Below are 44,416 nucleotides of genomic sequence, written 5' to 3'. Positions count from 1 at the left end.
CCGCACTGCGCGCCGCGCCGCCGCGTTCGGCCTGCTCGCCGCGGCCGCCACCACCGTAGCCGCCGCCATAACCGCCCTCGTCACCGCCGCCACTGCCGCCCGAACCGCCGCGGCCGCCGAGCATCTGCATCTGGTCGGCGACGATTTCGGTCGAATAGCGATCCTGACCGTCCTGGCCTTGCCACTTGCGCGTGCGGATCCGGCCTTCGATGTACACCGACGAACCCTTCTTCAGATACTCGCTGACGATTTCCGCCAGACGGCCGAAGAACGCGACGCGATGCCACTCGGTCATTTCCTTGAACTCGCCGCTCGCCTTGTCCTTGTAGCGGTCGGTCGTCGCGAGACGGATGTTCGCAACCGCATCGCCGCTCGGCAGGTAACGGACTTCAGGATCGGCGCCGAGATTGCCGACGAGGATGACCTTGTTGACGGATGCCATGTGTTTCTCCAGTAAATTCGATGCCGGGCCGATGGCGAATCGTGCCGGATCGGCCCGCCGGGCAACCCGGCAAACGCGGCCGGGGCTTGTCCGAAAAAAGATCAGGCCTTGCGCGGCGGCGCTTTCATGCTGGCCGCGATTATAAGCCACGCGGCAACGAGCCCCGAGCACGCAAAGAAGACCGTGTTCGCGCCGCCGTGCTTCAGCAGCCAACCGCCCACGACGCCGCCGAGCGCGAGACCGATCGACTGCGTGGTGTTGTAGACACCGGTGGCCGCGCCCTTGCGCGAGCCGGGCGCGAGCTTCGACACGAGCGACGGCTGCGACGCTTCCAGAATGTTGAACCCGAGGAAGTATACGAACAGGATCGCCGCCACAATCAGGATGGTATGCGGCGCGCTGCCGAGCAGCAATTGGCCGATCAGGATAGCGAGAATGCCGCCGAGCAGCACCGGCTTCATCTTGCCCCGTTTTTCCGCGACGATGATGGCCGGCACCATCATCACGAACGCGAGCCCCATCACCGGCAGGTACACCTTCCAGTGCGACGCGACCGGCAGCCCGCCGTCGACGAGCAGGCGCGGCACGACGAGAAACAGCGCCGTCTGCGTCGCGTGCAGCACGAGCACGCCGAAGTTCAGCCGCAGCAGTTCGGCGTTGTGCAGCACTTCGGCGAACGGCGCGGGCACGTGCACGGGCTTCGCGGCGTCGGGCACGACCCACAGCACGACGCCGATCGCGAGAACCGACAGCACGCCGACGATCGCGAACAGCCCGCTCATCCCGACCCAGTGGAACACGATCGGCGCACCGACGATCGCGACCGCGAACGACACGCCGATCGAACCGCCGACCATCGCCATCGCCTTCGTGCGGTTCTGCTCGGACGTCAGATCCGCGATGAACGCGAGCACCGCGGACGACACGGCGCCCATCCCCTGAATCACGCGGCCGACGATGATCCACGTGATGTCGTGCGCGAACGCGGCGACGAAGCTGCCGAGCGCGAAGATCAGCAGGCCCGTCGCGATCACCGGCTTGCGGCCGAATCGGTCCGACGCCCATCCGTAGAAGATGTACAGCAGCGACTGCGTGACGCCGTACGCGCCGAGCGCGATGCCGACGAGCAGCACGTTCTCGCCGCCCGGAATGGTTTTCGCGTACACGGAGAACACCGGCATGATCATGAACAGGCCGAGCATGCGCAGCGCGAAGATCGCCGCGAGCGACGTGGTCGCCCGCAGTTCGGGCGCACTCATGCGGGAAGACGTGGCGGACGGATTGGACATCGGGAATGAATTTCGAATGATCGGAATGTCCGCCCGGCGGCGGGCGGCGGAAGATCAGTGCCGCCGGCGCGGGACCTCGCAGGCGTCGCCGCGGCGCGCTGCAGACGGCCTGCCGGGCTGCCCGAAACCGTGCGGCGCGGCCGCTTTTCCCGGCGCAGGCGCCGCCTTGCTGCCAGCTGCTGCAAAGGCTCGGGGCCCCCGACGACGGTCTCGAAAAGCCGTTATAGTAGCAGGTTTGGTCCCCTCCATTTTCGCCAGGTTCATGGAACAGATCCGTATCCGTGGGGCACGTACCCACAACCTGAAAAACGTCAATCTCGACCTGCCGCGCCACAAGCTGATCGTGATTACCGGGTTGTCCGGATCGGGCAAGTCGTCGCTCGCGTTCGACACCCTTTATGCGGAGGGGCAGCGCCGCTACGTCGAGAGCCTGTCCGCGTATGCGCGCCAGTTCCTGCAGCTGATGGAGAAACCGGACGTCGACCTGATCGAGGGCCTGTCGCCCGCGATTTCGATCGAGCAGAAGGCGACGTCCCACAACCCGCGTTCGACCGTCGGCACGGTCACGGAAATCCACGACTACCTGCGACTTTTGTACGCACGTGTCGGCACGCCGTACTGTCCCGATCACGACATCCCGCTCGAAGCGCAAAGCGTGTCGCAGATGGTCGATGCCGCGCTCGCGCTGCCGGAGGACACCAAGCTGATGATCCTCGCGCCGGTCGTCGCGAACCGCAAGGGCGAGCACGCGGAGCTGTTCGAGGACATGCAGGCGCAGGGCTTCGTGCGCTTTCGCGTGCGCTCCGGCGGCGGCACCGCGAACGAAGGCGTCGCGAAGATCTACGAAGTCGACTCGCTGCCGAAGCTGAAAAAGAACGACAAGCACACGATCGACGTCGTCGTCGATCGTCTGAAGGTGCGCGCGGACATGAAGCAGCGTCTCGCCGAATCGTTCGAAACGGCGCTGCGCCTCGCGGACGGCCGCGCGATCGCGCTCGAGATGGATACGGACCGCGAACACCTGTTCAGCTCGAAGTTCGCGTGCCCGATCTGCTCGTATTCGCTGCAGGAACTCGAGCCGCGCCTGTTCTCGTTCAACAATCCGATGGGCGCATGCCCGGAATGCGACGGGCTCGGCCAGATCACGTTCTTCGATCCGAAGCGCGTCGTCGCACATCCGTCGCTGTCGCTCGCCGCCGGCGCCGTCAAAGGCTGGGACCGCCGCAACCAGTTCTACTTCCAGATGCTGCAGAGCCTCGCGGCGTTCTACGACTTCGACATCGACACCGCGTTCGAGGATCTGCCCGAGAAGATCCGCAAGGTGCTGCTGTTCGGCTCCGGCAAGCAGACCATTCCGTTCTCGTACATCAACGAGCGCGGCCGCACGACGATCCGCGAGCACGTGTTCGAAGGGATCATCCCGAACCTCGAGCGGCGCTACCGCGAGACCGACTCGGTCGCGGTGCGCGAGGAACTCGCGAAATATCAGAACAACCAGCCGTGCCCGTCGTGCGACGGCACGCGCCTGCGCCGCGAAGCGCGCTACGTGCGGATCGGCGCCGGCGACCACGCGCGCGGCATCTACGAAATCAGCAGCTGGCCGCTGCGCGACGCGCTCGGCTACTTCGACGGCCTGACGCTCGACGGCGCGAAGCGCGAGATCGCCGACAAGGTGATCAAGGAAATCGTCGCGCGCCTGACGTTCCTGAACAACGTCGGCCTCGACTACCTGTCGCTCGAGCGCAGCGCCGAGACGCTGTCGGGCGGCGAGGCGCAGCGCATCCGGCTCGCGTCGCAGATCGGCTCGGGCCTGACCGGCGTGATGTACGTGCTCGACGAGCCGTCGATCGGCCTGCACCAGCGCGACAACGACCGGCTGATCGCGACGCTGAAGCATCTGCGCGACCTCGGCAACTCGGTGATCGTCGTCGAGCACGACGAGGACATGATCCGCACGGCCGACTACGTCGTCGACATGGGGCCGGGCGCCGGCGAGCACGGCGGCGTGGTCGTGGCCGAAGGCACGCCGAAGCAGGTGCAGGCGAATCCGCAATCGCTGACGGGCCAGTATCTGGTCGGCAAGCGCACGATCGAGTATCCGGACGAGCGGATCGCGCCCGATCCCGAGCGGATGCTGCGCATCGTCGACGCGCACGGCAACAACCTGAAGCACGTCGATCTCGAACTGCCGGTCGGCCTGCTGACCTGCATCACCGGCGTGTCGGGCTCCGGCAAGTCGACGCTGATCAACGACACGCTGTATCACGCGGTCGCGCGCCATCTGTACGGCTCGTCGGCCGAGCCGGCCGCGCACGAGGCGATCGAGGGGCTCGAGCATTTCGACAAGGTGATCAACGTCGACCAGTCGCCGATCGGCCGCACGCCGCGCTCGAATCCGGCCACCTACACGGGCCTGTTCACGCCGATCCGCGAGCTGTTCGCCGGCGTGCCGACCGCGAAGGAGCGCGGCTACGATCCCGGCCGCTTCTCGTTCAACGTGAAGGGCGGCCGCTGCGAAGCATGCCAGGGCGACGGCGTGCTGAAAGTCGAGATGCACTTCCTGCCGGACGTCTACGTGCCGTGCGACGTGTGCCACGGCAAGCGCTACAACCGCGAAACGCTCGAAGTGCTGTACAAGGGCAAGAACGTCAGCGAAGTGCTCGACATGACCGTCGAGCAGGCGTACGAATTCTTCAGCGCGGTGCCCGTCATCGCGCGCAAGCTGAAGACGCTGCTCGACGTCGGGCTCGGCTACATCCGCCTCGGCCAGTCGGCGACCACGCTGTCGGGCGGCGAGGCGCAGCGCGTGAAGCTGTCGCTCGAGCTGTCGAAGCGCGACACGGGCCGCACGCTGTACATCCTCGACGAGCCGACCACCGGCCTGCACTTCCACGACATCGCGCTGCTGCTCGAAGTGATCCACCGGCTGCGCGACCAGGGCAACACGGTCGTGATCATCGAGCACAACCTCGATGTGATCAAGACGGCCGACTGGGTGATCGACCTCGGCCCCGAAGGCGGCGCCGGCGGCGGCCAGATCATCGCGCAGGGCACGCCCGAGCAGGTCGCGAAAACCAAGGCGAGCTTCACCGGCAAATACCTCGCGCCGCTGCTCAAGCGCCCGGCCCGCAAGGTCGCGGCCGGCTGACGCGCCGTCCCCGCGCGCGGTCGCCCGGCCGCGCGCCGCCCGTCCCCCTCGTTTTCCCTTTCTGCGTTTACACCACGCGCCGAACGGCCGGTTTGCGCGCCATAATGGCAGCTATACTTTACGGTCGTAAGGTTCGCCGTCCGCACCAATCCAGTGCGACGTCGGGCGAACGCCGCCGTGCCGCCCACCGCGCGACATGCCCCCCGAACGACAGGAATCCACGATGGAGAAGCAACAAGAGTCGCGCGACGCGCAAAGCCGCGAGCCGCACCTGCGCAGCGTGCGGCTGACGAGCGACTTGAGCCTGCCGAAGCTGTCGGCGCTCGAGATCGGCAGCTATCTGTTCGCGATCTTGATGATGTGGCTCGTCCTCGAGCTGAAGCTGCTCGGCGGGTTGCTGGCCGGCCTGCTCGTCTATCAGCTGATCCACACGATCGCGCCGGTGATCGAACGCCACACGACCAGCATGCGCGCGCGCTGGGTCGCGGTCGTGCTGCTGTCGGTCGCGATCGTCGGCGCGCTCACCGGTTTGACGATCGGCATCATCGAGCATTTCGAGCACACGGTGCCGAACCTGCAGACGCTGCTCGGCCAGCTGATGCAGATCGTCGAGCAGACGCGCGCACGCACGCCGGCGTGGATCGCGAACCTGCTGCCGGTCGACGTCGAGCAGATGAAGACGAAGGCGGCCGTGCTGATGCATTCGCACATGGATCAGCTGCAGCAAAGCGGCAAGAGCGTCGCACGCGGCTTCGGCCACGTGCTGTTCGGAATGATCATCGGCGCGATGATCGCGATCGGCGTCGAGCACGGCAAGGTGCGCCGGCCACTGTCGACCGCGCTCGTCACGCGCGTGTCGCGCTTCGCGGACGCGTTCCGCCGGATCGTGTTCGCGCAGATCAAGATTTCGGCGATCAACGCGGCATTCACCGGCCTCTACCTGCTCGTCGCGCTGCCGATCTTCCACGAGCGGCTGCCGCTGTCGAAAACGCTCGTGCTGGTCACGTTCATCGTCGGCCTGCTGCCGGTGATCGGCAACCTGATCTCGAACACGCTGATCGTCGCCGTATCGCTGTCGGTCAGCATGGGCACGGCAATCGCGTCGCTCGCGTTCCTCGTGATCATCCACAAGCTCGAATACTTCCTGAACGCAAAGATCATCGGCGGGCAGATCGAGTCGCGCGCGTGGGAGCTGCTGCTCGCGATGCTGATCATGGAAGCCGCGTTCGGGCTGCCCGGCGTGATCGCCGCGCCGATCTTCTATGCGTATCTGAAGCGCGAGCTGTATCTGCTGCGGCTGATCTGACGCCGCACGCCGCACGACGAAAAACGCCGCGCCCCGGTCAAAGGGCGCGGCGTTTTCGTTGGGGAGCACAGAATCGGTTTAACGGAACACGACCGTCTTCGTTCCGTTCAGCACGATCCGGTGTTCGACGTGCCACTTCACCGCGCGCGCGAGCGTCACGCATTCGACGTCGCGGCCGATCGCGGTCAGCTGATCCGGCGTCATGCTGTGATCGACGCGCTCCACTTCCTGCTCGATGATCGGACCTTCGTCGAGATCGGTCGTCACGTAGTGCGCGGTCGCCCCGATCAGCTTCACGCCGCGGTCGAAGGCCTGGTAATAAGGCTTCGCGCCCTTGAAGCTCGGCAGGAACGAATGGTGGATGTTGATCGCGCGGCCGGCCAGTTGCTCGCACAGGTTCGGCGACAGGATCTGCATGTAGCGCGCGAGCACGACGAGATCGGCCTGATGCTCGTCGATCACTTCGAGCACGCGTGCTTCCTGCGCGGCCTTCGCGGCATCGGACGAACCGCCCGCGAGCGGAAAGTGATGGAACGGAATGTTGTAGCTCGCGGCGAGCTGATAGAAATCCTTGTGGTTCGACACGATCGCCGGAATCTCGATCGGCAGCTGCCCGGTGCGATAGCGGAACAGCAGGTCGTTCAGGCAGTGACCGATCTTCGACACCATGATCACGACGCGCGGCTTCACCGCCGCGTCGTGCAGTTCCCAGCGCATCGCGAACTGCTCGGCGAGCGGCGCGAATTCGCGCCGCAGCGTGTCGAGCGCCGACGCGGCATCGGCGCCGTTGCCGTCCTGCTCGAAATGCACGCGCATGAAGAATTCGCCGGTGCGGCTGTCGCCGAACTGCGCGGAATCCAGAATGTTGTGATTGCGCTCGAACAGGAAGCCCGAGACCGCGTGAACGATGCCGTGCCGGTCTGGGCACGACAGTTTCAGAATAAAGCTGTGATCGGTCGACATGACCGCTACTCCCTTCGTTTCGGAATTCGTCAAATTGGCCGGATCGGCGGCCGGCCCGCCGCGCGCGTCATGCGGGCGACGCGAACAGCGCATCGATGCCGGCAGCGTCTGCCGTCGCGAGCCAGCGATGGCGCAGCAGCGTATCGAGCGTCGCGAGGCTCGCGTCCATCGTCGCGCGGCCTTCGCGCAGCCAGCCGATTACTTCGGGCACGCTCGCGAGCAGGTGTTCGGCGACTTCGCCGTCCTGGTTGTGCGGCGCGAAGTCGCGCGGCAGCGGCAGGTCGTACACGAAGATCAGTTCGGATTGCGTGCCTTCGGGCAGCGAGCAGAGCACCTGTACCGCGCGGCCCGCGACCGCGCGCGCGGCGAGCGCCGCAGGAATGCCCGCTTCTTCCCAGCATTCCTTCGCGAGCGTGTCGCGCACGCCGAGCCCCCAGCCGATGCCGCCGGCGACGACGTTGTCGAGCATGCCGGGATCGGTCGCCTTGGTCGCGCTGCGGCGGCCGAGCCACAGCTGCGGCGCGGCCGCGGCGGACGATTCCGCCGGCGCAGCCGCATATTCTACGATGCCGTTCACGTGCACCGCATAAGTCTGCGTGCCGAAGAAGCGCGACGCCGCGCGCTCGATATACGCGAGCGGCGGATCGTCGAAGCGGTTGCGGATCGCATAGATCTCGTCGCGCCAGCCCGGAATCGCACCTTCCGCGGCCAGCGCGCCGATCGCGCTCGCGAGCGCCATGCTGCGCGCGTCGACCGTGTCGTAGCGCGGCGACAGCACGACGCACTCGGCGTCGATCTCGAACACGTCCGGCCAGCGCGCGAGCATGCCGACGTCGCGGCGGCGCACCCAGCCGACCTGCCGGCCGGCGATCTCGAAGCGCAGATGCGCGGCCGGATCGAAGCGGCGCGCGGCCGCGATGCATGGAAACGTCATCGCGGTCAGTCCTTCAGCGCGACGCGGATGCCGATCGCGATGAACGTCGCACCCGCGATCCGGTCGAGCCATACGCCGACCGTCGGCCGGCGCTTCAGCCATGCGCCGATCGCGCCGGCGCCGACGCCGAACAGCGAAAAGATCGCGGCCGTCTGCAGCATGAACAGCGCGCCGAGCTCGAACATCTGCAGCGTCACGCTCTGCGCGCCGTGCGGGTCGACGAACTGCGGCAGGAACACGACGAAGAACAGCGTGACCTTCGGGTTCATCAGATTGCCGAGCACGCTCTGCCGGAAGATCGCGCCGAGCGGCTGCGGCGCGCGTGCGTGCGCGTTCGCGAGCCCGTGGCTGCGCAGCGCCTTGATGCCGATCCAGACCAGATACGCGGCGCCCGCGAGCTTCAGGATTTCGAACGCGACCGGCGACGAACGCAGCACCGCCGCGACGCCGAGCGCCGCGAGCGTCGTGTGGAACAGGATGCCGGCGGTGAAGCCCAGCGCGGCGACGAAGCCGGCCGCGCGGCCCTGCGAGATGCCGCGCGCGAGCACCTGCAGATTGTCAGGCCCGGGCGCGAACGTGATCGCGATCGACGTCGCGAGAAACAGCATGAAGTTGGGCATCGTGACCTCGCTGCGTGGCCGGCGTTCAGTGGCCGGAGAATTCGGTGACCGTGTAGACGGGCAGCCCTGCGTTGCGCAGCAGCGCCGAGCCGCCGAGATCGGGCAGATCGATGATCGCCGCGCCCTCGACGACGACCGCGCCGAGCCGCTGCAGCAGGTTGCGCCCCGCCATCATCGTGCCGCCGGTCGCGATCAGGTCGTCCATGATGATCACGCGATCGCCGGGACGGCACGCGTCCTCGTGGATTTCGACCGTCGCGCTGCCGTATTCGAGCTCGTACGATTCGGAGCGCGTCTTGTACGGCAGCTTGCCGACCTTGCGGATCGGCACGAAGCCGACGCTCAGTTCGTACGCGACGATCGGCGCGATGATGAAGCCGCGCGCGTCGAGGCCCGCGACGTAGTCGAGCTTCGCATCGACATAGCGCTCGACGAACAGGTCGACCAGAATGCGCAGCGCCTTCGGGCTTTGCAGCAGCGTCGTGATGTCGCGGAACATCACGCCGGGCTGCGGCCAGTCGGGCACCGTGCGGATCTGGCTGTGGATGAAGGCGACCGGATCGAGCGGCGCGCCCGACGACGAATGCGACATGAAACTCTCCGAAAAAAACGGTGCGCGAAGCTCGGGCACCGTTTCGAACCAATACGGGTCAGGTTATGGGCGGCGACGCACGCTCGCGCGTGCCGGCGCTCACGCGGCGGCCGCGGGCGGATCGCGCCGGTGGCGCGACAGCCGTTCCTCCGCGAGCGCAAGCGCCTCGGGCAGCCCGCGCAGCACGACGATGTCGCTCGCGCGCAGCTTCGTCTGCGGATCCGGTTCGACGCCGCGAATGCCGTGCCGGCGGATCGCCGTGACTTCCAGCCCGAGCGCGTACAGCCCGAGCTCCTCCAGCGAGCGTCCGACCGCGTCCGCGCGCGCATCGACCGGCACCGATTGTAGCCGCACCTGCTCGTGATCGTCGTCGTCCGCGTCGTCAGCGCCGTGGAAATAGCCGCGCAGCAGGCTGTAGCGCTCGTCGCGCATCTCCTCGACGCGCCGCACGACCTTGCGCATCGGCACGCCGACCAGCACCAGCGTATGCGACGCGAGCATCAGGCTGCCTTCGACGATCTCCGGAATCACCTCGGTCGCGCCGGCCGCGAGCAGCTTCTCGAGATCGGCGTCGTCGACGGTGCGCACGATCGCCGGCAGCGTCGGCTCGAGCTCGTGCACGTGGTGCAGCACGCGCAGCGCGGACGGCGTGTTCGCATACGTGATCGCGACGGCCGCCGCGCGGTGGATGCCGGCCGCGAGCAGCGACTCGCGGCGCGCCGCGTCGCCGAACACGACCGATTCGCCTGCGGTCGCTGCCGCGCTCACGCGGTCCGGATCGAGGTCCAGCGCGACGTACGGAATGCCTTCCTGCTCGAGCATCCGCGCGAGGTTCTGGCCGGCGCGGCCGTAGCCGCAGATGATCACGTGGCCGCGCTGCTTCAGGCTTTGCGTCGCGATGCGCGTCATCTGCAGCGACTGCTGCATCCATTCGGTCGACGACAGCCGCATCACGATCCGGTCCGCGTTCTGGATCAGGAACGGCGCCGCGAGCATCGACAGCAGCATCGACGCGAGGATCGCCTGCAGCAGCGTCGAATCGACGAGATGCCGGTCGAGAATCAGGTTCAGCAGCACGAAGCCGAATTCGCCGGCCTGCGCGAGGCCGATGCCGGTGCGCATCGCGACGCCGGGCGTCGCGCCGAACAGCCGCGCGAGCCCCGCGATCATCGTCCCCTTGAACAGCACCTGGCCGATGAAGAAGCCGAACACGAGCAGCGGATGTTCCCAGATCACGCGCGGATCGAGCAGCATCCCGGTCGTCACGAAGAACAGGCCGAGCAGCACGTCGCGAAACGGCTTGATGTCCTCCTCGACCTGATGACGAAACGGCGTTTCCGCGATCAGCATCCCGGCGATGAACGCGCCGAGCGCGAGCGACAGCCCGAAGCGGTCGGTCACGAATGCGGCGCCCAGCGTGACGAGCAGCAGGTTCAGCACGAACAGCTCCTGCGAGCGGCGCCGCGCGACGACGTTGAGCCAGCGCGTCATGAAGCGCTGGCCGACGATCAGCAGCAGCGCGAGCGCGATCACGATCTTGACCGCCGCGAGGCCGAGCGTCAGCGCGAGATCCTTCGACGACTCGGCGCCGAACGCGGCGATCACGATCAGCAGCGGCACGACCGCGAGGTCCTGGAACAGCAGCACGCCGAAGATGTTGCGACCGTGCTCGGTCTCGATTTCGAGCCGCTCGGCGAGCATCTTCGACACGATCGCCGTCGACGACATCGCGAGCGCGCCGCCGAGCGCGACGCTGCCCTGCCACGTAATGTGCATCCACCGCTCGAACAGCATGCCGAGCACGACCGCGAACACGAGCGTCGCGACCACCTGCAGCAGCCCGAGGCCGAACACGAGCCGCTGCATCGTGCGCAGCTTCGCGAGCGAGAATTCGAGGCCGATCGAGAACATCAGGAACACCACGCCGAATTCGGCCAGATGCTCGGCCCGTTCGAGATCCGCCGCGACGCCGAACGCGTGCGGGCCGACCAGGATGCCGACGGTCAGATAGCCGAGCATCGGCGGCAGATTCAGCGACCGGAATACGACGACGCCCACCACCGAGGCCAGCAGCAGCAGCAGGGTCATTTCGAGCGGGGAAATCACGGGCGAAGCGTCCTCGTTCGTCGGGGCCGCGGCAACGCGGGCGCGGGGAATGGCGGTGGACAGGCAACTTCAGACGAGTCCGAAGGCCGGCGCGGCGAACAAACGCCTTTGCTATACTCCGCGCATGATAGCGAAAATCAATGATGATCGGGCGCTCGCGCTCGCCCGCGACGTGCTCGACATCGAGGCGGACGCCGTTCGCGCGCTGCGCGACCAGCTCGACGGCGGCTTCGTCCAGGCCGTGGCATTGCTGCTCGGCTGCCGCGGTCGCGTGGTGGTGTCCGGCATCGGCAAATCGGGGCATATCGCCCGCAAAATCGCAGCCACGCTCGCCAGCACCGGTACGCCGGCGTTCTTCGTCCATCCCGCCGAAGCAAGCCATGGCGACCTCGGGATGGTCACTTCCGACGACGTGTTCATCGGCATCTCGTATTCGGGCGAATCCGAAGAGCTCGTCGCGATCCTGCCGCTCGTCAAGCGGATCGGCGCGAAGCTGATCGCGATCACGGGCCGCGCCGAGTCGAGCCTCGGCACGCTCGCGGACGTGAACCTGAACGCCGCGGTGTCGAAGGAGGCGTGCCCGCTGAACCTCGCGCCGACCGCGAGCACCACGGCCGCGCTCGCGCTCGGCGATGCACTCGCCGTCGCGGTGCTCGACGCGCGCGGCTTCGGCTCCGAGGACTTCGCGCGCTCGCATCCGGGCGGCGCGCTCGGCCGGCGCCTGCTCACGTACGTGCGCGACGTGATGCGCTCCGGCGACGACATCCCGTCGGTCGGGCTCGACGCGACGCTGTCCGACGCGCTGTTCCAGATCACCGCGAAACGGATGGGCATGACGGCCGTGATCGGCCCCGACCGCAAGGTCGCGGGCATCTTCACCGACGGCGACCTGCGCCGCGTGCTCGCGCGCGACGGCGATTTCCGCACGCTGCCGATCGTCGACGTGATGACGCGCGAGCCGCGCACGATCGGCCCCGATCATCTGGCGGTCGAAGCCGTGGAACTGATGGAGCGCCACCGGATCAACCAGATGCTCGTGGTCGATGCGCACGGCGTGCTGATCGGCGCGCTGAACATGCACGACCTGTTTTCGAAGAAGGTGATCTGATGAGCGCTGCGCTGACTGCAGCCGAACGCGCAAGCCGCGTCGAGCTGATGATTTTCGACGTCGACGGCGTGCTGACCGACGGCGGCCTGCTGTTTACCGCCGCCGGCGACACGATGAAGTCGTTCAATTCGCTCGACGGCCACGGCGTGAAGCTGCTCGGCGAAGCGGGCATCGCGACCGCGATCATCACGGGCCGCCGCTCGGAGATCGTCGCCGCGCGCGCGAAGGAAATGAAGATCGCGCATCTGTTCCAGGGCGTCGAGAACAAGCGCGCGGTGTTCGACGACCTGATCGCGTCGCTCGGCATCGCAGCCGACGCGTGCGGCTACATGGGCGACGACTGGCCCGACCTGCCGGTGATGCTCCGCTGCGGCTTCGCGGCCGCTCCGGCGAACGCGCACCCCGACGTGATCGCCCGCGCGCATTGGGTGGCCGAAGCCCGCGGCGGCCACGGCGCCGTGCGCGAGGTGTGCGACGCGATCCTGCGCGCGCAGCGCCGCTACGATGCGCTGCTCGCCGCTGCGTGCGGAGCCTGACGCATGAATCCGCATTTCCGCTGGACCCAGTTGCTGCCGCTCGTCGCGGTCGCCGCGCTCGCGGGCATCACGTGGTGGCTGCTGCAGGCGACGCTGCCGCCGCCCGGCGAGGGCGCCGCGCAGCCCAAGCGCCATACGCCCGACTACTTCGCGGACAACTTCTCGGTCACCGAGCTCGACCAGTCCGGCACGACCCAGTACCGGCTGACGGCCGCGAAGCTCGTCCATTACGAAGACACCGAAAGCAGCGACCTGACCGATCCGGCCATGCGCGCGTTCCAGCCCGGCAAGCCGGTGGTGACGACCACCGCGAAGCGCGGCACCGTGAACGGCGACGTGTCGATCGTCGATCTGTACGACGACGCGCGCATCGTGCGCGCGGCCGGCGGCGGCGATCCGCAGATGCAGGCCGATTCGCAGCATTTCCGCATCTTCGTCAATGACGATGTGATCCAGACCGAAAAGCCGGTTAAACTTCAGCGCGGCCTGTCGGTCGTGAACGCGACCGACGGCATGAAGTACAACAACGTCACCCGGGTCATCGAGCTATACGGCAACGTGCGCGGCACGATCGCCGCGTCGGACGCCTCCGGCGGCTCGAAAGGTCAACCCAAGTGACGCTTCCCTCACGTGACTGAATGAACGAACCGTTCCCTCGACAGAATTCCGGCGGCGCCGTGCGCGCCGTCCGCGCCGCGCTCGCCGCGACGCTCGTGGCGCTCCCGCTGGTCGGGCTGGCGCCGGCCGCCCATGCCGAGAAGGCCGACCAGAACAAGCCGATCAACGTCGAGGCCGACAATCTGACCTATGACGACCTGAAGCAGGTCACGGTCGCGACCGGCAACGTCGTGATCACGAAGGGCACGATCAAGATCACCGGCGATCGCGTCGAAGTGCGTCAGGATCCGGAGGGCTACCAGTACGCGACGTCCTTCGGCAGCGGCAAGAAGCACGCGACGTTCCGCCAGAAGCGCGAGGGTCTCGACGAATACATCGACGGCGACGCCGAGCGGATCGACTACGACGGCAAGCAGGACCTGACCACGCTGACGACCGCTGCGACCGTGCGCCGCCTGCAGGGCACGTCGACGGTCGCCGACACCGTGCACGGCAGCGTGATCACGTACGACGGCCAGCGCGACTTCTACACCGCGAGAGGCGGCAAGGACGTCGCCGCGCCCGGCAACCCGAACGGTCGCGTGCGCGCGATGCTGTCGCCGAAGAGCGGCGGCCCCGCTCCGCTGAACGGCGCGCCGGCGAAGCTGTCGCCGTCGACCACGATCCAGGGAGCGCCGGGCCAATGAATGCGTTACCGAACCGGCAGCCGGCCGGCACCACGAGCTCGCTCGTCGTCCGGAACCTGAAGAAGCGCTACGGCTCGCGCACGGTCGTGAAGGACGTGTCGCTCGACGTGAAAAGCGGCGAAGTCGTCGGCCTGCTCGGTCCGAACGGAGCCGGCAAGACGACGTCGTTCTACATGATCGTCGGCCTCGTGCCGCTCGACGCGGGCGAAATCTCGCTGAACGGCAGCTCGATCAGCCTGCTGCCGATCCACAAGCGCGCGTCGCTCGGGCTGTCGTACCTGCCGCAGGAAGCATCCGTGTTCCGCAAGCTGACCGTCGAGCAGAACATCCGCGCGGTGCTCGAGCTGCAGTACGGCGACGACGGCAAGCGGCTGTCCAAGGACGCGATCTCGTTGCGCGCCGAAGCGCTGCTCGACGAGCTGCAGATCGCGCATCTGCGCGAGAATCCGGCGCTGTCGCTGTCGGGCGGCGAGCGCCGCCGCGTCGAGATCGCACGCGCGCTCGCAACCAATCCGAGCTTCATCCTGCTCGACGAACCGTTCGCCGGCGTCGATCCGATCGCGGTGCTCGAGATCCAGAAGATCGTCAAGTTCCTGAAGCAGCGGAACATCGGCGTGCTGATTACCGACCACAACGTGCGCGAAACGCTCGGCATCTGCGACCACGCGTACATCATCAGCGACGGTTCGGTGCTCGCCGCGGGCGCGCCGAGCGAAATCATCGAAAACGAAAGCGTGCGCCGCGTGTACCTCGGCGAACACTTCCGCATGTAATTTCCCGTCGTGGCCGCACCCCGCCCGGCATTGCCGCGCGGGGCCGCGCCCCGCTTCGCGGCCTGCCAGCGCCCGGGCGGTGCGCCGCGCGTAATCGCGAATGGCTCAACGCGCCTGGGTCGTGGCAAACTGCCGGTATGACTCCCTCCTTGCCATGAAAGCCAGCCTTCAACTCCGCCTGTCGCAACATCTGGCGCTGACGCCTCAGCTGCAGCAGTCGATCCGGCTCCTGCAGCTGTCGACGCTCGAATTGCAGCAGGAAGTCGCGATGGCCGTCGCGCAGAACCCGCTGCTCGAGAACGACGACGAATGGATCTCCAGCCCACTGCGCGTCGCGGCGGACGGGTCGCTGATCGCACAGACGCCGCTCGCGCCGAACGCCGAACCTCAAGCGACGAACGGCAGCAGCGCGTCGAGCGAGCGCGCCGAACGCGACGAGCCCGCCGGCGCCGACGAATACGACGGCTACGGAACCGGCGACGGCAACGACGGCCCGCAATGGAACCTCGACGAATTCGGCCGCGCGAACGGCGCGTCGGACGACGACGATCTCCCGCCGCTGCAGGTGCAGGAGGCCGCGACGTCGCTGCGCGATCACCTCGCCGCGCAGCTGCGCGTCACGCAGGCCGGCCCGCGCGACCGCGCGCTCGTGATGTTCCTGATCGAATCGCTCGATGACGACGGCTATCTGACCGCGTCGCTCGACGAAGTGCTCGCCGATCTGCCGCCCGAACTCGAAGTCGATTGCGACGAACTGAACGCGGCGCTTGCACTGCTGCACAGCTTCGACCCGGCGGGCGTCGGCGCCCGTTCCGCGTCCGAATGCCTGAAGCTGCAGTTGCTGCGTCTCGATCCGTCCCCGACACGCACGCTCGCGCTGGACATCGTGTCCCAGCACCTGGAGCTGCTCGCCGCGCGCGACTTCACGCGGCTGCGCAAGCATCTGAAGGCGACCGACGACGCGCTGCGCGACGCGCACGCGCTGATCCGCTCGCTCGAGCCATTCCCCGGCGCCGCATACGGGAAGGCCGAGGCCGACTACGTCGTCCCGGACATCATCGTGAAAAAAGCCGGCCAGGGATGGCTCGCGGAACTCAACCCGGAAGTCGTGCCGCGCCTGCGGATCAACAACCTCTACGCGAACATCCTGCGCAACAGCCGCGGCGATCCGTCGACCGGCTCGCTGAAGCAGCAGCTTCAGGAAGCGCGCTGGCTGATCAAGAACATTCAGCAGCGTTTCGACACGATTCTGCGTGTCGCCCAGGCCATTGTCGAACGTCAGAAGAATTTCTTTGCGCACGGTGAAATTGCCATGCGCCCCTTGGTTTTGCGGGAAATAGCTGATACGCTGGGCCTACACGAGTCGACTGTCAGCCGTGTGACAACCGGCAAGTACATGCTGACCCCGTTCGGGACGCTTGAATTTAAGTACTTCTTCGGATCGCACGTCTCGACCGACACCGGTGGCGCCGCCTCGTCGACCGCCATCCGAGCCCTGATCAAGCAACTGATAGGAGCCGAAGACCCAAAATCGCCACTTTCGGACAGCCGCATTGCCGAGCTGCTGGCAGAACAAGGCTTCGTGGTCGCGCGCCGCACGGTTGCCAAGTATCGCGAAGCCCTCAGGATCCCGGCAGTGAATCTGCGCAAGTCTCTTTAAGCCTGCTGCCTGCCCGGCGGCAGGCGTGTTCCGGCCACCGCGCATACGGGGAACAGGCCGGGCGACCTGTCCGCGATCCACCGCCTCGCGCGGCACGGGCAAGTCGACCGGAGCGCCGCCTCGATGCGGCCGGGTGGTCACTCGCTTGGAGAAGCACTATGAACCTGAAGATCAGTGGACATCATCTCGAAGTCACGCCTGCAATTCGCGAATACGTGATCACCAAGCTGGACCGGGTGCTACGCCATAGCGATCAGGTGATCGATGGCACTGTGATCCTCTCGGTCGACAATCACAAGGAAAAGGACAAGCAGCAGCGCGCGGAAGTCAACCTGCATCTGAAGGGCAAGGACATCTTCGTCGAAAGCGCGAACGGCAACCTGTACGCGGCGATCGATCTGCTGATCGACAAGCTGGACCGCCAGGTCGTCAAGCACATGGAGCGTCTGCAAACGCACGCGCACGATCCGATCAAGCATCAGCCGTCAGTCGATCAGATCGAACTGCCGCCGCAATAACCGTCGTCGCAACACGCACGCCGCCCGGTTCGCCGGGCGTTTTTTTTGCGGGTCGCTGCAGTGGTGCGACCGGTCCGTCCATGCCGCACCAGGCGCTCGGCTGTGTTCTATAATGCTCCGGTTATCGCCGGGGGGCGTGCGGTCCGGTCGCCGCGTTGCAGGTCGCCGATGCCGAATGCCTTGATATCGCCGAACATGGAAAATCAGTCTGCCGCCGCAAGGAGACCCCAGGCCGCCCAATCGCCTGCCAACATGAATCGCCTAGCCAAAATCCTGCCCATAGAGAACGTCGTCATCGACCTCTCCGTCACCAGCAAGAAACGCGTCTTCGAACAAGCGGGGCTGATCTTCGAGAATCAGAACGGCATCGCCCGCAGCACCGTCACGGACAACCTGTTCGCGCGGGAGCGGCTCGGTTCGACCGGCCTCGGCGAAGGCGTCGCGATTCCGCACGGGCGGATCAAGGGTCTCAAGCATCCGCTCGCCGCGTTCGTGCGGCTCGCCGACCCGATCCCGTTCGAAGCGCCCGACGGCCAACCGGTCGGGCTCCTGATTTTCCTGCTGGTCCCCGAACAGGCGACGCAGCAGCACCTCGAAATCCTGTCGGAGATCGCGCAACTGCTGTCCGATCGCGACGCGCGCGAGCGTCTGCACAACGAAACGGACATCGCCGAGTTGCATCGCCTGCTCACTCAGTGGCAACCTTGAGTTGATCCGGGCGGAATATTTTCCCGAACGACGCGGCGCACGCCGCGACCGGCCGCCCGGCGCCGGCCCGGCATGGCGACGCCCGTCGCCGCGCGCACGCACCGGCTCATTGGAGTGACGAGAGTCATGGATACGTCCAGCATCAACGCCCAGAGCATCTTCGACGACAACGCCGCCACGCTGAAGCTGAGCTGGCTGACGGGGCATGAAGGCTGGGAACGCGGCTTTTCCGCCGATACCGTCGCGAACGCGACGTCGAGCGCCGATCTCGTCGGTCACCTGAACCTGATCCATCCGAACCGGATCCAGGTGCTCGGCGAGGCCGAAATCGACTACTACCAGCGGCAGACCGACGAAGACCGCTCCCGCCACATGGCCGAGCTGATCGCGCTCGAACCGCCGTTTCTCGTCGTCGCCGGCGGCGCCGCTGCCCCGCCCGAACTGGTGCTGCGCTGCACGCGGTCTTCCACGCCGCTGTTCACCACGCCGATGTCGGCCGCCGCGGTGATCGACAGCCTGCGGCTCTACATGTCGCGCATCCTCGCGCCGCGCGCGACGCTGCACGGCGTGTTCCTCGACATCCTCGGAATGGGCGTGCTGCTCACCGGCGATTCGGGCCTCGGCAAGAGCGAGCTCGGTCTCGAGCTGATCAGTCGCGGCCACGGCCTCGTCGCCGACGACGCGGTCGATTTCGTCCGACTTGGCCCCGATTTCGTCGAAGGCCGCTGCCCGCCGCTGCTGCAAAACCTGCTCGAAGTGCGCGGCCTCGGCCTGCTCGACATCAAGACGATCTTCGGCGAGACCGCCGTGCGACGAAAAATGAAGCTGAAGCTGATCGTTCAGCTCGTGCGCCGGCCGGACGGCGAGTTCCAGCGGCTGCCGCTCGAAAGCCAGACGGTCGACGTGCTCGGGCTGCCGATCAGCAAGGTCACGATCCAGGTCGCGGCCGGCCGCAACCTCGCGGTGCTCGTCGAGGCGGCGGTACGCAACACGATCCTGCAGCTGCGTGGCATCGACACGTTGCGCGACTTCATGGACCGGCAACGCCTCGCGATGCAGGATCCGGACAGCCAGTTCCCCGGCAAGCTCGTGTAACCCTGCCCGCGCCGGCCACGGCGTCGAGCCGGTGCTATGATGAAACGTCAGGATTTTCTGCTTCCCATGCGCATCGTCCTCATCACCGGCATCTCCGGCTCCGGCAAATCCGTCGCGCTGAACGCGCTGGAAGACGCAGGCTATTACTGCGTCGACAACCTGCCGCCGCACGTGCTGCCCGAACTCGCCCGCTACCTCGCCGCGGAAGGCCAGCGCCGCCTCGCGGTCGCGATCGACGCGCGCTCGAGCGCGTCGCTCGACGAAATGCCCGGCCTGATCCGCGCGCTGTCGCGCGAGCACGACGTGCGCGTGCTGTTCCTCAACGCGAGCACGCAAGCGCTGATTCAGCGCTTCTCCGAAACGCGCCGCCGTCATCCGCTGTCCGGTTCGCCGTCGCACGATGCGAACGTCGGGCTGCTGTCGTCGCTCGAGGAAGCGATCGAGCGCGAGCGCGAACTCGTCGCGCCGCTCGCCGAGTTCGGCCACCAGATCGACACGAGCACGCTGCGCGCGAACGTGCTGCGCACGTGGGTCAAGCGCTTCATCGAGCAGAAGAACAACGACCTGATGCTGATGTTCGAATCGTTCGGCTTCAAGCGCGGCGTGCCGCTCGACGCCGATCTGATGTTCGACGTACGCGCGCTGCCGAATCCGTACTACGACCACGAGCTGCGCCCGCTCACCGGGCTCGACCAGCCGGTCATCGCCTTTCTCGACGCACTGCCGATCGTCCACCAGATGATCGACGACATCCATGCGTTCCTGATGAAATGGCTGCCGCACTTTCGCGAAGACAACCGCAGCTATCTGACCGTCGCCATCGGCTGCACGGGCGGCCAGCATCGCTCGGTGTTCATCGCGGAAACGCTCGCCGCGCGCGTCGCGCACGAAGCGAACGTGATCGTGCGGCATCGTGACGCGCCGGTGGATGTCGACGCGTCGTCGCGGCTCGTGACCGAGGTCGACCGACCTTAGGAACGCCGCCTCTTCGCCAGCGCGCCATGTCCTCCCTATCGACGACCCTGATCGACCTGCCGCTGTTTCCGCTGCACACGGTGCTGTTTCCGGGCGGCCTGCTGCCACTGAAGGTGTTCGAAGCGCGCTATCTCGACATGGCGCGCGCGTGCCTGCGCGACGACGCACCGTTCGGCGTGTGTCTGCTGAAGAGCGGCCCCGAAGTCGCGCAGGACGGCGCCGTATCGGTGCCCGAGACGATCGGCTGCATGGCGCGCATCGTCGAATGCGACACCGGCGAATTCGGGATGCTGTATCTGAAGGCGATCGGCACGCAACGGTTCGAACTGCTGTCGCATCGGGTCGAAAGCAACGGATTGCTGGTGGGCATCGCGGAGCCGCTGCCCGACGACATCCCGCTCGAAGGCGAACAGGCGCTCGCGCAGTTCGGCTGTTGCGCGGAGGTGCTGGAACGGATCATCGACGCGCTGCAGAAGTCGGACCCCGGCAAGCTGCCGTTTTGCGAACCGTTCCGTCTCGACGATCCCACCTGGGTATCGAACCGCCTCGCGGAATTGCTGCCGCTCGACCTGCGTGCGCGACAGAAGCTGATGGAGTTTCCGGACGTCGGCGCGCGCATCGACGCCGTGCATCACGTGCTCGATCGGCACGGCTGGCTGTAAGCGTCACGCCGCGCGCGACACCTCGCGCGGACGCGAGCAGCCTTCTCTCCTTTGCCGCCCGACGCTCAGCGCGCCTGAGGGCTCGACGCGGTTCGCAAAACGCAGCATGCGCCGCCCTTCCCGCTCGCTACAGCAGCGGCCCGCTCAGCGCATCGAGCAGCTTGCGCACCGGTGCCGGCACGCCGTACGCGTCGAGTCCGCTCAGCGGCACCCAGGCCGTGTCAGCATCCTGCGCGTGCGCGAGCGGCAGACCGCCGCCGTCCGCGACGTCGCTGAGCCGCGGCTCGATCTCGAGCCTGAAGTGCGTGAACGTGTGCGTGAGCGGAGCAAGCGGTACAGGGCCGCCGCCGCCGAAGCGGCGCGCAAGCGCGGCGAGCGCGGCGTCGCCGTCGGCCTGCGGCAGGCTCCACAGCCCGCCCCAGATGCCGGCCGGCGGGCGCCGCTCGAGCAATACTGCATCGCCGTCGCGCAGCACGAGCATCCATGTACGACGCGTCGGCACCGTCTTCTTCGGCCGCGCGGCCGGCAATTCGCGCTGTCGGCCCGTCGATTGCGCGACGCAGTCGCCGGCGAACGGGCAGCGCGCGCAATCCGGCTTGCCGCGCACGCACAGCGTCGCGCCCAGATCCATCAGTCCCTGCGTATACGCGCTCACGTCGGCCGCGTTCGCCGCGTCCGGCAGCAGCGATTCGGCGAGCGCCCACATGTCGTTCTCGACGCGCTTGTCGCCCGGAAAGCCCTCGACGCCGAACACGCGAGCGAGCACGCGCTTCACGTTGCCGTCGAGGATCGTCGCGCGTGCGCCGTACGCGAACGACGCGATCGCGGCGGCCGTCGAGCGGCCGATGCCGGGCAGTTCGGCGAGCGCGTCGGGGGTCGATGGAAACGCGCCGCCGTGCTCGGCGACGACGACCTGCGCGCAGCGATGCAGATTGCGCGCACGCGAGTAGTAGCCGAGCCCGGCCCACAACGCCATCACGTCGTCGATCGGCGCGGCGGCGAGCGCGGCGACGTCCGGGTAGCGTTCGAGAAACCGCGTGTAATACGGGATGACGGTCGACACCTGCGTCTGTTGCAGCATGATTTCCGACAGCCAGATCCGGTACGGATCGCGCGTGTTCTGCCACGGCAGGTCGTGGCGGCCATGTATGCGCTGCCACGCGATCAGCCGCGAGGCGAACGTGCGATGCAGCGGCGTGACGGGAAACGGAGCGGGAGCGGTGCGGGGCGGCTTCAAGGGTGGTTCGAATCTCGGAGATCTTGGAGAAAAAGGTTCAACGCTGGCAGGCCGGGCAGAAATACGTCGACCGCTGACCCTGCACGATCTGCCGGATCGGTGTGCCGCATACGCGGCAAGGCTCGCCCGCACGGTCGTAGACGAAGCAATCGAGCTGGAAATAGCCGCTTTCGCCGTTGCTGCCGACGAAGTCGCGCAGTGTGCTGCCGCCGCGCTCGATCGCATCGGCGAGCGTCGCGCGCACCGCGTCGGCCAGCCGCTCGTAGCGCGGCAGCGATACCTTGCCGGCCGCGGTAGTCGGACGAATGCCCGCGCGAAACAGGCTCTCCGACGCATAGATGTTGCCGACGCCGACGACGATGTCGCCCGCGAGCAGCGCCTGTTTCACCGACACCGTGCGGCCGCGCGTGCGCGCATGCAGCAGCGCGCCGCTGAATGCCGCCGAGAACGGCTCGACGCCGAGGCTCGCGAGCAGCGGATGCGCATGCACGTCGCCCGCTTCGCGCGGATGCCACAGCACGGCGCCGAAGCGGCGCGGATCGCGAAACCGCAGCACGAAGTCGTCGAAGATCCAGTCGATGTGGTCGTGCTTCGCGGCAACCGGCACGCCGGCCGCCGGCAGCACGCGCAGCGTGCCCGTCATGCCGAGATGGACGATGAACCAGCCCGCATCGACCTCGAAAAGCAGGTACTTGCCGCGGCGCTCGACCGCGCGCACCTCGCGCGCGCGCAATTGTTCGGCGAGCCCGGCCGGCACGGGCCAGCGCAGCATCGCGGTACGCACGTCGACACGCTCGACGCGGCGGCCCGCGACAAAGGGTTCGATGCCCCTGCGCGTGACTTCGACTTCTGGCAACTCTGGCATGTTCGGCGGGTCTGAAACTGGATTCACGATCGTGCGTGTATTGTAGCGAGCGCGATACAATCGGTTGAAACATCGAACGGATTTCCATGACCCTGCCCTCGAAGCTGCTTCAGAAGCGCCTCGCCGCCGAGCGTAGCGCGCGTGCGTTCCCGGTTCGCCGCGCGCTCGGCGCCGCGCTGTTCGCTGCCTGGACTCTCACCGCCTTCCCGGCCCATGCACAAGGCCCGGCGTCGGACGACGACGCCCAGTCGCAGCGCGCGTTCGACCACGTGATGCCGGACGAGAAGAAGGATTTGCCGGCCGTCCCGCTGACCAGCCAGATCGTCTACCAGGTGCTCGCGGCCGAGGTCGCCCTCCAGCGCAATCAGCCTGCGCCCGCATACCAGACCTATCTCGCGCTTGCGCGCGACACGCGCGACCCGCGCATGGCGCAGCGTGCGACCGAGATCGCGCTCGGCGCGCAAAGCCCGGCCGACGCGCTGACCGCCGCGAATCTGTGGCGCCAGTACGCGCCCGATTCGAATCGCGCATCGCAGGTCGACGCGGCGCTGCTCGTGCTCGCAGGCAAGCCCGCCGACGCGCAGCCGATGCTCGCGCGCGAGCTCGCACGGGCGACCGGCGAAACGCGCGGCCCGGCGATCCTCGCGCTGCAGGCGCTGCTCGTGCGCGGCCCGGACCGCGTCGGCGGCCTCGCGGTGCTGAAGGACATGCTGAAGAACGACATGAGCCGGCCCGAGGCGCAGTTCGCGATCGCACGGCAGCAGCTCGCGGTCGACGACAAGGAAGGCGCCGCGCAATCGCTGAAGCGCGCGCTGCAGATCCGCCCCGACTATCTGCCGGCCGCGCTGATGCTGTCGCAGATGGGGCCGGAGGAACGCGCGGCCGGCATCGCGTCGTTCGAGAAGTATGTTCAGCAGAATCCGAAGTCGCGCGACGCGCGGCTCGCGCTGTCGCAGCTCTACCTCGCCGACGATCGCCTCGACGACGCGCAGAAGCAGTTCGAGACGATGCGCAAGCTCGACTCGAAGGATCCGACGCCGCTGATGGCGCTCGCGCTGATCAAGATTCAGCAGAAGAAGCTCGACGACGCGAGCGCGTACCTGAAGCAGTACGTGCAGCTCGGCGACAAGCAGCCGAATCTCGACGTCGGCCAGGGTTACATCTACCTCGCGCAGATCGCGATCGAGCAAGGCAACGACGCGCAGGCGGCGCAATGGCTCGACAAGGTCGACCAGACGAGCCAGCACTACCTGCCCGCACAGATCACGCGCGCGCAGCTGCTGCAGAAACAGGGCAAGACCGACGAAGCGCGCAAGGTGCTCGACAATCTGCAGGTCACGGATCCGCGCGATGCTGCGGTGATCGCACGCACCGACGCGTCGATCCTGTTCACCGCGAAGCGCTATTCGGAAGCCGAGGCGCGGCTCGGGCAGGCGGTGCAGGACTTCCCCGACGATCCCGATCTGCGCTACGACTACGCGATGGCGGCCGAGAAGACCGGCCACTACGCGACGATGGAAAAGCAGCTGCGCGAGCTGATCCGCACGCAGCCGGACAATCCGCAGGCGTACAACGCGCTCGGCTATTCGCTTGCCGACCGCAACCAGCGGCTGCCGGAAGCCAGCAAGCTGATCGAGAAAGCGCTGTCGCTCGCGCCGAACGACGCGTACATCATGGACAGCCTCGGCTGGGTGAAGTACAGAATGGGCGACACGGCCGGCGCGGCGAAGGTGCTGCGGCGCGCGTACGACCTGCAGCCGAACGCGGAGATCGGTGCGCACCTGGGTGAAGTGCTGTGGAAAAGCGGCGCGCAGGACGACGCGCGTTCCGCGTGGCGTGCCGCGCGCAAGCTCGAGCCCGACAACGAGACGCTCGTGCAGACGCTGAAACGCTTCCAGATCAACGACCTCTGATGCCGACGTTCCCGATGTTTCCCCGCTCCTCGCGCGCGCGGCGCGCCGTTGCCGCACTCGCGGCAGCACTTGCGCTAGCCGGTTGCGCGAGCACGCCGCCGTCGGCGAACGCACCGTCGGGCGCGGTGCTGCAGACCGCCGCGACGCACGCGTATCACGGCCGCTTCGCGGTGCAGTACAGCGATCGTTTCGGCAAGACGCAAAACGTGTACGGCAACTTCGACTGGCAGGAGCACGGCGACGACGTATCGCTCGAGTTGCGCAGCCCGCTCGGCCAGACGCTCGCGATCGTGAAATCGACGCCGCGCGCGGCGTCGCTCGAATTGCCGAATCGCCAGCCGCAATACGCGACCGACGTCGGCGAGCTGATGCAGAACACGCTCGGCTTCTCGCTGCCGCTCGCGGGGTTGCGCTACTGGCTGCTGCCGACGCCCGCGCCCGCGACGCCTGCGGAGACCGTGCGCGATCCGGCCGACGGCACGCGCGTCAAGCAGATCCGTCAGGACGGCTGGACGATCGACTACCTCGCCTACGCGGACGCACCGGCCACGGGCGTCAAGCGCGTCAACCTCGTGCGCGCGACACCGCCGCTCGACATCAAGCTCGTGCTCGATCAGTGAGCGCGAACGCCTAGCCAGACATACGCATGACCGATTCGACCCGCTCGCTGCGCAACTGCCTTGCGCCCGCGAAACTCAACCTGTTCCTGCACATCACCGGCCGTCGCCCGGACGGCTATCACGATCTGCAGAGCGTGTTCCAGCTGCTGAACTGGGGCGACACGCTGCACTTCACGCTGCGCGACGACGGCAGCGTCGTACGCGTCACCGACGTGCCGGGCGTGCCCGAGCAAAGCGATCTCGTCGTGCGCGCGGCGAACCTGCTGAAAGCGCATACGGGCACCGCGGCCGGCGTCGACATCGAGATCGACAAATGCCTGCCGATGGGCGCAGGCCTCGGCGGAGGCAGCTCCGATGCAGCGACGACGCTGCTCGCGCTGAATCGCCTGTGGCGACTCGATTTGCCGCGCGCGGAATTGCAGTCGCTTGCCGTGAAACTCGGCGCCGACGTGCCTTTCTTCGTTTTTGGAAAAAATGCGTTCGCAGAGGGTATCGGAGAAGAATTAGCTGAGGTAGAATTGCCGACTCGCTGGTTCCTGGTTGTGACGCCAAGCGTTCATGTCCCGACCGCTGAAATTTTTTCAGACGCGTTGTTGACAAGAGATTCGAAGCCAGTCACAATTACGGACTTTCTTGCACAGCAAAGCATCGATGCGAGATGGCCAGACAGTTTCGGCCGGAACGACATGCAGCAAGTTGTGACAAGTAAGTACGCGGAAGTTGCGCAGGTGGTCAAATGGTTGTATGATGTGGCCCCCGCGAGGATGACCGGCTCCGGAGCAAGCGTGTTTGCAGCGTTTCGCAGCAAACAGGAGGCAGAAGCGGCAAAAGCCAATCTGCCCGCCGGCTGGAACGGCGCAGTTGCCGAGAGCCTGAACGAGCATCCGCTCTTCGCTTTCGCGTCATGAAGTTTTACTTTGTCGGATAACCTACCGTCCGGCGGAGTTGTCAGTTAAGTGTAGGGGAGTCGCCAAGTTGGTTAAGGCACCGGATTTTGATTCCGGCATGCGAGGGTTCGAGTCCTTCCTCCCCTGCCAAAAATTTCCCGCATTTCCCGCCCAAGCCTGAAGCAGGTGCACGATGAGCAGCCATGACGGCCTGATGGTTTTTACTGGCAACGCGAATCCCGCGCTCGCCCAGGAAGTCGTCAATATTCTTGGAATTCCCCTCGGCAAGGCAATGGTCAGCCGTTTCTCCGACGGCGAGATCCAGGTCGAGATCCAGGAAAACGTGCGTGGCAAGGACGTGTTCGTCCTGCAATCCACGTGCGCGCCGACCAACGACAATCTGATGGAACTGATGATCATGGTCGACGCGCTGAAGCGCGCATCTGCCGGCCGGATCACCGCTGCCATCCCCTACTTCGGCTATGCCCGCCAGGACCGCCGCCCGCGTTCGGCGCGCGTCGCGATCTCGGCGAAGGTCGTCGCGAACATGCTGGAAATCGCCGGCGTCGAGCGGATCATCACGATGGATCTGCACGCCGACCAGATTCAGGGCTTCTTCGACATCCCGGTCGACAACATCTACGCGACGCCGATCCTGCTCGGCGATCTGCGCAAGCAGAACTACTCGGATCTGCTGGTCGTGTCGCCGGACGTCGGCGGTGTCGTGCGCGCGCGTGCGCTCGCGAAACAGCTGAACTGCGATCTCGCGATCATCGACAAGCGTCGCCCGAAGGCGAACGTCGCCGAAGTGATGAACATCATCGGTGAAGTCGAAGGCCGCACCTGCGTGATCATGGACGACATGGTCGATACGGCCGGCACGCTGTGCAAGGCCGCGCAAGTGCTGAAGGACCGCGGCGCGAAGCAGGTGTTCGCATACGCGACGCACCCGGTGCTGTCGGGCGGCGCCGCCGAGCGCATCGCGGCATCGGCACTCGACGAACTCGTCGTGACCGATACGATCCCGCTGTCGGCCGAGTCGCTCGGTTGCTCGAAGATCCGTTCGCTGACGAGCGCGAGCCTGCTGGCCGAAACGTTCTCGCGGATTCGTCGCGGCGACTCGGTGATGTCGCTGTTCGCGGAATCCTGATCGGAACCGACAAAGCAAAGCATGCGTAGAAAGCGAAGCGGCAACGCTTCGCTTTTTGCACAATCGGACGGGATAGACGAAACCCCGGCCGTTTCATCGGGGGCCGCCATGTCGACGGCCCCGTTTTACTGCCTGGTCGCGGGCAGCCATTGGAGAGTCACATGAAAGTCGTCGCTTTCGAGCGCCAACAGCAAGGTACGGGTGCGAGCCGCCGCCTGCGCAACGCCGGTAAGACCACGGGTATCGTCTACGGTGGCGAAGCAGCCCCGCAAATGATCGAACTCGATCACAACGCACTGTGGCACGCGCTGAAGAAAGAAGCCTTCCACTCGTCGATCCTCGACCTCGAAGTGGCCGGCAAGTCGCAACAGGTTCTGCTGCGCGACGTGCAATACCACCCGTTCAAGCAGCTCGTGCTGCACGTGGATTTCCAGCGCGTCGACGCGAAGAAGAAGCTGCACACGAAGGTGCCGCTGCACTTCCTGAACGCTGAAACGAGCCCGGCCGTGAAGCTGTCGAGCGCGGTCATTTCGCACGTCGCAACGGAAATCGAAGTCGAGTGCCTGCCGGCCGCACTGCCGGAGTTCCTCGAAGTCGACCTGTCGAAGATCGAAGCCGGTCAGTCGGTCCACGCGAAGGACATCGCACTGCCGAACGGCGTCGCGCTGGTTGCGCACATCGACGCGGAAAACCCGGTCATCGCATCGGCGACGGTCCCGGCTGGCGCCGTGTCGGACGCTGCTGGCGAAGGCGAAACGCCGGCTGCCTAAGCGCCTTTTCGATCCGTTTCGCGAAACGGTCGACGCAACCCGCCGCGGCTTGCCCGGCGGGTTTTTCTTTTTCTGCGCCCAGGCGGCGATCGCCGCCTTCGAAACGTCATGATCAAACTGATCGTCGGCCTCGGCAATCCCGGGGCGGAATACACTGCGACGCGTCACAATGCCGGCTTCTGGCTGATCGACCAGCTCGCGCGGGAAGCGGGCGCGACGCTGCGCGACGAGCGCCGCTTCCACGGCTTCTACGCGAAAGCGCGCGTGCACGGCGAGGAAGTGCATCTGCTCGAACCTCAGACCTACATGAACCGCTCCGGCCAGTCGGTCGTCGCGCTCGCGCATTTCTTCAAGATCCTGCCCGACCAGATCCTCGTCGCGCACGACGAGCTCGACCTGCCACCCGGTACCGTGAAGCTGAAGCTCGGCGGCGGCAGCGGCGGCCACAACGGTCTGAAGGACATCTCCGCGCATCTGTCGTCGCAGCAGTACTGGCGGCTGCGTATCGGCATCGGGCATCCGCGCGACCTGATTCCGGAAAGCGCGCGCGCCGGCGCGAAGCCCGACGTCGCGAACTTCGTGCTGAAACCGCCGCGCCGCGAAGAACAGGACGTAATCGACGCGTCGATCGAGCGCGCGCTCGCAGTGATGCCGATGATCGTCAAGGGCGAGCTCGATCGCGCGACGATGCAGTTGCATCGCAGCTGAGCGCGCGGCGCCGCCTGTCGTACCGTGCGGCGCATCGGGCTGCCGGCCGCGCTTCGCCGCGCAGCCCGGCCCTCGTGCACGATCGCGCGCCGTCGCCGCGTGCATGCGGTAATCTCTGTCGTTTTGTCCGTCAGGAGCCAAGCGGTGAGCCGTTACTGGAGCGACATCGTTCAGCAACTCGTCCCGTACGTGCCGGGTGAGCAGCCCGCGCTCGCACACCCCGTCAAGCTGAACACCAACGAGAATCCCTATCCGCCGTCGCCGCGCGTCGTCGCGGCGATCGCACGCGAACTCGGCGCAACCGGCGACACGCTGCGCCGCTATCCGGACCCGCTCGCGCGTGCGCTGCGCGAAACCGTCGCCGCGCATCACCGGATCGCTCCCGATCAGGTATTCGTCGGCAACGGCTCCGACGAGGTGCTCGCGCACACGTTCCAGGCGCTGCTCAAGCACGACCGGCCGCTGCGCTTTCCCGACATCACGTACAGCTTCTATCCGACGTATGCGCGCCTGTACGGCGTTCAAACGAAGATCGTGCCGCTCGCGGACGACCTCTCGATCCGTGTCGACGACTATCTCGACGACGGCGGCAGCGTGCTGTTTCCGAACCCGAATGCGCCGACCGGGCGCGCGCTGCCGCGCGCGGACGTCGAGCGGATCGCGGCCGCGAACCCGTCATCGGTCGTCGTGATCGACGAGGCGTACGTCGATTTCGGCGCGGAATCGGCGATCACGCTGATCGACCGCCATCCGAACCTGCTCGTCGTGCACACGACGTCGAAGGCGCGCTCGCTCGCCGGCATGCGCGTGGGCTTTGCATTCGGCGATGCGGCGCTGATCGACGCGCTGAACCGCGTGAAGGACAGCTTCAATTCGTATCCGCTCGACCGGCTTGCACAGGTCGCCGCGCAGGCCGCATACGAGGACGACGCGTATTTCGGTACGACGTGCCGGCGCGTGATCGACAGCCGCACGCGGCTCACGCACGCGCTCGAGCAACTCGGCTTCGACGTCGTGCCGTCGGCCGCGAATTTCGTGTTCGCGCGCCATCCCGCGCACGATGCAGGCACGCTCGCGGCCAAACTGAAGGAACGGGAAATTTTCGTGCGGCACTTCCGGCTGCCGCGAATCGATCAGCACCTGCGCATTACCGTCGGCACCGACGCCGAATGCGATGCGCTCGTCGCCGCGTTGCGCGGCCTGCTCGGCTGAACCGCGACCGGCGCAGCCGCGCCGGCCAAGACCATTACGCACGCGCCGAATCCCGCCGGCGCATGCGTCGCTGCGCGAATCACTGCGCGTCGTCGCCCTTCGCGGCAATCAGCGCGTGATATTTCTCCATCAACTGCGCGTGCGATTCGTCATGCTGCGGATCGCGCGGAATGCATTCGACCGGACATACCTGCTGGCACTGCGGCTCGTCGAAATGGCCAACGCATTCAGTGCACTTGTTCGGGTCGATCACGTAGATGTCCGGGCCCATCGAAATTGCACCGTTTGGGCACTCGGGCTCGCACACGTCGCAATTGATGCACTCGTCGGTAATCATCAAAGCCATACTGATCTCACTTCTTCAGGCCGGCGGCCGGGTTCGCAACGAAACCGGCCGGCGCCGCATCACGCGGCCGGCCCTCCCATCGCGGCGACTTTCTCGGTCAGCCACTTCTCGACGGACGGAAACACGAACTTGCTGACATCGCCGCCCAGCTGCGCAATTTCGCGCACGATCGTCCCCGAGATGAACTGGTACTGGTCGGACGGCGTCATGAACATCGTCTCGACGTCGGGCAGCAGGTAGCGGTTCATCCCCGCCATCTGGAATTCGTACTCGAAGTCGGACACGGCGCGCAGGCCGCGCACGATCACGCGCGCGTTGTTGGTGCGGACGAAGTCCTTCAGCAGACCCTTGAACCCCATCACCTTCACGTTCGGATAGTGACCGAGCACCTCGTTCGCAATCTTCAGACGTTCTTCGAGCGAGAAAAACGGCTTCTTTGCGCGGCTGTCCGCAACGCCGACCACCAGCGTATCAAAAATGCTCGACGCTCGCCGCACGAGGTCTTCGTGCCCGCGCGTCAGCGGATCGAACGTACCGGGATACACGGCGACTACCATGTCGCTCCTCCTGTCATCACGCAAACGGGGAGGCAGCCGTGCGACACGCACGCCGCTGCCGGAATGGGCAGGCGTCGCCGTTGCGGCGCGCCGCCTCGTATGGAACGCGCATTATTCATCATTTTCGCGCCGCAGCAAATGATAGTGGACCGCGCCGGCCTTACCGTGCCTGACGACCTGCCAACCCGCGAGCGCCGGATGCGCGGACGGGTCGAGGTCGGCTCCGCTCTCGACGTACAGCGCGCCGCCCGGCGCGACGAGCGGCGCCGTCAGCGCAAGCGCGCGAGCGAGCATGTCGGGCTCGCCGAACGGCGGATCGAGGAACACGACGTCGAATGCGCCAGGTGCGAGTCCGGCCGCGAGCCGCAGGCCGTCCGCTTCCGCGACTTCGACGGTGCGCGCGCCGAGCTTGTCCTTGATCGCCCGCAACTGCTGCGCCGCGCGCGGGTGGCGCTCGACCATCACGACGCTCGCGGCGCCGCGCGACGCGGCTTCGAAGCCGAGCGCGCCGGTGCCCGCGAACAGGTCGAGGCAGCGCTGGCCGTCGAGGTTCTGGCCGAGCCAGTTGAACAGCGTTTCACGCACGCGATCGGGCGTCGGACGCAGACCGTCGAGATCGAGCACCGCGAGCGGCGTGCGCTTCCAGTCGCCGCCGATGATGCGGATCGTGTGCGGTTTGCCGCGGCTCGCGGAGGCCGCCGAGCGGCCGGAAGAGGAACGGGACATACGGAAATATCGACAACGGAGGGGAACGGGCGCGCGCGAGGGCGCGCCGCCAAACACGCGCACGTTACCACAGCGGCATCGGCGGCCGGCGCGCGCAGGCGCCGCACTGATAAAATGCGGGGCTTCGGCCGTCGCGCGCCCGCGCGCAATGCGGCCCCTGCGGCGCCCCGCTTTCCCGGGCGGCAATCCGCCCTCTTCCCGACACGCCAGACCATGTTCAGCTTCTTCAAACGATTCAAGAAAACGCAGGATTCCGATCCCGCGGAATCGCAGCCGGCCGACGCGCCGCAATCGGACGAGTCGTCCGATGCACAGCAGGCGTCCGATGCGCCGCAGACGCCCGATGCACCGCAGGACCCCGCCGCGCAACCGGCCGCGCCGGCCGTCGTGATGACCGTCACGCCGACCAACGACGGCCGCGACGAAGTCGTCGAGACCGTCGAGATCGTCCCGCCGCCCATGCAGGATGCGTCCGCGAAGAAATCGTGGCTCGCGCGCCTGAAGACCGGGCTCGCGAAGACGGGCTCGAGCATCACCGGCGTATTCGTCAACACGAAGATCGACGAGGATCTGTACGAGGAGCTCGAAACCGCGTTGCTGATGTCGGACGCGGGCGTCGACGCGACCGAATACCTGCTCGGCGCGCTGCGCGAAAAAGTGCGCGTGGGCCGGCTGACCGATCCGCAGCAGGTGAAGAGCGCGCTGCGCGATCTGCTCGTCGAACTGCTGACGCCGCTCGAGAAATCGCTGGTGCTCGGCCGCGCGCAGCCGCTCGTGATGATGATCGCGGGCGTGAACGGCGCGGGCAAGACGACCAGCATCGGCAAGCTCGCGAAGCATCTGCAGAGCTTCGATCAGTCGGTGCTGCTGGCGGCCGGCGACACGTTCCGTGCAGCGGCGCGCGAACAGCTCGCGGTCTGGGGCGAGCGCAACAACGTGACGGTCGTGCAGCAGGAAAGCGGCGACCCGGCCGCGGTGATCTTCGATGCGGTCAGCGCGGCGCGCGCGCGCAAGATCGACGTGATGATGGCCGACACGGCCGGCCGCCTGCCGACGCAGCTGCATCTGATGGAAGAGCTGAAGAAGGTGAAGCGCGTGATTTCGAAGGCCCACGACGGCGCGCCGCACGAAGTGCTGCTCGTGATCGACGCGAACACGGGCCAGAACGCGCTCACGCAGGTCAAGGCGTTCGACGATGCGCTCGGCCTCACCGGCTTGATCGTCACGAAGCTCGACGGCACCGCAAAGGGCGGGATTCTCGCCGCGATCGCGCGGCAGCGGCCGGTGCCGGTTTACTTCATCGGCGTCGGCGAGAAGGTCGAGGACCTGCAGCCGTTCAGCGCCGAGGAATTCGCGGACGCGCTGCTCGGCTGAACGCGGCCGACGCGCAACGCTACACAAAGGGGGCGCGTTCGGGCGCCCCTTCGTCATCTTCACGCGCCCTTCGTCACGTCCGCACGCGGGCCCGGCCCGCGTTTTCACTCTCACTCCGCGTCCGGCTGGACGCCCGGTTCGGCGGCCTTGAATGCGTCGAGCGTCGACGCGTAGTCGGCGATCCGCTGGATCGTCGGATAACGCGTCGTATCGATCGAGAAGCGATTCGCATTGAACACCTGCGGCACGATGCACAGGTCGGCCAGCGTCGGCGTGTCGCCGAAGCATAGCTTGCCGGTGCGCGGATCGTTCGCGAGACGCGTCTCCAGCGACGCGAAACCGGCCTCGATCCAGTGCCGGTACCATGCGTTCTTCGCGTCCTCGGTCACCTGCAGCGTGTGCTTCAGGTACTTCAGCACGCGCAGGTTGTCGAGCGGATGGATTTCGCACGCGATCTGCAGCGCGATCGCGCGCACGTAAGCGCGATCGGCCGGCCGCTGCGGCAGCAGCGGCGGCTCGGGATGCGTCTCTTCGAGATACTCGATGATCGCCAGCGACTGCTGCAGCGTCACGTCGCCGTCGACGAGCGTCGGCACCAGCGCATCCGGGTTCAGCGCGCGATATTCGTCCTTCAGCTGCTGGCCGCCGTCGCGCAGCATGTGCACCGGAACGTAGTCGAACGGCAGCCGTTTCAGGTTCAGGGCGATCCGCACGCGGTACGACGCGGAACTGCGGAAATAGCTGTAGAGCTTCATCGGATGTCTCTCGTAGTCGTATTCGGTCGGCGACGGCCCGTGCGCGGCATGGCGGCGCGCCGCCGGGACCCAGAGTGTAGCGCGACGCGCCGCGTTGCCGCGCGCCGCCCGTGCGATACTCGGGGCATTCTTCACGATTGCCGCGCGGCCCGATGGCGGCCGCCCGCCCGACGCTCCGATGACCGCTTTCCACGACCCCGCCGCCGAACCGTTTCCCTGCGCCCGCTTCATCAAGGAAATCGGCCGCGGCCCGCACGGCGCACGCGCGCTGTCCGCCGACGACACGTTCGAGCTGTACCGCGCGATGCTCGACGGCCGCGTGTCGGACGTCGAACTCGGCGCCATCCTGATCGCCTATCGGCTCAAAGGAGAAACGGCCGACGAACTGGCCGCGATGCTGGCCGCCGCGCAGGCGTCGTTCGAGCCGCTGCACGTGCAGGACGCCGCATTCCGGCCGGTGTCGATCCCGAGCTACAACGGCGCGCGCAAGCAGCCGAACCTCGTGCCGCTGCTCGCGCTGCTGCTCGCGCGCGAAGGCGTGCCGGTACTCGTGCACGGCGTCGAACGCGATCCCGGCCGCGTGACGAGCGCGGAGATCTTTTCGGCGCTGTCGATCGCGCCATCGACGTCGCACGACGCGATCGAGGACACGCTCGCCGAGCGCCGCGTCGCATTCGCGCCGATCGACGTGCTGGCGCCGCGCATCGCGCGCCTGCTGGCGATACGGAGCGTGCTCGGCGTGCGCAACTCGACGCACACGCTCGTGAAGATCCTGCAGCCGTTCGCGCCGGCCGGGCTGCGGCTCGTCAACTACACGCATCCGCCGTATCGCGACAGCCTCGCACTACTGTTCCGCGACCATCCGGACGCGGCGCTCGGCGGCGCGCTGCTCGCACGCGGCACGGAAGGCGAAGCCGTCGCCGACACGCGGCGTCAGGTGCAGGTCGACTGGCTGCACGACGGCGCGTGCGACACGCTGATCGACGCCGAGCGCTCGTCCGCCGACGCGCCGCCGGTGCCGCTGCCGGAATCGCGCGACGCAGCGACGACGGCCGCATGGACGGACGCGGTGCTGCGCGGCGAAATCCCGGTGCCCGACACGCTCGCGCGCCAGGTCGCGACGATCGTGCGGATCGCCCGCATCGCGCGCTGAACGCGGCCGGCGCAGCCGACCATTTGACAGCCGCCCGCCTCCTGGCATAGAGTTGCCGACATGCGTTCCTTTCCGAACACCCTCCGAATTACCTCCGGCCGCCTAGCGCGGCCGCTATCGCTACGACTAGCGTAAGGCTGTCATAGCGCCGTGTGCCGTTCGCACGGTCCCTCCCGCAGTTCCTCGCAGCACCCTTCTCGCAGTTTTTACAACCCGAAGTCGTCAGCTGTCGTCCGGCTATCCGTCGGCCGATTCGCGAAGATCATCCGCATCCGTAGCGCGATCCGGCGCCGCGGTGCGAGGCAGGCCAACCGTCGCCGCTGCCGCCCGTCTTCGCTCGCGACTTGAGACCCGAGGTCCAGAAGATGAAGCGCAATCCGCAAGAAAAGTACCGACCGTTCGAGCCCGTCCGCATCAACGGCCGCCGCTGGCCCACCCGCACGATCGAGCGTGCGCCGGTCTGGATGAGCACCGACCTGCGCGACGGCAACCAGTCGTTGATCGAGCCGATGAGTATCGAGCAGAAGCTCGAATTCTTCGAGATGCTGGTCGCGATCGGCTTCAAGGAGATCGAAGTCGGTTTTCCGTCGGCGTCGCAAACCGACTTCGATTTCGTCCGCAAGCTGATCGACGAGAAGCGCATTCCCGACGACGTGACGATCGAAGTGCTCGTGCAGTCGCGCGAAGACCTGATCGCACGCACGTTCGAAGCGCTCGACGGCGTGCCGCGCGCGATCGTCCATCTGTACAACGCGATCTGTCCGTCGTTCCGCCGCATCGTGTTCGGGATGTCGAAGGACGACGTGAAGGCGCTCGCGGTCGACGGCACGCGCATCATCAAGGAACACGCGGCCGCGCGGCCGGACACGCACTGGATCTACCAGTACTCGCCGGAAACCTTCAGCATGACCGAGCTGACGTTCGCGCGCGAAGTGTGCGACGCGGTCGTGCAGACGTGGCGTCCGACCCGCGATCGCAAGATGATCGTGAATCTGCCGGCGACCGTCGAAGCGGCCACCCCGAACGTGTTCGCCGACCAGATCGAATGGATGGACCGCAATCTCGCGTATCGCGACAGCATCGTGTTGTCCGTGCATCCGCACAACGACCGCGGTACCGCGGTCGCCGCCGCCGAACTCGCGCTGCTCGCCGGCGCCGATCGCATCGAAGGCTGCCTGTTCGGCAACGGCGAGCGTACCGGCAACGTCGATCTCGTCACGCTCGCGCTGAACCTCTACACGCAGGGGATCGATCCGGGCCTCGATTTCTCCGACATCGACGCGGTGCGCCGCGTCGTCGAGCGCTGCAACCGGATCCCCGTGCATCCGCGCCATCCGTACGCGGGCGACCTCGTCTTCACCGCGTTCTCGGGTTCGCACCAGGATGCGATCCGCAAGGGTTTCGCGCAACAGCGCGCCGATGCGGTGTGGGAGGTGCCGTACCTGCCGATCGACCCGGCCGATCTCGGCCGCAGCTACGACGCGGTGATCCGCGTGAACAGCCAGTCCGGCAAGGGCGGCGCGACGTTCCTGCTCGAGCGCGGCATGGGCTTCACGCCGACGCGCCGCGTGCAGATCGAATTCAGCCATGCGGTGCAGACGCTTGCCGACGCGTCGGGCGAAGAAGTGACGGACGACGCGATCTGCGCGCTGTTCGTGCGCGAATTCTTCGAGACCGACGGCCCCGCTGCGCGCCACGGCAACACCGCGCGCTGGCGCAACCGCGACATTGCCGGTGCGCCGCCGGCCGATGCAACGCCCGAGGACGCCGTGCAGCGCGCGGTCGCGGCATTCGCGGCGGCGGCCGGTACGACGATCGACGTCGCGTCGTGCGAACACACGCGCACGAGCGATGGACGAATCGCGGTATCGGTCGGCTGCCGGGTCGGCGATGCGCCGCTGCGTCATGGCGTCGGGCTGCATGCCGATGCGGCGAGCGCCGCGCTCGATGCGGTGGTCAGCGCGATCAACCGGTCGGCATGGCACGGCGCAGACCGCCGCGCGGCGGCCTGATTTCAGCGCCGGAACGTCAGCGAGCGGTGCGTGACCGCCCGTGCGCCGCGCGATCCGCGTCGCACGGGCCAGCAAAAAGCGGCCGAAAAGGCCGCTTCGATCGGAACACGAAAACGAGCGCCACCCGCGCTCATGTATCGGTCGCGCACCGCGTCGCCTGCCATGCGAGCAGGCGCCAGCGGCCCTGCTCCTGGGTCTGGACGGCGGTATAGGCGATCGGGAACACGAGGCCGCCGTTGTTCGTTTCCATCTCGATCAGTGCGCGTCCGGTGACGACGCAGGTCTCGTCGCCGACGGGCAGCACGTCCTGCGACTGGATCTCGATCTGACGATAGCGGCGGCGGCCGGCGGCGATGGCGTCGATGAACTGCTGCTTGGTTTCGCGCTTGCCGTTGGTGTGCACGTAGAACACCTTGTCCGACAGCAGCGCGTCGAGCGCCTCGTCGTCTGCGTCCACCATCGCTCGGAACCGATCGCGCTCGAGCGCGCGAATCGCATCGACCACCTTCGTCATCGCCTGACTCCTCGGCAACGCGCACGCCGTGCCGGGCATGCGGATCAGAAGTTGTACTGCACGTAGAACTGGTGGAAATTTATACTAGGATTGGGCTCTTTGATACCCGCGTTAGACACATGTTGAAAGCGGTAACCGACCTGATACTGTTGCCGCTGCCCGAACTGTGCGCCGACGCCCGCGACGTCCGCGAACTGAAACGCGGTCGACAGCGACAGGTTGTTCGAGATCGTCGGGTGCGTCAGCAGCCGGACGCCGGCGCCGGCTTCGATGAACGGGCGCACCTGCCCCGAGCTCTTGATGAAACGGATCATCGGCGTTGCGCCGAACTCGCCGATATTGCCGTGAACGTTGCCGCCGGTATGCCAGTAGCTCGCATGGCCTTCCAGCACGAACGCGAAGTGCCAGCCGCCGATCTCCCACCAGTTCCAGCCGGGATCCCAGACGACGGCCAAATCGGCCTTGTCGATCCCGTGACGATCCGAAAAGCCGCCGCCGGCCTGGATCCCCCACCGGTCCGCGAACGCCGCACTCGATCCTCCCAGCAGGGACGCGGCCAGCATCGCATGCAGCGCAAGCCGGCTGCGGGACCGGCGCTTGTTCTTGTTGTTCATCTGACACTCCAACTTTGTGGGTTGAATGGAGCCTGCCGCGACGGCCGGGCCCGAGCGAACTGAATGGTATGGTAAAGGACTTTTCGAATCGGCATCACGAAGCGAAATTGTTTGCTTCCAAAACTACAAAAATCGGAATCGTCTACTGATTGCCATCCAAAACAAGCACTTACGGAACTTCGCTCTTTGCCCCCGGTCGCACCATTACTATTGAAACATCGATTTCGATAGGAAATTCGGGAACTCCGATGCCCGCACCAGCTCTAAGGATTAGCACTCGGATTCCGGGAGTGCTAAGATTGGCCTCGGAATCCGATCCGAACCCAGGGTTGATCCCTGATTCCAAAGGAGTTTTTAGTGAGCAACGCCCTGACCCTCCCGAACACCCTGAGCCCGACGCCGGCCAAGGCCGAATCGGCAGGCTCGCTGGCGCTCGCACCTCTGTCGATGCTGCCGGGTCAGCTCGGCAACATCGATGCGTACATCCAGGCCGTCAACCGTATCCCGCTGCTGACCGCCGAAGAGGAACGCCAGTACGCGACCGAATTCCGCGAAAACAACAACCTCGAAGCCGCACGTCGGCTCGTGCTGTCGCACCTGCGCCTGGTCGTGTCGATCGCGCGCAACTATCTCGGCTACGGGCTGCCGCACGGCGACCTGATCCAGGAAGGCAACATCGGCCTGATGAAGGCCGTGAAGCGTTTCGATCCGGCGCAAAACGTGCGCCTGGTCTCGTACGCGATTCACTGGATCAAGGCCGAGATCCACGAGTACATCCTGCGCAACTGGCGGATGGTGAAAGTCGCGACGACGAAGGCGCAGCGCAAGCTGTTCTTCAATCTGCGCAGCCACAAAAAGAGCATGCAGGCGATGACGCCGGAGGAAATCGACGGCCTCGCGCAGGAGCTCAACGTCAAGCGCGAAGAGGTGGCCGAGATGGAAACGCGCCTGTCGGGCGGCGACGTCGCGCTCGAAGGCCAGGTCGAGGACGGCGAGGAGTCGTACGCGCCGATCGCGTATCTCGCGGATTCGCACAACGAGCCTACCGCGGTGCTCGCCGCACGTCAGCGCGACATGCTGCAGACGGACGGCATCGCGCAAGCGCTCGACGCGCTCGATGCGCGCAGCCGCCGCATCATCGAGGCGCGCTGGCTGAACGTCGACGACGACGGCTCGGGCGGCTCGACGCTGCACGACCTCGCGGCCGAATTCGGCGTGTCGGCGGAACGCATCCGCCAGATCGAAGCGAGCGCGATGAAAAAGATGCGTACCGCCCTCGCCGAATACGCGTAAATCCCGGCAATCACAATACCCGCGTCACCGAAAACCGCTGCCCGACCGGCAGCGGTTTTTTTTCGGGCAGTTTTTTTCATACATCGTTTCCCGTTCGTTTTCCCCGCCTTCTCCGCGCGCGTTTTCTCGCCGATTAACTGACCGAATTCATCGGCTATTGGCGATTCGCGCGCGTGTTCCGCACTCCATTGATCCAGCTCAAGTTTCGGCCCGCGTTTCGCGACGGTCTGCCGCACCGCGGCGCTCGGCAGCGCAATGCCGGCCTTTTAAAATTGGCATGTACGGCACACAAAGACTAAAAACAGCTCAACAGCCGTCATAAATCACGACACAAAGTCGCCCCAAAACGGATGTCAATCGATTCAGGACCACCGCGTTGATCTCGATCAATAAAGAGCCCGCACCGCGTCGGCAGCGCAGCGCCGGCACGCTCGGCTGGCGCGCGCGCATCGCCGCGTGGGCACGCGGGCCGACCCTCGCCCGCGACATCACGCTCGTGCTGATCGCCAAGCTGATCCTGCTGATGTCGCTCAAATACGCATTCTTCAATCATCCGCAGGCCGAGCACATGTCGCTGCCGCCTGCCGTCGTCGCCGAGAAGCTGCTCTCGGTGCCGGCGCCCGCTTCTACCGACGGAGACCACCATGATAAGTAGCGAAGTCGTCGATCTGTCGCGCCTGCAGTTCGGCATCACGGCGCTCTACCACTTTCTGTTCGTGCCGCTGACGCTCGGCCTGTCCTGGCTGCTCGTCATCATGGAAGCCGTCTACGTGATGACCGGCAAGCAGGTCTACAAGGACATGACGCAGTTCTGGGGCAAGCTGTTCGGGATCAACTTCGCGATGGGCGTGACGACCGGCATCACGCTCGAATTCCAGTTCGGCACGAACTGGTCGTACTACTCGCACTACGTCGGCGACATCTTCGGCGTGCCGCTCGCGGTCGAAGGGCTGATGGCGTTCTTCCTCGAGTCGACGTTCGTCGGGCTGTTCTTCTTCGGCTGGAACCGATTGTCGAAAGTCCAGCATCTGATCGTCACGTTCCTCGTCGCGCTCGGCTCCAATCTGTCCGCGCTGTGGATCCTCGTCGCGAACGGCTGGATGAACAATCCGGTCGGCGCCGAGTTCAACTACGAAACGATGCGCATGGAGCTGACGAGCCTGTTCGACGTGCTGTTCAATCCGGTCGCGCAGGTGAAGTTCGTGCATACCGTGTCGGCCGGCTACGTGACGGCGGCGATGTTCGTGCTCGGCGTGTCGTCGTGGTATCTGCTGAAGAAGCGCGACGTCGATTTCGCGCTGCGCTCGTTCGCGGTCGCGGCCGGCTTCGGTCTCGCATCGACGCTCTGCGTGATCGTGCTCGGCGACGAGTCGGGCTACACGACCGGCGAAGTGCAGAAGATGAAGCTCGCCGCGATCGAATCCGAATGGGAGACGCAGCCGGCGCCCGCGTCGTTCACGCTGATCGGCATCCCGAACCAGGAAGCGCAGCGGACCGACTACGCGATCAAGATCCCGTACGCGCTCGGCCTGATCGCGACGCGCTCGATCGACGAGCCGGTGATCGGCCTGCGCGAGCTCGCGAAGCGCAGCGAGGAGCACATCCAGAGCGGCATGATCGCGTACGGCGCGCTGCAGAAGATCAAGGCCGGCGACGCGAGCGCCGCGACGCGCGCGCTGTTCGACGAGCACAAGCAGTATCTCGGCTACGGGCTGATGCTCAAGCAGTTCACGCCGAATGTGACCGACGCGACGCCCGCGCAGATCGAAGCGGCGGCGAAGAAGACGATTCCGCCGGTCGCGCCCGTGTTCTTCTCGTTCCGGATCATGGTGTTCCTCGGCTTCCTGTTCCTCGCGACGTTCGTCGCCGCGTTCTGGTTCTGCGCGCGCCGCGAACTGCTGCAGGACAACCGTCGCTGGTTCCTCCGCTATGCGGTGTGGGCGATCCCGCTGCCGTGGCTCGCGGCCGAATTCGGCTGGGTCGTCGCCGAGCTCGGGCGCCAGCCGTGGACCATCGCCGGCGTGCTGCCGACGCATCTGTCCGCGTCGAGCCTGACGCCGTCGGATCTGTACCTGAGTCTCGCCGGCTTCATCGCGTTCTATACCGCGCTGTTCGTGATCGAGATCAAGCTGATGTTCAAGTACGCGCGGCTCGGTCCGTCGTCGCTGCATACCGGCCGCTATCACCACGAGCTCGCCGCCCGCGAGCACGCCGCGGCATGAGCACGCCCCCGAAACGAAACAAGGAATCGCTATGGACTATGCAACGCTCAAGCTGATCTGGTGGCTGCTCGTCGGCGTGCTGCTGATCGGCTTCGCCGTCACCGACGGCTTCGACATGGGTGCGACCGCGCTGCTGCCGTTCCTCGGCAAGACGGACGACGAGCGCCGGATCATCGTCAACACCGTCGGCGCGACGTGGGAAGGCAACCAGGTCTGGCTGATCACCGCAGGCGGCGCGATGTTCGCCGCGTGGCCGCTCGTCTATGCGGCATCGTTCTCCGGCTTCTACTTCGCGATGCTGCTCGTGCTGTTCGCGCTGTTCTTCCGGCCGGTCGGCTTCGACTATCGCAGCAAGCGGCCGGACCCGCGCTGGCGCGCCGGCTGGGATTGGGGCCTGTTCGTCGGCGGCTTCGTACCGGCGCTCGTGTTCGGCGTCGCGTTCGGCAATCTGCTGCAGGGCGTGCCGTTCCGCTTCGATGGCGATCTGCGCGTCAGCTATCACGGCAGCTTCTGGGCGCTGCTCAATCCGTTCGCGCTGCTGTGCGGGCTCGTCAGCCTCGCGATGCTGGTCGCGCACGGCGCCGCGTTCATCAAGATGAAGACCGACGGCGCGATCGCGCGCCGCGCGTCCGTCGCGCTGCGCGTGTCGTCGTTCGTCGCGGTCGTGCTGTTCGTGCTGGCCGGCGTGCTGATCGCGTCCTACATCGGCGGCTTCCACATCACGCGCGCCGCGCCGACCGACACGGTCGCGAATCCGCTGCTGAAGGACGTCGCCGCGGGTTCGGGCCTGTGGCTCGCGAACTACCGCGCGTATCCGTGGATGATCGCCGCGCCCGCGGTCGCGATCGCGGGCGGCCTGCTTGCCGCGCTGCTCGCCGGCTCGCGCCGCGAAAAAACCGCGTTCTTCTGCACGGGCCTGATGGTCGCCGGCGTGATCCTGACTGCGGGCTTCTCGATGTTCCCGTTCATCATGCCGTCGTCGCTCGACCCGCGCAGCAGCCTGACCGTCTGGGATTCGACGTCGAGCCGGAAGACGCTGCTGGTGATGCTGTTCGCGGTGATCGTGTTCCTGCCGATCATCCTCGCGTACACGAGCTGGGTCTATCGCGTGATGCGCGGCAAGGTCACGCACCGGACGCTCGAAGAGAACACGCACACGATGTACTAAACCAGGCGAGGCGCGCGAGCGCCTCGGCCTCTTCGTTTCGCAAGGAGTCGGATCATGTGGTATTTCAGCTGGATTCTCGGTATCGGCGTCGCGTTGTCGTTCGGCATCGTCAACGCGATGTGGCTCGAAGCGCGCCACAAGCAACAGGAAGCGCGCGTGCGTCGCGATTGACGATTGACGATCGACGCGCACGCGGTGCATCGCGCCGCGTCGCCGCCACCGCCGTTCTGAAGCGGCACGAACCTCGCATCGCGCGAGGTTTTTTTCGGCTCATGCCGGCGTCCGTCGTCGCAAACCGGCGCTTCGGCGATCCCAATTTAGCGCCAGATTGATACCACTTGAATACCAATAAAAGGTTTCATAAGATCGTTGGACGCGGCCGCTGACAGGCCGAATCCTTCCGGGTGGGGGAGACATGCGAATCCCGTATCGCGTACGCGCGGCCGCGCGATGCCGTCGGCCGTGCGCGATGTGCGCTGCCGCGTCGTCGACGCGCGAATGGTCGAACGGCGGCGAGCGGCGCCGCCATTTCGCGTCGAGCGCCTTCCCCACGTGCCGCCGATGAAAAACCGCGCGCTCCGATGCCGCACGAGCCGGCACGCCTGTCCGCCGCCCGTCCCGTAACGCACGCGCCGCGTGCCGAACGCGCGCGGCGCGGCCGTATCGCCCGCGCGCGGGTGTTTCCGCAGCTCCGTTGAAAGACCGATCGAAGCGACGTCCTTCCGACGCCGCCGGCCCCCTTTTGCCCTCAGGAGTTCGCATGAACCGACTCATTCCGTCCATCGTCGCCGGCCTGCTGGTCGCCGCGCTGCCTGCGTGCGCGACCTTCGCCCAATCCGCGCCGCCCGCGCCTGCCGCGCCGCCGGCCGCCGCTGCCGCCGCTGCGTCGCCCGCCGTATCGCCGGCCGAACTCGCGGCGGTGCTGTCGAACGGCCTCGCGTTGCGCGTCGCCGTCGACAACAATCATGCAGCGGCGGCCGGCGTGCCGTGCGCCGATCTCGGCGCCGACGGCGCCGCGTGCGCGACGGGCCGCCTGATCCTGCAGAATCGCGGCCATCGAACGATCGCCGCCGCCGGCTGGAGGCTCTATCTGCACAGCATCCGCCGCCTGCTGCGGATCGACCGTCCGGGCTTCGCGCTGCGCCGGCTCACCGGCGACCTGTACGCGCTGACGCCGCAGCCCGGCGCGCTGCGGCTCGCGCCCGGCGAGCGCGTCGAGCTGCCGTTCGTCGCCGAATACTGGCTGCGCCGCTACAGCGACGTGATTCCGCGCCCGTATGTGGTCGTCGACGGCGCGCCGCCGGCCGTGCTGCGCTACAACGACACCGACGACGAACTTCGCTACGTCGAATCGCTGCCGGCCGACGCGCAGAACAGTTCGACCGGCAACGCACCGCCGGTGGCGGCCCGCCCCGATCCGAGCCGCGCGTTGCCGAGCGTGAAGCGGCAGCAGATGCTGGCCGGCGCGCTCGAGCTGCGCGGCGTCGAGCTCGCGTTGTCCGATCTGCCGGCCGCGCAGGTCGCCGCGCTGCGCGAACGCGCGACGACGCTCGGCCTCGACGGCACGCGCGTGCCGGTGCG

The 44,416-nt window shown here is 66.6% G+C and carries 44 protein-coding genes and 1 tRNA gene; 30 read left to right on the top strand and 15 right to left on the bottom strand.

The window, feature by feature from the left end; genetic code table 11:
- The coding region (gene ssb / locus BUB20358_RS20190; RefSeq protein WP_174905106.1) for a single-stranded DNA-binding protein at positions 1-442 on the bottom strand (442 nt) is incomplete at its 3' end.
- A gap of 101 nt (positions 443-543) precedes the next feature.
- The gene (locus BUB20358_RS20185; protein ID WP_006763386.1) at positions 544-1,731 is read right to left on the bottom strand and encodes an MFS transporter; all 1,188 of its coding nucleotides are present in this window, start codon (positions 1,729-1,731) and stop codon (positions 544-546) included.
- A 262-nt stretch (positions 1,732-1,993) separates the two neighbouring features.
- Between BUB20358_RS20185 and uvrA the strand changes: the two genes are divergently transcribed.
- On the top strand, positions 1,994-4,879 hold the full coding sequence (gene uvrA / locus BUB20358_RS20180) for an excinuclease ABC subunit UvrA (protein WP_006763385.1): 2,886 nt from the start codon (positions 1,994-1,996) through the stop codon (positions 4,877-4,879).
- Positions 4,880-5,102: 223 nt separating this feature from the next.
- Positions 5,103-6,185, top strand: a complete 1,083-nt coding sequence (locus tag BUB20358_RS20175; RefSeq protein WP_006763384.1) for an AI-2E family transporter — start codon at positions 5,103-5,105, stop codon at positions 6,183-6,185.
- Between the two features lie 78 nt (positions 6,186-6,263).
- Here BUB20358_RS20175 and purU read toward each other — a convergent pair whose 3' ends face one another.
- From purU to BUB20358_RS20150, 5 genes are all read right to left on the bottom strand, one after another.
- Positions 6,264-7,148, bottom strand: coding sequence for a formyltetrahydrofolate deformylase (gene purU, locus BUB20358_RS20170; protein WP_035973267.1), 885 nt, complete (start codon positions 7,146-7,148; stop codon positions 6,264-6,266).
- 67 nt (positions 7,149-7,215) lie between these two features.
- The gene (locus BUB20358_RS20165; protein ID WP_035971712.1) at positions 7,216-8,082 is read right to left on the bottom strand and encodes an NUDIX hydrolase; all 867 of its coding nucleotides are present in this window, start codon (positions 8,080-8,082) and stop codon (positions 7,216-7,218) included.
- Positions 8,083-8,087: 5 nt separating this feature from the next.
- Complete coding sequence (locus tag BUB20358_RS20160) at positions 8,088-8,702, bottom strand: LysE family translocator (protein ID WP_006763381.1); 615 nt, start codon at positions 8,700-8,702, stop codon at positions 8,088-8,090.
- A gap of 25 nt (positions 8,703-8,727) precedes the next feature.
- Entirely contained in the window at positions 8,728-9,294 is a 567-nt protein-coding gene (locus tag BUB20358_RS20155) for an adenine phosphoribosyltransferase (RefSeq protein WP_035971710.1), read from the bottom strand.
- 99 nt (positions 9,295-9,393) lie between these two features.
- Positions 9,394-11,400 carry a monovalent cation:proton antiporter family protein gene (locus BUB20358_RS20150; protein WP_006763379.1) on the bottom strand — a complete coding sequence of 669 codons (2,007 nt, stop codon included), beginning with the start codon at positions 11,398-11,400 and terminating at the stop codon, positions 9,394-9,396.
- 124 nt (positions 11,401-11,524) lie between these two features.
- On the opposite strand from BUB20358_RS20150, the gene kdsD reads away from it, so the two are divergent.
- From kdsD to BUB20358_RS20095, 11 genes are all read left to right on the top strand, one after another.
- Positions 11,525-12,508: an arabinose 5-phosphate isomerase KdsD gene (gene kdsD, locus BUB20358_RS20145; protein WP_035973266.1), complete on the top strand. Its 984-nt coding sequence runs from the start codon at positions 11,525-11,527 to the stop codon at positions 12,506-12,508.
- On the top strand, positions 12,508-13,044 hold the full coding sequence (locus BUB20358_RS20140; RefSeq protein ID WP_006763377.1) for a KdsC family phosphatase: 537 nt from the start codon (positions 12,508-12,510) through the stop codon (positions 13,042-13,044). Before kdsD ends, BUB20358_RS20140 begins: the two co-directional genes overlap by 1 nt.
- Before the next feature lie 3 nt (positions 13,045-13,047).
- The gene (gene lptC, locus BUB20358_RS20135) at positions 13,048-13,662 is read left to right on the top strand and encodes an LPS export ABC transporter periplasmic protein LptC (protein ID WP_006763376.1); all 615 of its coding nucleotides are present in this window, start codon (positions 13,048-13,050) and stop codon (positions 13,660-13,662) included.
- Positions 13,663-13,682: 20 nt separating this feature from the next.
- Positions 13,683-14,348, top strand: coding sequence for a lipopolysaccharide transport periplasmic protein LptA (gene lptA, locus BUB20358_RS20130; RefSeq protein ID WP_006763375.1), 666 nt, complete (start codon positions 13,683-13,685; stop codon positions 14,346-14,348).
- Positions 14,345-15,121: an LPS export ABC transporter ATP-binding protein gene (gene lptB, locus BUB20358_RS20125; RefSeq protein ID WP_006763374.1), complete on the top strand. Its 777-nt coding sequence runs from the start codon at positions 14,345-14,347 to the stop codon at positions 15,119-15,121. The genes lptA and lptB overlap by 4 nt, the downstream gene beginning before the upstream one ends.
- A gap of 154 nt (positions 15,122-15,275) precedes the next feature.
- A complete protein-coding gene (locus BUB20358_RS20120) occupies positions 15,276-16,781 on the top strand; it encodes an RNA polymerase factor sigma-54 (protein WP_035971708.1) in 1,506 nt (501 codons plus the stop codon).
- A 158-nt stretch (positions 16,782-16,939) separates the two neighbouring features.
- Complete coding sequence (gene hpf, locus BUB20358_RS20115; protein ID WP_006763372.1) at positions 16,940-17,299, top strand: ribosome hibernation-promoting factor, HPF/YfiA family; 360 nt, start codon at positions 16,940-16,942, stop codon at positions 17,297-17,299.
- A gap of 168 nt (positions 17,300-17,467) precedes the next feature.
- Positions 17,468-18,007: a PTS sugar transporter subunit IIA gene (locus BUB20358_RS20110; protein ID WP_081293569.1), complete on the top strand. Its 540-nt coding sequence runs from the start codon at positions 17,468-17,470 to the stop codon at positions 18,005-18,007.
- A gap of 126 nt (positions 18,008-18,133) precedes the next feature.
- Positions 18,134-19,102, top strand: coding sequence for an HPr(Ser) kinase/phosphatase (hprK, locus tag BUB20358_RS20105; protein ID WP_010090664.1), 969 nt, complete (start codon positions 18,134-18,136; stop codon positions 19,100-19,102).
- A 66-nt stretch (positions 19,103-19,168) separates the two neighbouring features.
- On the top strand, positions 19,169-20,077 hold the full coding sequence (gene rapZ, locus BUB20358_RS20100) for an RNase adapter RapZ (protein WP_006763369.1): 909 nt from the start codon (positions 19,169-19,171) through the stop codon (positions 20,075-20,077).
- A 26-nt stretch (positions 20,078-20,103) separates the two neighbouring features.
- On the top strand, positions 20,104-20,739 hold the full coding sequence (locus BUB20358_RS20095; RefSeq protein WP_006763368.1) for an LON peptidase substrate-binding domain-containing protein: 636 nt from the start codon (positions 20,104-20,106) through the stop codon (positions 20,737-20,739).
- Positions 20,740-20,866: 127 nt separating this feature from the next.
- On the opposite strand, the gene mutY is transcribed toward BUB20358_RS20095, so the two are convergent.
- Positions 20,867-21,976: an A/G-specific adenine glycosylase gene (mutY, locus tag BUB20358_RS20090; protein ID WP_035971702.1), complete on the bottom strand. Its 1,110-nt coding sequence runs from the start codon at positions 21,974-21,976 to the stop codon at positions 20,867-20,869.
- A gap of 37 nt (positions 21,977-22,013) precedes the next feature.
- A complete protein-coding gene (mutM, locus tag BUB20358_RS20085; RefSeq protein WP_035971700.1) occupies positions 22,014-22,841 on the bottom strand; it encodes a bifunctional DNA-formamidopyrimidine glycosylase/DNA-(apurinic or apyrimidinic site) lyase in 828 nt (275 codons plus the stop codon).
- 86 nt (positions 22,842-22,927) lie between these two features.
- Between mutM and BUB20358_RS20080 the strand changes: the two genes are divergently transcribed.
- From BUB20358_RS20080 to hisC, 8 genes are all read left to right on the top strand, one after another.
- A complete protein-coding gene (locus BUB20358_RS20080) occupies positions 22,928-24,754 on the top strand; it encodes a tetratricopeptide repeat protein (protein ID WP_006763366.1) in 1,827 nt (608 codons plus the stop codon).
- Positions 24,754-25,374, top strand: a complete 621-nt coding sequence (lolB, locus tag BUB20358_RS20075) for a lipoprotein insertase outer membrane protein LolB (RefSeq protein WP_006763365.1) — start codon at positions 24,754-24,756, stop codon at positions 25,372-25,374. Before BUB20358_RS20080 ends, lolB begins: the two co-directional genes overlap by 1 nt.
- Positions 25,375-25,400: 26 nt before the next feature.
- Positions 25,401-26,282 carry a 4-(cytidine 5'-diphospho)-2-C-methyl-D-erythritol kinase gene (ispE, locus tag BUB20358_RS20070; protein ID WP_006763364.1) on the top strand — a complete coding sequence of 294 codons (882 nt, stop codon included), beginning with the start codon at positions 25,401-25,403 and terminating at the stop codon, positions 26,280-26,282.
- Between the two features lie 52 nt (positions 26,283-26,334).
- Positions 26,335-26,411: transfer RNA gene (locus BUB20358_RS20065), tRNA-Gln, on the top strand.
- Between the two features lie 43 nt (positions 26,412-26,454).
- A complete protein-coding gene (locus BUB20358_RS20060) occupies positions 26,455-27,411 on the top strand; it encodes a ribose-phosphate pyrophosphokinase (protein ID WP_006763363.1) in 957 nt (318 codons plus the stop codon).
- Positions 27,412-27,572: 161 nt separating this feature from the next.
- Positions 27,573-28,181, top strand: a complete 609-nt coding sequence (locus BUB20358_RS20055) for a 50S ribosomal protein L25/general stress protein Ctc (protein WP_035971697.1) — start codon at positions 27,573-27,575, stop codon at positions 28,179-28,181.
- 108 nt (positions 28,182-28,289) lie between these two features.
- Positions 28,290-28,889 (top strand): aminoacyl-tRNA hydrolase, encoded by a 600-nt coding sequence (pth, locus tag BUB20358_RS20050; protein ID WP_006763361.1) that lies wholly within the window; start codon positions 28,290-28,292, stop codon positions 28,887-28,889.
- A 144-nt stretch (positions 28,890-29,033) separates the two neighbouring features.
- A complete protein-coding gene (hisC, locus tag BUB20358_RS20045; RefSeq protein ID WP_006763360.1) occupies positions 29,034-30,101 on the top strand; it encodes a histidinol-phosphate transaminase in 1,068 nt (355 codons plus the stop codon).
- 79 nt (positions 30,102-30,180) lie between these two features.
- On the opposite strand, the gene BUB20358_RS20040 is transcribed toward hisC, so the two are convergent.
- The 3 genes from BUB20358_RS20040 to rsmD form a co-directional block, all read right to left on the bottom strand.
- Positions 30,181-30,447 carry a YfhL family 4Fe-4S dicluster ferredoxin gene (locus BUB20358_RS20040; RefSeq protein WP_006763359.1) on the bottom strand — a complete coding sequence of 89 codons (267 nt, stop codon included), beginning with the start codon at positions 30,445-30,447 and terminating at the stop codon, positions 30,181-30,183.
- Between the two features lie 59 nt (positions 30,448-30,506).
- On the bottom strand, positions 30,507-31,004 hold the full coding sequence (coaD, locus tag BUB20358_RS20035) for a pantetheine-phosphate adenylyltransferase (RefSeq protein ID WP_006398238.1): 498 nt from the start codon (positions 31,002-31,004) through the stop codon (positions 30,507-30,509).
- Positions 31,005-31,115: 111 nt separating this feature from the next.
- A complete protein-coding gene (gene rsmD / locus BUB20358_RS20030; RefSeq protein ID WP_035971696.1) occupies positions 31,116-31,730 on the bottom strand; it encodes a 16S rRNA (guanine(966)-N(2))-methyltransferase RsmD in 615 nt (204 codons plus the stop codon).
- A gap of 213 nt (positions 31,731-31,943) precedes the next feature.
- On the opposite strand from rsmD, the gene ftsY reads away from it, so the two are divergent.
- A complete protein-coding gene (ftsY, locus tag BUB20358_RS20025) occupies positions 31,944-33,104 on the top strand; it encodes a signal recognition particle-docking protein FtsY (RefSeq protein ID WP_006763357.1) in 1,161 nt (386 codons plus the stop codon).
- Between the two features lie 110 nt (positions 33,105-33,214).
- On the opposite strand, the gene maiA is transcribed toward ftsY, so the two are convergent.
- The gene (gene maiA, locus BUB20358_RS20020) at positions 33,215-33,859 is read right to left on the bottom strand and encodes a maleylacetoacetate isomerase (protein ID WP_006763356.1); all 645 of its coding nucleotides are present in this window, start codon (positions 33,857-33,859) and stop codon (positions 33,215-33,217) included.
- Between the two features lie 178 nt (positions 33,860-34,037).
- On the opposite strand from maiA, the gene ybiB reads away from it, so the two are divergent.
- Together ybiB and leuA are read left to right on the top strand one after the other, a co-directional pair.
- Entirely contained in the window at positions 34,038-35,012 is a 975-nt protein-coding gene (gene ybiB, locus BUB20358_RS20015) for a DNA-binding protein YbiB (protein WP_006763355.1), read from the top strand.
- Positions 35,013-35,377: 365 nt separating this feature from the next.
- A complete protein-coding gene (gene leuA, locus BUB20358_RS20010) occupies positions 35,378-37,024 on the top strand; it encodes a 2-isopropylmalate synthase (protein ID WP_006763354.1) in 1,647 nt (548 codons plus the stop codon).
- A gap of 130 nt (positions 37,025-37,154) precedes the next feature.
- On the opposite strand, the gene BUB20358_RS20005 is transcribed toward leuA, so the two are convergent.
- Both BUB20358_RS20005 and BUB20358_RS20000 read right to left on the bottom strand, forming a co-directional pair.
- A complete protein-coding gene (locus BUB20358_RS20005) occupies positions 37,155-37,538 on the bottom strand; it encodes a nuclear transport factor 2 family protein (protein WP_006763353.1) in 384 nt (127 codons plus the stop codon).
- A 44-nt stretch (positions 37,539-37,582) separates the two neighbouring features.
- Entirely contained in the window at positions 37,583-38,152 is a 570-nt protein-coding gene (locus BUB20358_RS20000) for an acyloxyacyl hydrolase (protein WP_006763352.1), read from the bottom strand.
- A 357-nt stretch (positions 38,153-38,509) separates the two neighbouring features.
- On the opposite strand from BUB20358_RS20000, the gene rpoH reads away from it, so the two are divergent.
- The 6 genes from rpoH to BUB20358_RS19970 form a co-directional block, all read left to right on the top strand.
- Entirely contained in the window at positions 38,510-39,445 is a 936-nt protein-coding gene (rpoH, locus tag BUB20358_RS19995; RefSeq protein WP_006763351.1) for an RNA polymerase sigma factor RpoH, read from the top strand.
- Between the two features lie 376 nt (positions 39,446-39,821).
- Entirely contained in the window at positions 39,822-40,100 is a 279-nt protein-coding gene (cydP, locus tag BUB20358_RS19990; protein WP_006763350.1) for a cytochrome oxidase putative small subunit CydP, read from the top strand.
- Positions 40,090-41,667 carry a cytochrome ubiquinol oxidase subunit I gene (locus BUB20358_RS19985; RefSeq protein WP_035971694.1) on the top strand — a complete coding sequence of 526 codons (1,578 nt, stop codon included), beginning with the start codon at positions 40,090-40,092 and terminating at the stop codon, positions 41,665-41,667. Before cydP ends, BUB20358_RS19985 begins: the two co-directional genes overlap by 11 nt.
- Positions 41,668-41,698: 31 nt before the next feature.
- Entirely contained in the window at positions 41,699-42,835 is a 1,137-nt protein-coding gene (gene cydB / locus BUB20358_RS19980) for a cytochrome d ubiquinol oxidase subunit II (RefSeq protein ID WP_006763347.1), read from the top strand.
- 54 nt (positions 42,836-42,889) lie between these two features.
- Positions 42,890-43,006 carry a cytochrome bd-I oxidase subunit CydX gene (gene cydX / locus BUB20358_RS19975; protein ID WP_006763346.1) on the top strand — a complete coding sequence of 39 codons (117 nt, stop codon included), beginning with the start codon at positions 42,890-42,892 and terminating at the stop codon, positions 43,004-43,006.
- Positions 43,007-43,595: 589 nt separating this feature from the next.
- Positions 43,596-44,416, top strand: an 821-nt coding sequence (locus BUB20358_RS19970; protein ID WP_174905105.1) for a carbohydate-binding domain-containing protein, incomplete at its 3' end; no start/stop codon positions are given.

This window comes from Burkholderia dolosa, assembly GCF_902499135.1.
Taxonomy (GTDB): Bacteria; Pseudomonadota; Gammaproteobacteria; order Burkholderiales; family Burkholderiaceae; genus Burkholderia; species Burkholderia dolosa.
This window is presented reverse-complemented; position numbering and strand designations above follow the sequence as displayed.

Excerpts from the sequence above, each read along its gene's own strand:
- BUB20358_RS20140 (WP_006763377.1), top strand. The coding sequence starts at position 12,508 with ATGAGCGCTGCGCTGACTGCAGCCGAACGCGCAAGCCGCGTCGAGCTG.
- mutM (WP_035971700.1), bottom strand. The coding sequence starts at position 22,841 with ATGCCAGAGTTGCCAGAAGTCGAAGTCACGCGCAGGGGCATCGAACCC.
- BUB20358_RS20055 (WP_035971697.1), top strand. The coding sequence starts at position 27,573 with ATGAAAGTCGTCGCTTTCGAGCGCCAACAGCAAGGTACGGGTGCGAGC.
- leuA (WP_006763354.1), top strand. The coding sequence starts at position 35,378 with ATGAAGCGCAATCCGCAAGAAAAGTACCGACCGTTCGAGCCCGTCCGC.
- hpf (WP_006763372.1), top strand. The coding sequence starts at position 16,940 with ATGAACCTGAAGATCAGTGGACATCATCTCGAAGTCACGCCTGCAATT.
- ispE (WP_006763364.1), top strand. The coding sequence starts at position 25,401 with ATGACCGATTCGACCCGCTCGCTGCGCAACTGCCTTGCGCCCGCGAAA.
- BUB20358_RS20000 (WP_006763352.1), bottom strand. The coding sequence starts at position 38,152 with ATGAACAACAAGAACAAGCGCCGGTCCCGCAGCCGGCTTGCGCTGCAT.
- ybiB (WP_006763355.1), top strand. The coding sequence starts at position 34,038 with ATGACCGCTTTCCACGACCCCGCCGCCGAACCGTTTCCCTGCGCCCGC.
- BUB20358_RS20155 (WP_035971710.1), bottom strand. The coding sequence starts at position 9,294 with ATGTCGCATTCGTCGTCGGGCGCGCCGCTCGATCCGGTCGCCTTCATC.
- rsmD (WP_035971696.1), bottom strand. The coding sequence starts at position 31,730 with ATGTCCCGTTCCTCTTCCGGCCGCTCGGCGGCCTCCGCGAGCCGCGGC.
- rapZ (WP_006763369.1), top strand. The coding sequence starts at position 19,169 with ATGCGCATCGTCCTCATCACCGGCATCTCCGGCTCCGGCAAATCCGTC.
- ftsY (WP_006763357.1), top strand. The coding sequence starts at position 31,944 with ATGTTCAGCTTCTTCAAACGATTCAAGAAAACGCAGGATTCCGATCCC.
- BUB20358_RS20040 (WP_006763359.1), bottom strand. The coding sequence starts at position 30,447 with ATGGCTTTGATGATTACCGACGAGTGCATCAATTGCGACGTGTGCGAG.
- BUB20358_RS20005 (WP_006763353.1), bottom strand. The coding sequence starts at position 37,538 with ATGACGAAGGTGGTCGATGCGATTCGCGCGCTCGAGCGCGATCGGTTC.
- lptA (WP_006763375.1), top strand. The coding sequence starts at position 13,683 with ATGAACGAACCGTTCCCTCGACAGAATTCCGGCGGCGCCGTGCGCGCC.
- BUB20358_RS20160 (WP_006763381.1), bottom strand. The coding sequence starts at position 8,702 with ATGCCCAACTTCATGCTGTTTCTCGCGACGTCGATCGCGATCACGTTC.
- BUB20358_RS20165 (WP_035971712.1), bottom strand. The coding sequence starts at position 8,082 with ATGACGTTTCCATGCATCGCGGCCGCGCGCCGCTTCGATCCGGCCGCG.
- lolB (WP_006763365.1), top strand. The coding sequence starts at position 24,754 with ATGCCGACGTTCCCGATGTTTCCCCGCTCCTCGCGCGCGCGGCGCGCC.
- uvrA (WP_006763385.1), top strand. The coding sequence starts at position 1,994 with ATGGAACAGATCCGTATCCGTGGGGCACGTACCCACAACCTGAAAAAC.
- BUB20358_RS19985 (WP_035971694.1), top strand. The coding sequence starts at position 40,090 with ATGATAAGTAGCGAAGTCGTCGATCTGTCGCGCCTGCAGTTCGGCATC.
- lptB (WP_006763374.1), top strand. The coding sequence starts at position 14,345 with ATGAATGCGTTACCGAACCGGCAGCCGGCCGGCACCACGAGCTCGCTC.
- cydX (WP_006763346.1), top strand. The coding sequence starts at position 42,890 with ATGTGGTATTTCAGCTGGATTCTCGGTATCGGCGTCGCGTTGTCGTTC.
- purU (WP_035973267.1), bottom strand. The coding sequence starts at position 7,148 with ATGTCGACCGATCACAGCTTTATTCTGAAACTGTCGTGCCCAGACCGG.
- lptC (WP_006763376.1), top strand. The coding sequence starts at position 13,048 with ATGAATCCGCATTTCCGCTGGACCCAGTTGCTGCCGCTCGTCGCGGTC.
- kdsD (WP_035973266.1), top strand. The coding sequence starts at position 11,525 with ATGATAGCGAAAATCAATGATGATCGGGCGCTCGCGCTCGCCCGCGAC.
- BUB20358_RS20110 (WP_081293569.1), top strand. The coding sequence starts at position 17,468 with ATGCCGAATGCCTTGATATCGCCGAACATGGAAAATCAGTCTGCCGCC.
- cydB (WP_006763347.1), top strand. The coding sequence starts at position 41,699 with ATGGACTATGCAACGCTCAAGCTGATCTGGTGGCTGCTCGTCGGCGTG.
- BUB20358_RS20120 (WP_035971708.1), top strand. The coding sequence starts at position 15,276 with ATGAAAGCCAGCCTTCAACTCCGCCTGTCGCAACATCTGGCGCTGACG.
- BUB20358_RS20095 (WP_006763368.1), top strand. The coding sequence starts at position 20,104 with ATGTCCTCCCTATCGACGACCCTGATCGACCTGCCGCTGTTTCCGCTG.
- BUB20358_RS20080 (WP_006763366.1), top strand. The coding sequence starts at position 22,928 with ATGACCCTGCCCTCGAAGCTGCTTCAGAAGCGCCTCGCCGCCGAGCGT.
- pth (WP_006763361.1), top strand. The coding sequence starts at position 28,290 with ATGATCAAACTGATCGTCGGCCTCGGCAATCCCGGGGCGGAATACACT.
- BUB20358_RS20185 (WP_006763386.1), bottom strand. The coding sequence starts at position 1,731 with ATGTCCAATCCGTCCGCCACGTCTTCCCGCATGAGTGCGCCCGAACTG.
- BUB20358_RS20175 (WP_006763384.1), top strand. The coding sequence starts at position 5,103 with ATGGAGAAGCAACAAGAGTCGCGCGACGCGCAAAGCCGCGAGCCGCAC.
- maiA (WP_006763356.1), bottom strand. The coding sequence starts at position 33,859 with ATGAAGCTCTACAGCTATTTCCGCAGTTCCGCGTCGTACCGCGTGCGG.
- hprK (WP_010090664.1), top strand. The coding sequence starts at position 18,134 with ATGGATACGTCCAGCATCAACGCCCAGAGCATCTTCGACGACAACGCC.
- coaD (WP_006398238.1), bottom strand. The coding sequence starts at position 31,004 with ATGGTAGTCGCCGTGTATCCCGGTACGTTCGATCCGCTGACGCGCGGG.
- BUB20358_RS20060 (WP_006763363.1), top strand. The coding sequence starts at position 26,455 with ATGAGCAGCCATGACGGCCTGATGGTTTTTACTGGCAACGCGAATCCC.